Below are 56,142 nucleotides of genomic sequence, written 5' to 3' on the forward strand. Positions count from 1 at the left end.
GCTGTCGCGCCAGCGCGCCTGGGGTGTGCCGATCACCGTGTTCATCAATGCCGACACCGGCGACATCCTCAAGAACGACGCCGTCAATGCCCGCATTGTCGAAGCGTTCGCAACCGAGGGGGCTGATGCGTGGTTCGCCGAGGGGGCCAAGGCTCGGTTCCTCGGAACCGATGTGGCCGATCCCGATGCCTGGACCCAGGTTACCGACATTCTCGACGTGTGGTTCGATTCCGGCTCAACCCACGCCTTCGTTCTGCGCAACAAGGAAAAGTGGCCCGATCTGAAGTTCCCGGCCTCGATGTATCTCGAAGGCTCGGATCAACATCGCGGCTGGTTCCACTCCTCGCTGCTCGAAAGCTGCGCCACCAACGGCTTTGCGCCCTATGAGTCGGTTCTCACCCATGGGTTCACCATGGACAAGAACGGTTTCAAGATGAGCAAGTCGCTGGGCAACACCATCGCCCCGCAGGACATCATCAAGAAGTTCGGCGCTGATATCCTGCGCCTGTGGGCCGCGACCATCGACTATGCCGAGGATCACCGCATCGGCGATGAAATCCTTGCCAATACTGTCGAGATGTATCGCAAGATGCGCAACTCCTTCCGCTGGCTTCTGGGCAACCTTGCCCATTACCGCGACGAGGATGAAGTCGCCTATGCCGATATGCCCGATCTGGAAAAGTTCATCCTGCACCGCCTCGCCGTGCTCGATGGCGAGGTCCGGGCCGGCTATCGCGCCTATGACTACAAGCGCGTGGTCAATCTGATCGCCAATTTCATGAACCTGGAGCTGTCGGCGTTCTATTTCGACATCCGCAAGGATGCGCTCTATTGCGACCCGATCTCCTCGACACGGCGCAAGGCCGCTCTCACGGTTCTCGACCAGCTCTATTCGTGCCTCACCGCCTGGCTCGCCCCGGTTCTGGTGTTCACCATGGAAGAGGTCTGGCTGGAGCGGCACCCGGGCGCGACGTCGAGCGTCCATGCCCGGACCTTCCCGGAGCTTCCCGCACAGTGGCGCGACGATGCTCTGGCCGACCGTTGGGCGAAGATCCGCGCCGTGCGTCGGGTGGTGACCGGGGCGCTCGAAATCGAGCGCAAGAACAAGGTCATCGGCTCGTCTCTGGAGGCCGCGCCAATCGTTGCGATCACCGATCCGGCACTGGCCGAAGCGGTAGCCAACCACGATCTCGCAGAACTGTGCATTACGTCTTCGATTATCACGCAAGTCCATGCATTTTCTTCCGAACATTTCACCCTGGATGACGTGCCGGGCGTCGCTGTCGCCTTCGCCCGGGCCGAGGGAAAACGCTGCGCTCGCTCATGGATCGTGTCCCAGGATGTGGGCTCGGACCCCGAGTATCCCGACCTCTCCCCCCGCGATGCGCAAGCCATGCGCGAACGGGCAGCTGCCGGGTTAAGTGCATGAAATGGCTCAAAGATCCGTCCGTCCTTTGGAGCCTTATTCTCGGGGCGGACGTCCTGATTCTCGATCGGTTGCACAAATATCTTCAGGTCGATGTGGCCGGATGGATGGGCGGTGAGCACATTCCGGTGACGCCGTTCTTTGATTATGTGCTGGTCTGGAACACCGGCATTTCCTACGGCCTGATGTCCGGGGTGACGCCGGAAATGTTGTTGCTTATCATGGGCTTAGCCATGGTGGCGCTGGGCTGGTGGTGGGTGAAGGAGACCTCGCTTCTCACCCGCATCGGCATCGCGCTGGCCATGGGCGGCGCCATCTCCAACGCCATAGATCGGGTGGTCTATGGCGCTGTCGCCGATTTTTTCCATTTCTATTCAGGCACTTGGTCGTTTTACGTCTTCAACATCGCCGACATCGCCATCAGCGCCGGCGTGCTGCTTCTGGTCGCCGATGTCCTGCGTCCCCGACCCGCGACAAATCCCAAATCCTAAATCGGTCAAATTCTGGCCTTAGGCCCTGCGATAGGATATAACCCGCCACAATAGAATGGAACGATCAGGGTTTTGAGGCGCCGATGCGTAAGGTTCTAACGAGTTACGACAGTGCTAAGCATCTGTTGCGCCTGACCTTTATGGCCGCAGCAGCGTCTGTGGTGCTGGCGGCGTGCACGACTGTGGAAGGCACCAACGCCCTTGTCGATCCGTTGACTTTTGAGCGTGAAGTGATGCGCAGCACGCTTCAGGGCGTCGGTCTTGTGCCGCGCGAGGAAAAGGCGATGGTCGCCGGTGAACGCAGCCCACTGGTCGTCCCCGCCTCCGGCACCACCCCACCGCCGCCGGGCCAGTCGTCGGCAGTGATCCCCGAAGACTCCGATTCCGTAGTCATCGACACCGCCGGTCTCACAACCGCTGACCTCGAAGCCCTGCGTTCCGGGCGGGTCATCGGGTCCGGATCGGTCACGGGCCGTCCATTGACCGACGCCGAAGCCCGGCAGCTTGCGGCGCGCATGGGCGCCTATCGCAACGCGCAGGGTATTGGCCAGCGCAATATCTATTTGCCGCCGGAAGAGTATTTCCAGACGGTCGGCGGCCAGCAATTGATCTGCCTTGCAGCAAACGGTGAACTGGTCGCGCCGACCGATCCAAAATGCCCGGCCGACGTCCGCGCGGCGCTTGCCGCCCGTTAATTCAGACTGTCCGACAGGTCGGATGATAAAGGCGAGGCCGATTGGCCTCGTCTTGGTTTCATACGTATTTTCAAGTCTCTAGAAAAGAAAGTCCGCTCCAGATGAGCGATAAGCCCCAATCCCCGAGCGGCGAACGCCTCGCCAAGGTCATCGCCCGCGCGGGCGTCTGTTCGCGCCGAGAAGCCGAAGCATGGATCACCGCAGGCCGCATTTCCGTCAATGGCAGCCCTGTCATGACACCGGCCTTCAACGTCATCGAAAGCGATGCGATCGCTGTCGACGGCAAGTCCATCGCGCGTCGCCAGCCGACGCAGCTCTGGCTCTACCATAAGCCCGCCGGGCTGATGGTCACCGAGCGCGATCCCGAAGGCCGGCCCACGGTGTTCTCCGAGTTCGAAAAGCTTGGCCTGCCGCGTATGCTGTCCATTGGACGGCTCGATTTCAACACCGAAGGGTTGCTGCTGCTCACCAATGATGGCGGGCTGAAGCGCACTCTGGAACTGCCCGCCACCGGCTGGGTGCGGCGTTATCGTGTCCGTGCATTCGGTTCGGTGACTCAGGAACAACTCGATGAGTTGAGCAACGGCATCACCGTGGCCGGCATCGAATATGGTCCGATCGAAGCGGTGCTCGACAGTGCCACCGGGTCCAATGTCTGGCTCACCGTCGGCCTGCGCGAGGGCAAGAACCGCGAGGTGAGAAACGTTCTGGGTGCTCTTGGCCTGGACGTTAACCGCCTGATCCGATTGTCCTATGGTCCCTTCCAGCTTGGCGATCTGCCGACCGGATCGGTGGAAAAGGTCAAGACCCGAATCCTCCAGGACCAGCTTGGCAAGCGGCTTGCTGAAGCGGCTGGCGCCGATTTTGATCCCGCAACCGATGATGTCGGCCAGCCCGGCCAACCGCGTCGCCGCAGCCCAGAGCAGCCCGAAAGTCGGCCCACGGAGCGCGACCGCTTTGGCGGCCTGCGCAAGCGCCCGGAATTCAAGCGCCCCGAACGGCGCGAAGCCGAGCCGCGCACTGTGCATTTTGACGATGGACGCCCTGCGCAGACATTTGTGCCGTCCGGAAAACCGGGTAGGCGCGATGAACCACGATTTGGCGACAGACCCGGTCGCGATGGGTTCAAGGGCAAACGGCCCGAGGGTGATCGCCCGTTCAGGGAACGCTCTGACCGTGCTGAACCGCGCCGGTTCGATGATCGGCCCCAGCGTGGTGGCGAGGGCAGGGGGCGTTTCGACAAGGACGACCGGCCGTTCTCGGACCGTCCGCGCAAGCCCTCTGACAGGCCATTTGGCAGTGGTCCCCGCCGGGATGACCGCGGCGATCGTCCCGCTCGTTTCACTCGTCCTGAGGATGGTGATCGGCCGTTCCGCGCCCCGCGTCCGCGCGACGGCGACGGTGGGCGTCCCCAAAGGTTCAACCGTCCCGATGGGGATGGAGGACGGCCCCAGCGGTTCAACCGGCCCGAAGGCGAGGGCGGACGCCCGCGCTTTAATCGCTCAGAGGGTGAGGGCCGTGGCCCACGCCGCGATGATGACCGCCCGATGGCACGACGCAGTGGCCCGCCCCGTGGCGACCGGCCGTTCGGCGACCGTCCGCAACGTCGGGACGACGATCGGCCTGCGTTCAAGGGTCCGCGCCGCGATGGTGATAAGCCCGCCTTCAAGGGCCCCCGCCGGGATGGGGACAGGCCGTTCGGTGATCGTCAGCCGCGCCGCGATGGTGATAAGCCCGCCTTCAAGGGTCCCCGCCGGGACGGCGACCGGCCGTTTGGCGATCGTCCGCCTCGTCGCGATGGCGACAGGCCCGCGTTTAAAGGCCCGCGTCGCGATGGTGATAAACCTGCGTTCAAGGGTCCCCGCCGGGATGGCGACAAGCCTTTTGCCAACCGGCCGCGCCGCGATGATGGTCCTCGCAATGGTCCGCGTCCTGATCGGCCCCGTCCTCCGCGCCGGCCCAGGGACGAATAGGCATGCGCATTGTGGCGGGAAAATTCCGCGGCAAGCAATTGGAAGCGCCCAGGTCCGACCATATCCGACCAACCGCCGATAGGATCAGGGAAGCGGTGTTTTCCAGCATCGGCAGCCGCATTGGCACCGATTTTTCCGGCCTCTACGTGCTCGATCTTTTCGCGGGCACGGGAGCGCTAGGCCTTGAGGCGCTTTCACGGGGTGCGGCGCATTGCATCTTTGTTGAAACGGATGTGGAGGCGCGCGGACTGATCCGCGGCCATATCGAGAGTTTTGGCGTCGGCGGCCAGACCAAACTGATGAAGCGGGATGCGACCGATCTCGGCCCCATCGAGCGGGTGCGGCCAGCCGATCTGGTGTTCGTTGATCCGCCCTATGATCAGGGACTGGGGGAGCGGGCGATTGCCAGTGGCTTGCAGGGCGGGTGGATTGCACCCGGTGCCCTCATCGTGCTCGAAGAACGCAAGAGCGCGGAAATTACGCCACCCGAAGGGGTGGAAGTGGTTGACCGGCGCGAATATGCCGACAGCGCCATCACCTTTATGGTTGCTCCCGAATAGACCTCAGCGCCGCCCGAACAGCCGTTCGAGATCACCTTTCTTGAGCTCGATATAGGTCGGGCGGCCATGAATGCATTGCCCGGAATGGGGCGTCGCTTCCATGTCGCGCAAAAGGGCATTCATCTCATCTCCCCTTAGCCTTCGCCCCGACCGGACCGAGCCGTGGCACGCCATCCGCGCGATGATGGCATCGAGCCGTTCTTCGAGCACGGCAACGCTGTCCCATTCGGCCAGCCCGTCCGCCAGATCACGGATCAGGGTGTCGACCTCGACCTGTCCCAACAGCGCCGGGGTCTCGTTGACCGACACGGCACCCGGCCCGAACCGTTCAAGATAGAGGCCAAGTTTTTCAAGCACCGGGGCGGAGTCTTCCAGCCGACTGCAATCCTCCTCCGGCAGGTCGATCACCACTGGGATGAGGTGCCTCTGCCCCGGCACGGGGCCGGATTTGAGCTGGGTGCGAAACTTCTCATACACAAGGCGTTCATGGGCGGCGTGCTGGTCGATCAGCACCAGAGAATCGCCATTCTGCGCAACGATATAGTTTTCAAACACCTGCGCCCGCGCCACGCCGAGCGGGAAATCCTCCGTCTGGCCAAAGGGTTGGCTCGTCTCCTCGAAACGCGCGCTGGGCGCATCGAACCGGCGGATCTCTGCCGCCAAACCGGCGGGAAAGCCGGGTTGCTGGCCAAAGGACGGCGCAGCAGCGGGGGTGTAAGTGGCAGGTGCTGCATCGGCCATCCCATAATGGGGTGTTTCGGGCGCCATGTGTGGGGCGCGGAAGCTCGATAGCGCCGCGTCGGCAACGCTGGACGAGGCCTTGAACCCGGCCGCCGCCAGCGCTTCGCCGATGGCGCGGATGACTGTGCCGCGTACCGCGCCGGGATCGCGAAACCGCAACTCGGCCTTTGTGGGGTGCACGTTCACATCCACTTCGCCCGGATCGATGGCGATGAACAGCGCGAGGACGGGGAAACGGTCACGATGCAGGAAGTCTGCATAGGCGGCCCGGACCGCGCCCATCAGCACCTTGTCGCGCACGGAGCGTCCGTTGACGAAATAGAACTGGTTGAGCGAATTGGCCCGCGAATAGGTGGGAAGCCCGGCCAGACCGCTAACGACGATCCCGCCACGTGAAAAGGCCATTTGCTGCGCATTTTCGGGAAAATCGGGGCCGATAATTTGCGCGAGGCGCGCGTTGACGGCATTCTCCCCACTCTGCGCCGGCCAGTTGATCGGCTGGCGATCGCTTCCCGATAGCACGAAGTGAACCCCGCGATGGGCCATGGCCAGCCGTCGGATCACGTCGGTGATAGCCCCGGTTTCCGCGCGATCGGATTTGAGAAACTTCAGCCGCGCCGGGATGTCGGCAAACAGGTTGCGGACTTCGACGATCGTCCCCTTATTGGTGGGGTAGAACTCCGGTCCGGTCCTCACGCCGCGCTTGAGGGATATTTTCAGACCGGTTTCCGCTCCGGCGGGCCGGGAAACGATGGAGAGGTCGGAGACCGATCCGATGGACGCCAATGCCTCGCCGCGAAATCCAAGGGTACGGATATCGTCGAGCCCATCGTCGGCAAGCTTGGACGTGGCATGCCGCTCGACCGAAAGCGCCAGATCTTCGGCATTCATGCCGTGCCCATCATCTTCAATGCGGATCAGGCTTTTGCCGCCCGCCGCTGTGGTCACCGCGATGCGGGTGGCACCAGCGTCGAGGGCATTTTCGACAAGTTCCTTGACCACGCTCGCCGGGCGTTCGACCACTTCACCGGCGGCGATCTTGTTGACGAGGTCATCGGGAAGTTGGCGGATGGCCATAAAGTGATTCTCCTTTGTCCCCATTCTAACGAGGCGGACACGGACCGCCAAAGCTGATATGAGCCGCACACGATGACGACGCTCGATACCCCCATGGAAATCGCCTTCCGACTGGCCGAGGAGGCCGCCCTTAGCGGAGAAGTTCCGGTGGGGGCGGTGATCGTGCGCAATGGCACTGTGCTGGCCTCCGGGCGCAACCGAATGCGCGAAACCGGCGATCCCACGTCCCACGCCGAGATGAACGCTATCCGGGCGGCGCTGGAGGCCGATGGCAGCGGGCGGCTCTCGGACTGCGATCTTTATGTGACGCTGGAGCCTTGTACCATGTGCGCGGGGGCGATTGCCCATGCCCGCCTGCGCCGCGTTTATTACGCGGCGGAAGACCCCAAGGGCGGCGCAGTCGACAATGGCGTGCGGTTTTTCGACCAGCCGACGTGCCACCACGCACCCGAGGTGATCGGCGGCGTTTCAGCCGGGCGGGCTACGAAGATGCTCAGGAACTTTTTCGCTGGCCGGCGATGAAGCCTTCTATCCGGGCGGTTAGTTCGCGCTTGAACCTGTCCTTTTCCGCTTCTCCAGCCTCGATGATTTCCCGCACCCGCCAATACTCATGCGAGCCGACATTGAGATTGTGGGGACGGAAGTAGAGGTCGGGCGGATAGGCGGTGATCATATAAGCGATCAACTGATGCATCATGATCTGGGCTGAACCGAACCCGATATCGAGCATGGTCGGGATATAGCCGTCCGGCCAGGCATGCGGATCGCCATTGACGTCGATGCCAACGAGCAAATCGCAATCGACTGAAGCGTGATCGAGGGGCAGAGGGTTGACCACACCGCCATCCACAAGAACGGTCCGATGGTGGCGCACCGGGCGATAAAGGCTCGGCACCGCGAGTGACCCGGCGACGGCGATCTTGAGGGGGCCTTGATGGAACGCCACCTGATGCCAGGACCGGAAATCGGTGGCGACGCAGGTAAAGGGAATGCGCAGCCCTTCAAACATGTCCGGCATGCCGCTCGGCGTGAAGGTATCGACCACTTGCACCGGGTCGAGCTGGATGGAAATGCCTTCGCGAAAAATCTTGGACATCGAGCGCATCTGGGTGGAGAACAGTCGCCCGAACAGCCCGTTCATGGTGCCCAGCATCTCGTAGGCCAATTCACGGATTTCCGCGCCCTTGAGCCCGGCGGCCCAACCCGAGCCGATCAAGGCGCCGATCGAGGTGCCGGCAATGCGATGCGGCGTGAGCCCAAGCTCATCCATCGCCTCGATGAACGGAATATGGGCCAGCCCGCGCGCCGCGCCGCCACCCAAAGCTACGCCAATGCGTGGATCACTGACCGTCCCCACGATATCTCGTCCTCCGGTTCGACCTGCAAAGGTAGTCTAGCCGGTGGTGGTTGAGAAGGCATTGAGCGCTGGCTGGGTTAAAGTGCCCGCCAGCCGATGTCGCGACGGCAAAAGCCTTCCGGCCAATCGATGGCATCCACCGCCGCGTAGGCGCGCTGTCGCGCTTCCTCGACGGTGTCGCCGATGGCGGTCACATTGAGCACACGCCCGCCATTGGCAAGCAGTTGCCCGTCGCGGCGAACCGTTCCGGCATGAAAGACCCGCACCGTATCGCTATCGAGGTTCTCCGCATTGGCGATGACCGTGTTTTTCTCATACGCCCCTGGATATCCGTTGGCGGCCACAACAACAGTCAGCGCCATCGCGACTTTCCATTTCGGTGTCACGTTTCGGAGCGTGCCTCGGGCTGTGGCGTCGAGAATATCAAGAAGATCGCTGTCCAGAAGCATCATCAGGACCTGACACTCGGGATCGCCGAAGCGCGTGTTGAATTCGATGAGTTTCGGGCCATCCGCCGTCACCATCAAACCGGTGAACAGCACGCCGGAAAACGGCGTGCCGCGCCTCGCCATGCCTTCGATCGCCGGAACGATGATTTCACGATGGGCGCGGGCGATCAGGTCGGGGGTCATGACCGGAGCAGGGGCATAGGCTCCCATGCCGCCAGTATTGGGGCCTTTGTCGCCATCAAAGACACGCTTGTGATCCTGTGCAGCGGGCAAAAGGATGGTGTGGGTGCCATCACAGATCGCAAACAGGCTTGCCTCTTCGCCCACGAGGCATTCCTCGATCACCACTTCCGCGCCCGCGTCCCCGAACGCCCCGTCAAAACAGTCGCGCAGGGCGGTTTCGGCCTCGTCGAGGGTTTCGGCCACAGTGACCCCTTTTCCCGCCGCTAGACCATCAGCCTTGATGACGATCGGGGCACCGGTCGTACGGACGTATTCGAGCGCCGGTTCAAGGGCATCGAATTTTCCATAGGCCGCCGTCGGGATATTCATTTCGTCACACAGCGCCTTGGTGAAGGCTTTTGAGCCTTCAAGTTGCGCCGCTTCGCGCGAGGGGCCGAATACGGCGATCCCTGCGGCACGCAGATCATCGGCGATGCCGGCGACCAGCGGAATTTCCGGGCCGACGACGACAAGATCGATGCGCTCGGCGCGGCAGAATTCGATGACTGCCTGGTGATCGGCAACGTCGAGGGTGACATTTTCGGCCAGTGCTTGCGTACCCGCGTTTCCGGGCGCGACGAACAGTTTTTCAAGCCGTGGTGATTGCGTGATCTTCCATGCCAGCGCATGTTCGCGTCCGCCTGATCCGATCAGCAATACTCGCATGCAAGTCCTCGTCGCCCTGATGATTTCATGATGTGCGCCCGTCTATCATGCGCAAACGCGTCGGGCCACCCTTGACGGCGACGCGTGTGTCCGTCACCAACGACACCCATGACCCAGCAGCAAACCAACGCCTTTGAATTCACGGTTTCCGAAATCTCCCAGGCCGTCAAACGGACCGTCGAGGACCAGTTCGGCTATGTGAAAGTTCGTGGCGAAATCTCAGGCTTTCGTGGCCAGCATTCGTCGGGCCACTGCTATTTTACCCTTAAGGATGACGCTGCCTCCATTGATGCGGTGGTCTGGAAGGGCTCATATTCGCGTCTCGCTTTCAAGCCCCAGGAAGGGCTTGAAATCGTGGCCACCGGGCGGCTGACCACCTATCCCCGCTCGTCAAAGTACCAGCTGGTCATCGAGCAGATCGAACCGGCGGGTGTGGGCGCGCTGATGGCGCTGCTTGAAGAGCGCCGCAAGAAACTGTTGGCGGAGGGGCTGTTTGCCGCCGAACGCAAGCGCCCATTGCCGTATCTGCCGCGAGTGATCGGGGTTGTCACCTCGCCGACGGGAGCCGTGATCCGCGATATCATCCATAGGCTTGAGGACCGCTTCCCTACTCACGTTATCGTCTGGCCGGTGCGCGTGCAGGGCGAAACGTCGGGCGCTGAAGTGACCGCTGCCATCGACGGGTTCAATGGCTTTGCCCGCGGTGGCCCGATCCCTCGGCCCGATCTTTTGATTGTTGCACGGGGTGGGGGCTCGATTGAAGACCTTTGGGGATTCAACGAGGAAAGCGTCGTGCGGGCGGTGGCCCGCTCGGAAATTCCGGTGATTTCCGCCGTGGGGCACGAGACCGATACGACGCTGATCGACTATGTCGCCGACCGGCGCGCCCCGACACCCACCGGAGCGGCGGAAATGGCGGTGCCGGTGCGCGGTGAACTGATCGCCTATGTGGATGATCTGGGCTCTCGCCAGCGCCAGGGCGCCCGGCGTCTGGCGGCAAACCTCAAGGATCGTTTGCGCGCTGCTGCGGCCGGGCTTCCGCGCGGCACCGATCTGGTATCCATACAGCGCCAGCGCCTCGATATGGCCACGGCGCATCTCGGATCCGGCCTGCGGGAGGCTAATCACATCAAGGCCCGCGACTTCGAGCGGATTGCGGGCCCCCTCACCGTATCCCTGCTGCGCCAGCGGCTCGATGGTGCAGCCAATCGGCTTGAAGCTGCCGCTACCCGCGCCCGCCATGCGCTGCAAACCCGCGCCGGTCGAGCCCGCGTCGCGTATTCTCCGCTTGCGGGACGTCTTCGCCCGGGCCTGCTGACCATGCCGATCGGGCAGGGCAGGCGGCACCTCGACGCGACGGTCAACCGCATGGAGCCAGCGTTTATCCGAGTGGTCGAAACTAGGCGGACGCGGTTTGATGGACTATCCAAGCTTTTGAACTCGGTGAGCTATCATGAGATTCTGGCGCGAGGCTTCGCGCTAGTCACCGATGCTCAAGGCAATCTGGTGCGATCAGCAACCGATGTGAAACCGGGTGACGCTCTTACCGTTGACCTTGCCAACGGATCGATCGCTGCGACCGTTGCCGGCGCGCCGCCGGCTTCAAAGCGTCGATCCCGCACCGATGAGGACCCGGGCAGTCAGGAAAGTCTTTTTTGACCGGCCCTGCGTTCGCCAGTAATGATCGGGCAAAGGAGCGATGCCAATGAACATTCTCGATTCCGGCTTTGCGCCGTCGGAAGCAAAAATCCGGTATCTCGATGCCGATTACGTGGTGATCCAGCCCGGAACCTTCGTGCGATGCGCCATTACCGGCGCACCGATCGCAATTGAGGACCTGAGCTATTGGAGCGTCGACCGGCAGGAGCCTTACGCCAATGCCGAAGCAGCCTTTACGGCGTATCGTCGGGCCATTGGCGAGATTGATTGAGGCTAGGCCGTCAGCGACGGATCAAGAAGCTTGTGCAGATGCACGATGAAATAGCGCATTTCCGCGTTATCGACGGTCATTTGCGCCTTCTGCTTCCACACTTCATAGGCTGACGCATAGTTGGGATAGACCCCGACAATATCGACGTCATCGAGATTGCGGAATTCCACCCCTTCCAACTCGGACAGTTCCCCGCCGATAACGAGGTGGAGGAGCTGGTTTTCCGGGATTTTATTCATGTGATTGACCCTGCCGGTTCGTGACTGTCGGAATTGGTTTCGGGGCAGCCATAGACGACGCGGAGCGCTTTGCACAAGGGGAGCAGCAGGTCTGCATCGGCGGTAGCTGCAAGCGCTGCGTGGCGTGTATCGGGCCGGTTGTAGCGCGGGGTGCCGATACAGGCATCTTCGAGCCGGGCACCCGCCTCTGCAAGGATGATATCGGCTCCGGCGATATCCCAGTCTTGCGCCCCGCGCCTTGCCACAGCAGCGTCGAGTTCTCCCGCTGCCACCTGAACCAGCCGGTAGGCCAGCGATGGATAAGCGGGGCCTTTGGTGTGGGTGACACCATGCGCCGACAATTCATTATGGACGGCAGCGGGCGCGGGAATAAGCGGGCTGGGTCCGGTGCTGGACATGGCCCTGATGGCGACGCCATTGCAGCTGGCACCTGTGCCCAGACCGGCAACATACATTTCATCGCGAGCGGGGGCATAGACCACCCCGGCGATCGGTCGTCCAGCCTCGACCACTGCCAGAGAGATCGTCCAACTGTCCTCACCCCTGATGAACCCGCGCGTTCCATCGATGGGGTCGACCACGAAAATACGCTGGCGGCTGAGGCGCTCGGGCGTGTCGGCCATCTCCTCGCTGAGCCAGCCATACTCTGGGCGTGCGCCCCGCAGGGCGTTGGCCAGAAAGTTGTCAACGGCGATATCGGCTTCGGAAACGGGGGAGGACGCGTTCTTGGTCCAGGTGCGCAAATCGGTGCGGAAAAACCCGAGCGCAATGATCCCGGCGTGAACGGCTGCCGACCTGAGCAGCCTGATATCGTCCTCTATGCCTTGGGGAACAGCGGCGGGCATGCCCACTCCCGATCCGGAGTTCGGAACCAGCCGCCCGTGGGCGGCGATTTAGGCGCCCTTGTTATGCGTTTCATTTCAAAGGCGCAAGCCACGCGGTTAATCGGTCCTTACAGCGGGTGAGATTCCGCTAACCCATTTTGACACAAGGGAAACTTAACCCCGTTTTTTAAGCCGATGAAGAGGCGGGCGCGCTAGATTGGGATCAACAACAGAGGGCACTCAAAAAACAAAGCTCTCGAAAGTTGACAGGAAGGCAGATTATGGTTTTCGGCGTGATCGTCGATGGTTTTCCATCGACCCTTTTGAATGGTCCGGTCTATCCGCGTCACTTGGCTTTCAGCCCGGTCAATGACAACAGGCGCCGCAGCGATGACATGACCGTTACCGTGCGCCGCAAGCTCGACAAAAGCGGTGTCACCGTGAAAATCAAGGTGTTGGTCGCTGAATATACCGGCGTTGCAGTCGCCACGCGCATCGCCGAGGATGGCGGGCTGACCAGTGCCATCGAACTCATCCACCCCGATCCTGAACTCACCTATCAGGTGTATGAGGAGCAAGGGAACGGCAACGTTGTCGCCGAATGGCAGAATTGGGGGCGCAAGCTGCGCCTGCCGCTTTACATTCGGGCCGGGGATGGTTCGCTGGTCGCCTATACCCAGCACATCGATGGCGTGATGGTCGGCAATGCCAATGAGCGGCGGATGCTGGCAACCGATGCCCAGCGGCGCACGCGTTTTGCCCGCCGCCGCAAGCCGGGTGAAAAACTGGCTTGACTCTGCCCGATCAGACCAGCCCTCCGATCACCAGCGCTGCCGTGAGCGCCATCCCCAGCCAATGGTTGGACTTGAACAGCATCAGGCAGCGCTCGCCGTTTTTGCGATCCAGCGTCGCGACCTGCCAGGCGAGCATGGCGAGCGGTATCAGGAACAGGCCGAAAAACACCCAATCTGCCGACACAAGCCATGCCGCAACGCCCCAGAATAGCGCGGCGATGCCGTAAAACAGGGCGACGAATGGGCGGACGTTTTCACCAGCCAGCAGCGCCGTGGATTTGACCCCGATCAGCACGTCGTCTTCGACGTCCTGAAGGGCGTAGATCGTGTCGTAGCCGATGGTCCAGGCAATGCAGCCCACATAGAGAAGCACGGCAGGCAAGGCGAGAGCGGCTGCCTCGCTCGCCCAGCCCATCAGTGCGCCCCAGGAAAAAGCGAACCCCAAAAACAGCTGTGGCCAGAAGGTTACGCGCTTCATGAAGGGGTAGATGGCGACAAGCAGGAGCGACGCGATGCCCAACCAGATGGAATAGCCGTTGAACTGCAGGAGCACCGCCAGCCCGACCAGCGATTGCACCACCAGCCAGACGAGAGCCTGCTTCACAGTGACTTGCCCGGAGGGGATGGGGCGCGAGCGCGTTCTGGCAACCTTGTCGTCGATATCGCGATCAACGATGTCATTGAAGGTGCAGCCTGCGCCCCGCATGGCGATGGCCCCGACCAGAAACAGCGCCAGATGCAGCCAGTTGAAAGGCGTTCCGTGAGTGATGCTCACCAGCCCCAGCGAAAATCCACAGGGCCAGAACAGCAACCAATAGCCGATGGGCCTGTCGAGGCGCGACATGCGCAGGTAAGGCCGCGCCCGGGCGGGAGCATAACGATCTACCCAGTTGCCGCGGGGCGCATCGGCGACGGTCCCCGATATCGTGTCTTTCATGAATGGCCTTTTTTGCCGGAACAATGTCTGCCACAAAGGCTCTAACTTCTGATCCGAGCGAGTCAACCGTCCACCATGCCGCGTACCCACAAGACCTTGCCCCGCCTTTATGTCGAGACAGCGCTACGCACTGGTGTTGAATTGGCGCTCGACAAGGATCAGACCAACCATCTGGTCAATGTGCTGCGCAGGGGGCCGGGCGATCAATGCGTGGTCTTCAATGGCCGGGACGGCGCGTTCCTCGCCGATATCGTGGCGGTTGGTAAAAAGCTCGTTTCGCTCAGTCTGATCGAGCAATCTTCCGCGCAGACAAAGGCCAATGATCTGTGGTTTGGCTTCGCCCCCATCAAACGCCTCGATTATGAAATCCAGAAGGCTACGGAAATGGGAGCGGGGGTGATCCAGCCGGTGATCACCCGCTATGTCCAGAACCCGCGTCTCAATCCGGTCAAGCTCAAGGCCCATGCCATCGAAGCCGCGCAGCAATGCGAAGTGTTGAGCGTTCCCCAGATCGCTCCTGAGATCGCTTTCGAGAAATTGCTCACCACATGGCGCGAGCAGCATGGCGATCGGGTGCTGATCTTTTGCGACGAAGCGGCGGCATCGGCATCCCCTGTCGATACCCTCTCCAAGCTGAGAGGCCAGCGGCTTGGGTTGCTGATTGGCCCAGAGGGCGGGTTTGCCGACGAGGAACGCGAACGGCTGCTGTCGAGCGATTTCGTCGTTCCGATCAGTCTGGGACCGCGTGTCCTGCGGGCCGATACGGCAGCGGTGGCGGCGCTGGCCCTTATTCAGGCGGTGGCGGGGGACTGGTAAGCGCAAGCTAATTTATCGTAAGGTTACGATAAAGAGTATTGATCTCGCCTTCGCGACGAGTATGTTCGCCCACTGGCAGCGATGTGCTGTCCCAAATGTACAGCCGAGGTACCCTATGGCCGAGAAGTCGTCGCCACTGATCGAATCGCGTAGCCAGCTTGTTGAGGCGCTCTCGCGCGGTTCCAAGCCACGGGATCAATGGCGCATTGGGACCGAGCACGAAAAGTTCACTTTCTATCGCGACGGCTTCCGACCCGTTCCCTATGAGGGGGAAAACGGCATCGGAGCGTTGCTGGATAAACTCCGCATCGAAACCGGCTGGGTGCCCAATTACGATGGGCCAAACGTGATCGGCCTCAGCGATCCCAAGGGCGGCGGCGCGATTTCACTGGAGCCAGGCGGGCAGTTCGAACTGTCCGGCGCGCCGCTGAAAACCATTCATCAGACCTGCTCGGAAGCCAATGAGCATCTGGCCCTGCTACGCAAGTTCACCGACCCGATGGAGATCGATTTCCTCGGGATTGGCGCTGCTCCCACCTGGCATCTTGATGAAATTCCCGCGATGCCCAAATCGCGCTACGGCATCATGAAACCCTATATGGAAAAGGTCGGCACCCTCGGCACATCGATGATGTTCCGATCGGCCACCGTGCAGGTGAACCTCGATTTCGCCTCCGAAGCCGACATGGTGAAAAAACTGCGGGTCAGCCTCGCATTGCAGCCGATCGCTACAGCACTTTTCGCCAATTCCCCCTTCCTTGATGGCAAGCCCAACGGCTTTTTGTCGTTCCGCTCGCATATCTGGCTCAACACCGATCCCGACCGAACCGGCATGCTGCCCTTTGCCTTCGAGGATGGCATGGGCTTTGAGCGGTACGTGGACTATGCGCTCGATGTGCCGATGTATTTTGTCATCCGGAACGGCCAATACATCAATTGCGCGGGCGAGAGCTTCCGCGCCTTTCTCGATGGCAAGCTGCCACAGTTGCCCGGCGAAAAGCCCACGGTTCAGGATTGGGAAGATCACATTTCCACCCTCTTCCCTGAAGTGCGCATGAAGCAGTTCCTCGAAATGCGCGGGGCCGACGGGGCACCATGGCAGGGAATTTGCGCCTTGCCCGCGTTCTGGGTGGGGCTGCTCTATGACGATGCCGCGCTCGATGCAGCCTGGGATCTGGTCAAGGATTGGACGGATGAGGAGCGCGAGACGCTACGGCGCTCGGTTCCTACAACCGCACTCAAGACCCCGTTTCGGAATGGGACTGTCTATGACATCGCTAAGCAGGCGGTGGCCATTTCCCGCGCCGGTCTCAAGGCGCGCGGCAACCTCAATTGGGAAGGTGCCGACGAAGCGGTGTTCCTGCGGCCCCTTGATCATACACTCGACGTCGGCAAGACGCCGGCTGAGCGCCTGCTCGACCTCTACTATGGCGAGTGGAACGAGGACATCAACCGCATCTTCACCGATTGTGCAATGGACCGGGCTGCATAGCCCGGTCCATGCCTATTTGGTTTGATTAGAAAATACGCGGGTACCAAACCAGGTGCCCAGGAGTACGAATCCCAGGGCGATGATATAGCCGGTTAGGGTTTCGAGCGTGAAGATGTCGCCGCGATAGACGGCGCGCAAGCCTTCAACCACGTGCTTGATCGGATTGAAGTCCGAAACAATTTGCAGCCACTCGGGCGCAAGGCTCATGGGCAACAGGATGCCGGAAAGCAAAAGGACCGGCAGGGTGAACATGTTGACCAACGGAGCAAAGGCGTTCTCGCTCTTGAGCGATAGGGCCACGCCGTAGGAAATTGCGGAAAACGCTGCGCCAAGCAGGCCGACGAGCACCATTCCGATCACGATAATTTCTGCGGGTACGCGCAAGCCCATCAGTGAGGCGGCGATGACCAGCACTGCGCCCTGGAACATGACCATCAGCGTATCGTGAACCACCCGTCCTCCGATGAGGGCCCAACGGCTGGCAGGTGTGACCAGCATGCGATCGATCACACCCGAGCGCCACTCGGCAATAATCGAAAAGCCGACAAAGGACGCGCCGAAGATGCCAAGCTGTACAAGCAGGCCAGGAACAAAGACGGTCCAGGAATCCCCGGAGGGAAAGCCGGGGGCCAGGGCGACCTTCTGCAGCAAGGGTCCGAATAACGTCAGATAGAGAACCGGTTGGAGTATGGACACGGCAACCCATGTCGGATTGGCCAGCGACAGGCGCAGCTGGCGCGAAAAGACGACGAAGGTTTCATTAAGAATACGCATGGAGATCGATCCTGAGGCGCTCCGTGCATCCGCTGGCGTTCTGGAGCGCAATAAAGCTAAAGACGGGTTCGATTAGGCAGCTTCACGTAGAGAGCGTCCGGTGAGCGTGAGGAACACGTCATCGAGCGTAGGTTTTTTCAATTCAACGCCGACGATTTCGATATCCTGCCTGTCGAGGTCGCGCAAAAGGCGGGGGAGGGCTGGCCCCCCATCGGGCAGATGCACGATCACCCGGCTGCCATCGATGATCGGAGCATCGGCGCCTTCCAGTTGCGCGGCGAGGGTCGCGGCATCGGAAGCCAGCGCTTCATCGGCCACGGTCACGCTCACCATGTCGCCCGACACGCGCTTCTTGAGTTCGGCCTGCGTGCCCTCGGCGACGATCTCGCCATGATCGAGGACCAGTATCCGATCGCACAGCTGGTCGGCTTCATCCATGTAGTGGGTGGTGATGAAAACCGTGGTGCCCATTTCGTCGCGCAGGCGCCGGATGTGATTCCAGAGATTTGCGCGGCTTTGCGGATCGAGGCCTGTCGAAGGCTCGTCGAGAAAGACCAGCAGGGGCTCGTTGATCAGCCCCATGACGATATCGAGTCGCCGCCGTTGTCCGCCCGAAAGCTCATTGCATTTGCGCTCCCAGACACCGTCGAGATCGAGGGCTTTAAGCAGCGACTTCCCGCGTTCGATGGCAGTCTTTTTATCGATCCCGTACAGCCTGGCGTGATCGACGATCTCGTCGCCCGCCAGAGCCGGGCCGAAGGTGCTGCCCGATTGGGAAACGTACCCGATCCGGCGGCGAACACCTTCAGCATCGGTCAGGAGGTCGCAACCAGCCACCTCGCCCGAGCCATCGGTTGGCGCCAGCAGCGTGCACAGCATCTTGAGCGTGGTGGTCTTGCCCGCGCCATTGGGGCCAAGAAAGCCGACGATTTCCCCGCGCTTGACGGTAAAATCGACGCCGCGCACCGCGTTCACCTCGCTTTTGCGGGTCTTGTAGATTCGGCGCAGGCCTTTGACCGCAATCATGGTTTCAGGAAACTCTTTTGCCATTCCGGCCGATCCTGTCTAATATTTTGATTTGTGTGTATCTTGGAAATCAAGATAAATGAGAGCCGACGATATGTCGATAGCAGACGAACTGAAGCACGCGGTCCGTCAGGATCAAGTGGCCAATTCGCGGTTCGAGGACGTGCTCGCCCGGTTTCTGGGCATAAACCGTACCGATTCGCGTTGCATTGATCTGATCGCCCAACATGGACGGCTCACCGCAGGCCAGCTTGCGGACCGTTCTGGGCTGACCAGTGGCGCGGTGACGGTGATGATCGACCGATTGGAGCAGGCGGGCTATGTCGCCCGTCATCGCGATACCGGCGATCGGCGCAAGGTTTGGGTGGAACTGACCGGGCATGCACTTGCGATCGGAAAGAGTATTTATGGCCAGTTCGAGGATATCGGCGACGTGTTGTCATCCGAATTCTCGCCCGATGAGCTGGAAGCGGTCGCGCGCTATCTGTTGATGAGTGCGAAGCTTAATACGGCGCGGGCAAAACTGCTCGAAAAACATGTGCCAGAAGCTGGGATGGGGCGGGAGGGACGCATGTCCGGAGCCAGCGCCTTTGAACGTGACGTCCGAGGGCTGATCACGGAGCTTCAGGCGACGCAAAGCGCTGGAAAAATTTCCGATCCGGAAGCGCTCGGAGACTGAGGCGCGTTACTTGATTGAAAGCGCGCGGCGGGCTCATTCAGCCGCGGTGGGCTCCTGGCTGGATGCGTATTGAACGCCGGGAAGATTGCCCATGCTTTCCAGAATATGACTGGCGAGCGCGTCGTAAATGCCGCCATAGGCGTGCGAAGCGCGGAGAAGGGCAATCTGCGCATCATTGAGGCGCGGTAGATCTTTGTCATGGGAGATGACGCGCATGCCGGGCTGCAACGCGCTTTCCGGCAGGAAGCCAACTGCAAGATCGGACAACACCGCCGAGGCGATGGCCGTCGCGTTGGAGGAAGTGTAAGCAACGCGGAAATCGCGATTGACCCGGTGCAGTGCCTCGCTCGCATTGGCGCGCCACGTGCACAATGCCGGCCCGCACGCCAGCGGCAGGGGGTCGGAATTGAGCGCGCGGCCACCATGGCTGGCGACCCAATACATCTTTTCGGTGCGAAATAATTCCCCGAATTCGTGCATGGTGCCCTGGGTGAAAACGATGATGTCGTAGCGCCCGGCGCGCATGCCCGACAACAGTTCTTCGGACGGCTGGCAGCGGACGTCGACGGTGATGCGCGGATGGGTGCGTTGGAAACTCGACAGGATCACCGGCAGCAGCTTTACCGCATAGTCGTCCGGCACACCGAATCGGATGTTCCCCACGAGGTCTTCGCGGGAGAACATGTCGACGATCTCGGCATTGATCTTGAGCATGCGCCGGGCCCGTGAGTAGAGCGCCTCGCCTTCGGCTGTCAGGGAAACGCGCCGCCCCTCGCGCAGAAGCAGCGACTGACCGAGCCGGTCTTCCAGCCGTTTGATCTGCATGGAGACGGCCGATTGGGTCTTGTTTACCTGCCGCGCGGCCTCGGTGAAACTGCTGCAATCGGCAACGGCACAGAAGGTCTGTAACTGGTCGAGATCGAGGGGGTTTGCCAAGTGTTCAACCCATCACGGATATTGATCCACATGATCAAATCTATTTGCTTGAATTATGCAAGGCAAGCACCTATGTAGCCAATGTAACAGCTAGCCGCCCATAAACTCTACCAAAACGATAGAGCAAGTGGGATGATGGAGTTCACCGATGTCCCTGTTCTCTTTCAAGTCCCGCTTCGGCGCCGGTATGCGCCGCTCGACCCTTCGCTCCATGATGAAGATGGATGCCGCCTTGTTGAGCGATATGGGTCTCACGCGCTACGATATCGCGGAAGCCATGCGCCAGGACGGTGTTGCCGCCGGCCAGCTTCTTGAAGCGCGGCGCAATGCCCGCGCATCGGAATGGCTTCGATAACCCCCTTATCAAAGCCCTGATCGGACGCTCGTCCTGACGTATTTTGCCGATATGTCTGGAGTTTGAGAGAGGCGTCCGACGTGAAGCGGGGTCAGATTGCCTTGGCCTTGTTTCCCAGCCCAGCCGGACCGCTCGCGGTCCGGCTTTTTGTTGCGCAGTGCATGATGCGAGCAGAGCCCATCAAGGGAGGGCGGCAAAACCCTCGGCAAAGCCGTTGAGCGACACCGGGATGCCGATGCCTTCTTCGGGCGTCTTGAAGACGATAAAGATCGCAGTCTCGCCATTTGACAGCTGGCCGAGCAGATCGTCATCCATCACCACTTCTGCCACGCAGCCATTGGGCAGGCAGCGCACGAATGCCACGCGCCCCAGGTCGTCGCCATCGATATTGAGGCCAAGGCCGTTGGGCAGCAGCACGCCGAGCGGCGCGAGGATGCGCAGCAGGCGCGCTTCCTGATCCGCTGTCTTGAGCGCGATCACCGACAGGGCGACATTGGGCTGATCTTCAGCGGTCACATTCTGTATCAGCGCGCATTGTTCTTCGAGAGCGCCGGGCACAAGATCGCAGCTCATCTGCCAATCGCCATGCTGGGATCGGACGGTGCCTTGTGCGGCCAATGGTCCCGTAAGGCAGAGTGAGGCGAGCAGGGCGACGGCGAAAGGGGCGATCTGGCGCATGAAAGTTATGGACTCCTGGCAATCGCTGGGCGAGCGGTAAAGGTTTGATGTGTCGGGCAGGAAAACGCTCCTTGTCAACATAAGCTGGCAAAACTGCGCAAAAATCCGACAAGTGGGGCCTTGATATGGCGGGAATGTCGCAATTTGACGCACAAAATGTGACCCACAGATCAATTGCTTTGGTTGGGCGGATGTGGTTTAGCTGCCGAGGATAAAATCTGCACCCAACCATGAGTCGACGCCAGTGGCATTTGCCATGCGCGCCGGACATGCTAGGGGAGCGCAATAACAAATTACGTTCAGGAGAAGTCCAGGTGACAGGATTTTCTTTCCGTCTGGCCAGAGCCTCACTCCCCGCGCTGATCTTGGCGCTGCTTCCTGCGCTCGCTTCGGCTCAAGAGCTTGGGTATGCGCATCCGGGCCAGATAGGTCTTCAGCGGTCGGTGACCCCGGTCATGGATGCGATGGTTGCCTTTCACGACCACGTGCTGATGTGGGCCATTTCAGCGATTGTGCTGCTGGTTCTGGTTTTGCTCGTGGTGATTGTCCTGCGCTTTAATCAGCGCGCCAATCCGGTGCCCTCGCGGGTGACTCACAATACCATGGTCGAAGTAGTCTGGACCGTGGTGCCGGTGCTCATCCTGTTCGTGATCGCCATTCCGTCCTTCGGCGTTCTGGCCGATCAGGAAACCATCCCCGATGGGGAGCGCACCTATCTCGGGTCGCAGATCTTTGGCGGTGCGGTCGAGGTTCCCGAGCCGGGTCTCACCGTCAAGGCCGTCGGTTACCAGTGGTACTGGGGCTATGAGTATATGGATGACGACTTCGATTTCGTCTCCATCATGCTCAATGATGACCAGCGTGCCGAGCGCAAGCCGACCGAGCCGCGCCTCTTGGCCGTGGACAATGAGATGGTCGTTCCCGTCAACACGACAGTGCGTGTGCTCGTGAGCGCCGCCGACGTGCTGCACGCTTTTGCTGTGCCGTCTTTCGGCATCAAGGTGGACGCGGTTCCCGACCGTAATAACGAGACCTGGTTCTACGCACGTGAAACCGGCATCTATTATGGGCAATGTTCCGAGCTTTGCGGCAAGGACCACGCCTTCATGCCGATTGCCGTCCGTGTCGTCGAGCAGGATCAATACGATGCCTGGCTTGCTGCCGCGAGCGGAGGTGATCTCTCCGGCGCCAATGCCACACTGCTCGCCTCGCTCGAGTAGCGGTAAAGACTTAGAGGGTTTAGAAAATGGCACAAGCTCAAGCAGCTCACACAGACGCCGATAACGGCGCGCCGAGAGGTTGGAAGCGGTGGGTCTATTCGACCAACCATAAAGACATCGGTATGCTGTACCTCTACTCCGCCATCTTTGCGGGTGTCGTGGGTGGTATTCTTTCCGGCTTCATGCGCTGGGAGCTTGCCGAGCCGGGCATTCAGATTTTCCCCGGTCTGGCGCAAATGGTTTACGGTGTGAGTGCTGACGCCTCGATCGACGCCGGTAAGCACATGTTCAACGTGTTCACTACGATGCACGGCCTGATCATGATCTTCTTCATGGTTATGCCCGCGGTGATCGGCGGCTTCGGAAACTATTTCGTTCCGCTCATGATCGGTGCGCCCGACATGGCGTTCCCGCGGATGAACAACATCTCGTTCTGGTTGCTGACGCCGGCTTTCCTGCTGGTGGTGATCTCGCTGTTCGTCGAAGGCCCTCCGGGCGCGATGGGCTCGGGTGGCGGCTGGACGATGTATCCGCCTTTCGCGACCTCCGGTCAGCCTGGCCCGGCCATGGATTTCCTGATCCTGGCAGTTCACCTTGCCGGTGCGTCCTCGATTCTCGGTGCCATCAACTTCATCACCACCATCCTCAACATGCGTGCCCCTGGCATGACCATGTTCAAGATGCCGCTGTTTGCGTGGGCGGTTCTGGTAACGGCGTTCCTGCTGCTGATCTCGCTGCCCGTTCTGGCTGGCGCCATCACCATGCTGCTGACCGACCGTAACTTCGGCACTGCGTTCTTTGATCCGGCCGGCGGTGGTGACCCTGTCCTTTACCAGCATCTGTTCTGGTTCTTCGGGCACCCTGAAGTGTACATCATGATCCTGCCGGGCTTCGGTATCGTCAGCCACATCGTCTCGACCATCTCGCGCAAGCCGATCTTCGGCTATCTGGGCATGGTCCTTGCGATGGTCGCAATCGGTGCTGTCGGGTTCATCGTGTGGGCTCACCACATGTACACCACCGGTATCTCGCTCAACACGCAGCGCTACTTCGTTGCAGCAACCATGGTGATCGCCGTGCCCACGGGCATCAAGGTGTTCTCCTGGATCGCCACGATGTGGGGCGGGTCGATCAGGTTCACGACGCCCATGCTCTGGGCCATCGGCTTTATCTTCCTGTTTACCGTTGGCGGTGTGACGGGTGTGGTTCTGGCCAACGCCGGTGCTGACCGTGCCATGCACGATACCTATTACGTGGTGGCTCACTTCCACTATGTGCTGTCGCTGGGCGCCGTGTATTCGATCTTTGCGGGCTGGTACTACTGGTTCCCCAAGATGTTCGGCATCATGTACAGCGAGTTCCTTGGCAAGCTGCATTTCTGGATCATGTTCGTTGGTGTGAACCTGATCTTCTTCCCGCAGCACTTCCTGGGCCTGGCCGGCATGCCGCGTCGTTACATCGACTATCCGGACAGCTATACCCTGTGGAACCAGGTTTCCTCCTGGGGCTACGTGGTGACGCTGGTGGGGATGCTGGTGTTCTTCTACTCGATCTTTGAAGCGGCTTCTCGCAAGCGTAAGGCAGCCGACAATCCGTGGGGCGAAGGTGCGACCACTCTTGAGTGGACCCTCCCGTCGCCCCCGCCGTACCACCAGTTCAGCACTCTGCCGCGCTTCAAGTAAAAGCGGCCAGAGAGCAGAAGCAAAACCATGTGCAACCCGGGAGACCGGGTTGCACCGTAAATTGAATAGGAGCCTCGATCCTCGCCTTGGCTTATGCAGACGACAGAACCGGTAACTCCCAGCTTGCCCTTGGTGGCAGCGTGGAAGACTATGTGGAGCTCCTCAAGCCCCGTGTGATGCAGCTTGTGGTGTTCACCGCCATCGTAGGCATGCTCGTCGCTCCGGGTAGCATCCATCCGATTCTGGGCATTGTGGCGATCCTGTGTATCGCAGTGGGTGGGGGAGCCTCGGGCGCTCTCAACATGTGGTATGATGCCGATATCGATGCGGTGATGAGCCGTACGATCAATCGTCCCATACCCGCCGGACGCGTTCCCGGAAGCCATGCGCTGGCCATGGGGATCACCCTGTCCGGTTTCTCCGTCGCCATTCTTGGTCTGGCCACAAACTGGGTGGCGGCAGGTCTGCTGGCATTCACGATTTTCTTTTACAGCGTCATCTATACGATGTGGCTGAAGCGCTCGACGCCTCAGAATATCGTTATCGGTGGTGCATCCGGCTCGTTCCCCCCAATGATTGGTTGGGCAGCCGTTACCGGTACGATCTCCATCGATTCGGTTCTCCTGTTTCTCATAATCTTTTTGTGGACGCCGCCGCATTTCTGGGCGCTCGCGTTGTACAAAAAGGGAGATTACGAGGCGGCTGGGGTCCCCATGCTCCCCAATGTGGCGGGTGAGCGGGCGACACTCAATCAGATCGTCATCTATACTCTTCTTCTGGTCGCCTCTTCCATCGGTCCGGTTCTGACGGGTCTTGTCGGTTGGGTTTACGGTGTTCCGGCAGCGTTGCTCGGTCTTGGGTTTACCGTCCTGGCCCTTCGCGTCTGGAGATCCGAGGGAGTCGAGATGAAACGCCGGGCCCGCGGCCTTTTCACCTATTCCCTAGGGTACCTGTTTGTGCTGTTCGTAGTGCTCCTGGCCGATGTCGGCCTTAACAGATGGTTCGGAGTTCTCTAAATGGCCGACGAACGTGAAATGACCGAGGAGCAGAAGGCAGTTTATCTCAAGCGCCGCCGTGCGCGCTCGATAGCTATCGGCGCCGTGCTCGCTCTTCTGGTCGTGATCTTTTACGCCATAACGGTCGCAAAGCTGGGTCCGGACGTCTTGGTTAGGGATATTTGAACCATGACGACGATTGAGCACAATTCTCGTAGCGCAAGCACCAACAAGAAGACCATGCTTTGGCTGGTTGGAGGTGGGCTGGCAATGCTGGGCATGTCCTTTGCTGCCGTGCCGCTTTACGATATGTTTTGCCGGGTGACGGGCTATGGTGGGACCACTCAGGTTGCCGAAGCCAATGGCAAGGGCATCATCGCTCGTGAAATGGGCGTGCGATTCGACGCCAGTGTCGAGCCGGGCATGCCGCTCAAGGTGGTCCCGGCCCGGCTGGAAACCAATCCGATCGGCACGATCAGCACGGTGACCTATCTGGCCACTAACCTGACCGATGAGCCGCTGCGCACCACGGCCAGCTTTAATGTGACACCGGCGCAGACCGGGGTTTACTTCAACAAGATTGAGTGCTTCTGCTTCACCGAGCAGGTCATTCCAGCGAATTCGACGGTCGAAATGCCCGTCACCTACTTTGTCGACCCTGACCTCGACGAAAACTCCGAACTGCGTACAATCCGTCAGATTACGCTGTCTTATACATTTCACGATTCCTAACGGGGGATAGACCGAACATGGCAGCCCATGAAAAGAACCATGACTACCACCTGGTAGATTTGAGCCCTTGGCCGGTTGTCGGCGCTATTGCGGCTTTCATCCTCGCTGTCGGAGGCGTCGTGCTTATGCACGGTGGCGGCCAATGGCTATTCTGGGCCGGCGTGGTCGCTGTGCTGTACACCATGTATGTGTGGTGGTCGGACGTGATCCGTGAGGCCGAGACGGGCTACCACACCCCCGTCGTCCAGATTCACCATCGCTACGGCATGATCCTATTTATCGCGTCCGAAGTGATGTTCTTCGTGGCGTGGTTCTGGGCCTATTTCGATGCGGCTTTCTTCCCCGACGAGATTGCCCAGGTTGGTCGTGTTGCCTTTACCGGTGGTGTCTGGCCCCCGCAGGGCGTCGAAGTGTTCGATCCGTGGCATCTGCCGCTGTTCAATACCCTGATCCTGCTGCTCTCGGGCACCACGGTGACCTGGGCTCACCACGCGCTGTTGCAAAACGATCGTCAGGGCCTCAAGTGGGGTCTGCTCCTGACCGTGCTGCTAGGCATCCTGTTCACCTGTGTGCAGGTGCTCGAATACAGCCAGGCGCACTTCTCGTTCTCGGGCAACATCTATGGCGCCACCTTCTTCATGGCGACCGGGTTCCACGGGTTCCACATCTTCATCGGAACGGTCTTTTTGATCGTATGCCTGCTTCGTGCATATCGCGGTCAATTTACGCCAAAGCAGCACCTGGGCTTCGAATTCGCCGCCTGGTACTGGCACTTCGTGGACGTGGTGTGGCTGTTCCTGTTCGCCGCAATCTATGTATGGGGTTCCTGGGGCGCCACGATCGCGCAACACTGATCCCACAAATAAAGGTCGGGGCCGCCAACGAGGTGGCCCCGACGTGTTACGACTGGAAATACCGAGGGGCTTTCTCCACGCGCTAACGGCGAGATTCGCCGCTCCGCGATGTGGCGGAAGCCATATTTTCTGGGGCATCGGCCTGAGCGGGAACGTTATGTTTTCCGTTTCCTTGACGCCAAGGCCAACGCCGACAAATGAGACGCATTCCAATGGCTGAGTTGGTCAAAACGCGGCGCTGGAGCTTCGCGCAAATCAGTTTTGTGATCCTGATGATCGCGCTGACGGGTTTGTTCGTGGTGCTGGGCAACTGGCAGGCTGGTCGGCTGGCGGAAAAGGAAGCCCTGATCGCGACAGTGGAAGCGCGCATCCACGATGCGCCCGACGCATTTCCCGCTGCAGACCTCTGGGCCGACATCGATCCTCTTGACCTTGACTATCGGCCCTACGAGCTGACCGGCACCTACGATCACGCCGAAACCGTACTGGTGTTTGATAATCTGCCGGACGCCATCGGCCGTTATGGCGGCGTCGGCTATTGGGTGATGGCCCCGTTCCATATCCATCAGGGCGGGGTGGTGTGGGTTAACCGCGGTTTTGTGCCCGAAGCTCTGGCCGATGATTATGTGAATGGTGGCGACGGGCCATTGGGCGAGGTCACCCTTGAGGCGGTTGCCCGGCGTCCCGAACGGTCCAATGCGTTCACACCCGCTTCCGATATCGCAGACCGTCGCGAATGGGTTCGCGATCCGGTGCGCCTGACAGCGTTTCTTCCAGATCTCGATACCGTCGTTGCGCCCGTGACGCTCGATCGCGTTGCCGGCCCCGCGGGGGAACTGCCGCAAGGCGGCGAGACGCAGGTAACGTTTTCCAATCGGCACCTCGAATATGCCGGGACATGGTATTCATTCGCCGCCATCACGCCGATAATGCTCGGCTTCTGGTTGTGGCGCCAACGCCGTCCATCCCACCTTGCTCCTGAGGAAAAGGGCAATTAGGGTGCGCCCGGTGTCCAGAAGGGTTCTTCGCTAATGCATTATGTCAGTACGCGCGGCCAGGCGCCGACGCTGGGATTCTGTGATGTCATCCTGGCCGGTTTGGCGCGCGATGGCGGGCTGTACGTGCCGGCAAGCTGGCCGCAGCTGACCGATGCGGAAATCGCCGGTTTCGCCAACCAGCGTTATCAGGATGTCGCTTACACAATCATTTCCCGCTTCACTGGCGATGAAATCGCCTCTGAAGACCTAAGGGAAATGATTGAGACGGCCTATGCCACCTTCCAGCATCCGAGCGTCGCTCCGCTCGTGGAACTGGAGCCGGGCCATTTCGTGCTCGAACTCTGGCACGGGCCGACGCTCGCCTTCAAGGACGTGGCCCTGCAGCTGCTGGCGCGGTTGATGGACCATATTCTCGGCCAGCGCGGTCAACGGGCCACCATTGTTGGCGCCACTTCGGGTGATACCGGATCGGCGGCCATCGAAGCGTTTCGCGGGCGCGAAAATACCGACATCTTCATCCTGCATCCCAAAGGCCGGACGTCGGAAATCCAGCGCCGGCAGATGACCACGGTGCTGGACGACAATGTGTTCAACATCGCCCTTGATGGAACGTTTGACGATTGTCAGGCCATCGTCAAAGCAATGTTCAACGATTTTTCGTTCCGTGATGGCGCAAGGTTGAGCGGGGTGAACTCGATCAACTGGGGCCGCATCGCCGCACAGGTGGTGTATTACTTCACCGCCGCCGTGGCCTTGGGAGCGCCGCATCGCAAGGTGACGTTCGTCGTGCCGACAGGCAATTTCGGCGATATTTTTGCAGGCTTTGTCGCCAAGAAGATGGGACTGCCGGTTGAGAAACTGGTGATTGCCACCAATTCCAACGACATCTTGCACCGTGCGCTGAACGATGGTCGCTACGACAAGCGCGGCGTGGCCCAGACGTCCAGTCCGTCGATGGACATCGAAGTGTCGTCCAATTTTGAGCGCCTGGTTTTTGAGGCGCTGGACAGGGACGGGGACCGTGCTGCTGCGCTGTTTGGCTCTCTGGCCCAATCGGATGGCTTTGCCATTCCGGCCACTGCCCTGGCAGCTATTCAGGCCGAGTTTGCGTCTGGCATGGCCGACGAGGATACAACCCGTGCAACCATTTCCGATGCACTGGACACTTCGCATTATCTGATCGATCCTCACACAGCCGTAGGAGTTGCTGTCGCGCGGGAATTCACCGGGGGCGCCGCGCCTGTCGTCACGCTGTCGACCGCACATCCGGCGAAGTTCCCCGAGACGGTGGAGGCGGCCACGGGCCATCATCCGCATTTGCCCGAGCATCTGGCCGATCTGGGGAGCCGCGAGGAGCGGCTGACAGTGCTGGCCAATGACGAGGCCGCAGTGAAGGATTTCATACGCGCCAAAACGCGCGCCTGGGAGGATTAATTTTGACCGTCCGCACGACGACGCTCGACAACGGGATGACCGTCATCACCGATACCATGCCGCATCTCGAAAGCGCGGCGTTGGGGGTGTGGGTCAAATCGGGGTCGCGCAGCGAAACCGCCGAGCAGCACGGCATTTCGCATCTGCTCGAACATATGGCCTTCAAGGGAACCACCACGCGCTCATCCCGCGAGATCGCTGAAGCCATCGAATCGGTGGGTGGCGATATCAATGCCGCCACATCGATCGAGCACACTGGATATTTTGCCCGTGTTCTCAAGGATGACGTGGCGCTGGCTGCCGACTTGCTGGCGGATATCCTGCAAAACTCAGTATTCGATGAAACTGAACTGGTGCGCGAGCAAAGGGTCATCTTTCAGGAAATCGGGGCGACCCTCGACAATCCTGATGATCACGTGTTCGATAAGTTTCAGGAAGCCGCTTACCCTAATCAGCCGATCGGGCGCACGATTCTGGGAACAGAAGATTCAGTGCGAACCTTCGATGCGGACGCCGTCCGGTCCTATATGGATCAGCACTATGTCGGCGATCAGATGGTGCTCTCCGCGGCGGGGAACGTGAACCACGACGAACTGGTTGATATCGCTACCAACCGCTTTCACGATCTTAAGCCGACCGGCGCGCCTCAGCCCGAGCAGGCCCATTATGTCGGCGGAGAGTTCAAGGAAATCTCCGACCACGAGCAGGCCCATATTGTCGTTGGCCTCGAAGGCCGCGCCTACAATAGCGACGGATTTTACGCCGCCCAGATTCTGTCCTCGATTCTTGGCGGCGGCATGAGTTCGCGCCTGTTTCAGGAAGTGCGGGAAAAGCGGGGGCTGTGCTATTCGGTTTATGCCTTTCACTGGGCGTTCGCCGATAGCGGCATATTCGGGATTGCCGCTGCCACCGGTGCTGAAGATGTCGAGGAACTGCTGCCGGTGATGCTCGAAGAGCTGAGAAAGTCAGCCGACGATATCACCGATGCGGAAGTCAGCCGCGTGCGGGCGCAGATCCGGGCCGGGTTGCTCATGTCGCTGGAAAGCCCGTCGTCGCGGGCCGGGCAACTGGCGCGCCAACACATTCTCTGGGGCCGCCCCATTCCTTTGCAGGAAACGGTCGAGCGCATCAATCGCATCGATGCCGAACGGGTTCGCCATATCGCTCACAAGATTTTCTCCGATACGAGGCCGGCTGTTGCCGGGATCGGGCCCGTGCAGCGCATGCCTGATTATTCCCGCATCGTGGACAGCTTGAAATAGGAGCCGGCGCGCCCCGATGTTCACCTTAGCGGGCATACGCCAGACAACACCCGAAATCAGCGGCGATGGTCTGCTGATCCGGTCGCCACAGCAAAGCGACTATCAGGCCTGGAGCGATCTGCGCGAGGCCAGTCGCGCCTTTCTCACGCCATTTGAGCCCCGCTGGTCGGACGCCGAGCTTTCGCAGCGCAACTTCGCTGCCCGCGTACGCCGCAACCGCAAGGATGCGCTGTATGGCTGTGAATATTCCCTTCTGATCTTCCAGCAGAGTGGCGGTCGTTCCACCCTCACCGGCGGCGTGACTCTTTCCCACATCCGGCGACGCTCGTTTCAGAACGTAACGTTGGGATATTGGATGGGCGCGCAATATGCGGGGAATGGCATCATGAAGCGCGCCGTTGCCCTGATCCTGCCTTTTGTGTTCGACACGCTGTCCCTTCATCGCATCGAGGCGGCCTGTCTCCCGGACAACATGGCTTCGCGTCGCGTGCTTCTGTCCAATGGTTTCCGCGAAATCGGTATTGCGGAGAAGTATTTGCAGATCAATGGCGAGTGGAGAGACCACACGCTGTTTGCTCTCACGCGTGAGCGCTATGACGGGCAGGCTAGATAGCATCCGGTAGAAAGCAATGGAGGCGCGCCGCGCGAGGGGCAAAATGCTCTTGAAACATTGCTTCGCTTGATTGCCAAGCCGCGCACAATCCCGCTACCACTGGAACATTCATTTTTTGGACCGCTGTTTTATGACATTTCACCCCGCCCGATATTGCCTCGTTCTGATCATGCTGGTTACGGCGCTGGTCGGGATGGCGGGACGGGCGACAGCCTTTGAGATCGTGACGATTCCCGAAGGGATCAACGCGCTCAATCTCGGCGCCGCGGTTGACGTGCTGCCGGGCGAGGACGGCAAGGTGCAGATCAGCACCGCACCGGGTGAGGACGGCATTATCCGCCGTATTGAAGTGATTTCCATCACCCAGGGGGCCAATCCCAATTGGGCTGTGGTGGCGCTCCGGAACGAAAGCGATGTGCAGATCGACCGGCTGCTGGTCGCGCCCTATTTCCGCCTGCCGGGTTCAGGAGTTTTCCATCCTGATCTCGGGGCCGGTCGGATCACCGCCCTGACCCCCAGTCATGGTCTGCGGCCGGAGCGGGTGCCGGACGCAGAAGCTGATGTGTTCGAAATCGTCATCGACCCTGGCGCGACGGTCACTCTGGTCGCTGAACTGACATCGGGCCAGCTGCCGGAACTCTATCTTTGGGAACCGGACGCTTATCGCGATTATATCAACTCGTTCACCCTGTTCCGGGGCACGGTGCTGGGTATTTCCAGCCTTGCTGCGGTCTTTCTCACCATCATGTTCGTGGTGAAGGGCAGGGGGGTGTTTCCGGCAACCGCGTTGCTGGCGTGGGCGGTGCTGGCGTATCTGCTCATCGACTTCGGCATATTTGGCCCCTTGATTGGCATTTCCAACGCTAAGATTCAGCCCTATCGCGCCGCTGCGGAGGCGGCGCTCGCCACCACCTTGTTCGGGTTCGTGTTCATCTATCTCAACCTGCACCGATGGCATTTCCGCTTCACCCATCTGGCGCTGGGCCTGTCTGCGGTATTTTTGGCGCTGTTTGTGTATGCGTTCTTCAACCCGGCTCTCGCTGCGGGCATCGCACGAACATCTCTGGCGTTGATCGGGCTGATGGGCCTGTTCCTTATCCTGCTGTTGTCGATACGGGGATATGACCGGGCGGTCTTGCTGGTGCCGACCTGGGTGATCTATCTGGCCTGGCTGGCCTATGCGTGGATGGTGGTTTCGGGGCAGGTCTCCAACGATATCGCGCAGTCGGCGGTCGCGGGCGGGCTGGTGCTCATTGTCATGTTGCTGGGCTTCACCGCCGTGCAACACGCGTTTTCAGACGGCCAGGTGTCGATCGGAACCCTCTCAGAGGTTGAGCGGCGTGCGTTGGCGATGACCGGATCGGGCGATTTCGTCTTCGACTGGAACATCGACCGCGACCGGGTCAATGTTTCGGATGAACTCGCGGTTCGACTCGGTGAGCGCCGGGGAGCGTTGCGCGGAGCCATCAAGCGCTGGCTGGACCGCGTCCACCCGGAAGATCGTGACCGTTTCCGTACCGCTCTCGATACTCTGATCGAACTCAAGCGCGGAAAGGTCAATTCGGATATTCGTATCGCCGGTTTCGACGGGGGTTATCGTGCGTTCCGCATGCGCGTGAAACCGGTTCTGGGCGGAGACAATCAGGTCAACCGCATTGTGGGAACGTTGCAGGACGTGACCGACGAGCGCGCTGCCCGTGATCGCCTGTTGCACGATGCAGTGCATGACAGCCTGACAGGGCTGCCCAATCGGCAGCTGTTTCTGGACCGTCTCGAACGTGCCCTGATGCGCTCGCGCGAGGGCGGCGAGGTCAAGCCTGCCGTATTCCTGATCGATCTCGATAAATTCACCGACATCGATGAGCGGATCGGCCATATGGCAGCAGATTCGCTGTTGCTGGCTGTTTCGCGCCGCCTGTCGCGGCTGTTGCGCCCCCTCGATACGCTGGCGCGAATCAGCGGCGATCAGTTTGCCGTTGTGCTCTTGTCCGAAGATTCCGCCAGCCGCATTGCGGAAATTGCCGAGCAGATGCGCAAGGCTTTGCGCAATCCGTTCAATTTCGGCGAACGGGACATGACGCTGACGGCCTCGATCGGCATCACCATTTACGACAACAAGCCCGTGAGCGCAGAAGATGTCCTGAGGGACGCAGAATTGGCCATGCACTACGCCAAGCGCCACGGCGGGGATCGCATCGAAGCGTTCCGCGCCGCAACCCGATCGATTGCCGTTTACGCGCAGGCGATGGAAGAGGACCTGAGAGAGGCGCTGGAGCGCCGCGATCTTGAACTGCTCTATCAGCCCATCGTCGATATCCAGAACGACAACCGGATCATTGGCGCCGAGGCCTTGATGCGCTGGCACCATCCCGAACGCGGGCAGGTCAGCCCAGACGCCTTCGTGCCATTGGCGGAGCGCACAGGACAGATCGAAAAGCTGGGCCGTCTTGCCTTTGAGGAAGCAGCTGAGCAGACTCGGCAATGGATTGCGGCCCTGAAACTGCCGGACGATTTCTACGTCTCGGTGAACCTGTCGGCGGCGCAATTAACCAGCGAAACCCTGCTCAACGACATGCGCGCCCTGGTTGGGCAGAACAAGCCGGTCGCCCGGCACATGAAGCTCGAAATCACCGAAAGTCAGGTGATGAGCAACCCGGAACATGCGGTCTATATGCTCGAAGCGTTCCGGGCGCTGGGACTGGGGCTGGCGCTCGACGATTTCGGAACAGGCTATTCCTCGCTCTCATACCTGCATCGTTTCCCGTTCGACACGATCAAGCTGCCAGCGCCTTTCGTGCAGATTCGCGACGACAGCGGTATTTCCCATACCCAAATTCCGATTATCGGTTCGGTAGTCGCGCTGGCCCGGGAGCTCGATCTCGCCCTGATTGCCGAGGGCGTGGAAACTGAAGATGAAGTTGAGCGCCTCAAAAGCCTCAATTGCCGCTATGCGCAAGGATTTGCCTTTGGCGCACCGATGCCCGGCCCGGAATTCCAACGCCGCCTGCAAGCGCAACTCAACGGCCGCGCTGCCAACTGACGTCTTGAGAGTGTCGATGGCGCTATGCGTTGCCGGAAACCGGGCTCAGAGTGGCGCGATTGACCCCGACTGCGGCGAGGGCGGCATCGTATTTCCGACCGGCAGGCAGCGAGAATAACAATTCGTCCGAGCGCTCCGCAGTCAGCCAGCCATTATGGCGCAATTCGTTTTCGAGTTGACCAGCTTCCCAGCCGCAATAGCCCAGGGCCAGCAGACTGCGCTCTGGCCCCTTGCCCTCGATCATCGCGCGCAACACATCGAGTGTCGCGGTAAGGGTAATGTCGTCATCGACGGCAAACGAATTGCCATCGCGAAAATAATCCGAACTGTGCAGCACAAAGCCACGGCTCGATTCCACCGGCCCGCCCTTGAACACGTGCTGGTGTAGCAGGCGATCGGGGACCCGGATCGGTTCGGCATCTTCGGCAAGCTCGATTTCGGCGAAAATATCCGCCAAATTCATGTCTGGCAGCGGCTGATTGACGACCAGCCCCATCGCGCCATCGTCGCCATGGGCGACGAGATAGATGACCGCTTCGGCGAACCGTTCATCGCTCATGTCCGGAGTTGCGACAAGAAACTGTCCTTTAAGCGTATCCATACGCGACGCTCACTTTCTGCCCCCATTCTACCAAGGGTAGTGACTTCTGGGAGATATTCAAATGCTAGCCGTTCACGAAACCATGAACGCTCTTTCACGGGCTGCTTGCCTGCTCTAAGGCTGACATCATGACTCGTCTCTTCGCCATCCTGATTGCGTTGTGCACTTTCTCGCCGCTCATTGCTGGCGAGACAGATTGGGTTGAAATTGCGCCCGACACATCTGTGAGGCTGGTGTCGTCCGACAGTCTGGATGCAGACGGAATCCTGTGGATGGGGCTCGAATTCGACATGCCTCCAACCACCAAGACCTATTGGCGGGTGCCAGGAGAAACCGGAATTCCCCTGTCGGTTGATATTGCCGACGCACAAGGAATTACAAAACTCGACATCGTCTGGCCCTATCCGGTCCGCGAGACGACCGCTGGCTATGTGGATCACGCCTTTTATGGTCGGGTGCTGTTGCCATTGCAGGTGGCTGTCGAAGGCGACGCACCGCGTATCGTCACCGATCTGACGCTTGGGGTCTGCTCGGATATCTGCGTGCCGGCAGCGGCCCGGCTCGAACTCGCCCCCGATCTCACAACTCCCGACAGGGCTAACGGTCTCCGTATAAGGCAGGCTCTGGCCGAGGTGCCTTTGCCCCATGCGGGCGATGATATTCTGGGGGATGCGGCGTTCGATTCCGAAAGCGGGGCGCTGGTGGTCGCGCTTCACGACAAGGCCTTCAATGCCGCGTCGATGATTGCAGAAATCGCAGGCTCGCTGCATGTATTCGGGCCGCCGGAAAAGTCCGCGGATGCCGACACGCTGGTGTTCCCGCTGCTGGGACGCAGCAATCCCGGCGCCTTTGACACGGCCAGTGCCCGGTTCACCTATGATTCAACCGATGGCCCTTATGAAATCTCCCGCGTGATCTCGCCGTGAGATAACACCGGACTGCAGCACTCCCGGCCTCGACGCAGCCCGTAAATTCTCTTATGACAATACCGATCGCAGTTCGATGTGACCCAAGTCTCGCCGTATTCGTGCTGTGTCTGGCAATTTGACCATAACGCGAGGGTATCCATGACCATCCAGCCCGGCCAGCCGATTCCTTCGGTTCCCGTCAAGCACGTGACCGAAAGCGGCATCTCCGACGCGTCGAGCAAGGATATCATGGGAACCGGAACCGTCGTCTTCTTCGCCGTTCCGGGGGCGTTTACGCCCACCTGTCACCTCAACCACCTGCCTGGCTATCTCGCTGCTACCGACGCGCTAAAGGCCGCCGGTGTCGACAAGATCATCTGCGCGACGGTCAATGATCACCACGTGGTCAAGGCCTGGGCCAAATCCACCGGCGCATTGGGCCGGATGGAGTTTATTGCCGATGGGCTGGGAAGGCTCGCTGCGGCGCTGGGGCTGGAGCGGGATCTGACCGGCGGCGGTCTTGGCGTGCGGTTCAATCGCTCGTCGCTGCTTATTCGTGATGGGATAGTGCAGATTGTGAACGCTGAGGATGTGCCGGGGGAAGTCACGAGTTCGGGTGCATCGGCCATGCTTGAAGCGCTGGCAGCCTAGCATGGGAGGGAAGGGGACAATGGCTCGGACCGCGAGAAGTCTAACCGCCGTCACGGCATTGGCCGTGCTGCTGGCCGGGTGCTCCATGGGCTCGATGTTCGGCGGCAATGATGATGCCAGTTTCGCCAACATTTCAGCCAGCCAGAGCGAAGTGGCCCAAGCTGCCAGCGGAGCGATGCCGGCAATCGCCACCGAGTGTCCGCCGATCCGTATCCGCGAAGGCGCGGAATTCTATCGCTCCTATGCCGGCAACCGGGCTTCGGACCCGAGGGCATTGCGCTATCAAGGTGTACTCGATCGGGTCTCGCGCAATTGCGTCGTGTCCAATGGCCTGATCACGGTGCGCATGGGCGCGGCGGGACGCGTGATCATGGGGCCCTCGGGCTCCGAGGGCAATGTTTCCATCCCCGTCCGTTTCGCTGTGCAGCGTGATGGCCTTGCTGTTTTCTCCCAGCGCTATGACTTGTCGGTGTCTGCCACCAGCGGCAGCGCCAATGAATTTGCCCATACTGTTGAGAACGTCGCTATTCCCTATGTGGGCGGCGAGTCGATCACCATTTGGGTTGGCTTCGACAATTAACGCATTGACGGGGCCGGGGCTTTCTTCCATGGTCCCAGCCCTCAGCGGGAGAGATTTCGGCCCATGAGCCGAAACGCCGAAGGAGCAACCGCCCCGGAAACTCTCAGGCATAAGGGACCGCTGGGAAGCTAGAACTCTGGAAAGCGGGAATGTGTGCATTCCCCACCGACGGGCGTAGCCAAGGCAAGCGATAAGCGCCTTGGGAAATCTCTCAGGTCAAGGACAGAGGGGGCACTGAACAAGGATGCTGTTTCAGCATCGTTTGGTGCCGCTTGTGTTTTTGTGCCGGAGAGGGATGCCATGGCCCAGGGGTCTGATGCCAATATCAGAAAAACCGCGTTGTTCGATCGTCATGTGGCGGCAGGTGCCCGCATGGTGGAATTCGCGGGCTATTCGCTACCCATTCAGTATGCCGGTATCGTCGCCGAACATCAGCACACGCGCGAAGCTGCGAGCCTCTTTGACGTCTCCCATATGGGGCAGATCGTGGCGAAAGGGCCGGATCACGAGGCAACTGTAGCTGCGCTCGAATATTTGACCCCAGCTGATCTCTCGGCGCTGGCAGCGGGCGAAATGCGCTATACTGTGCTGCTCAATGAGCGGGGCGGCATCGAAGATGATCTGATGATCACCCGTCCCGCTGCGGGCGAGGCACCCGAGGGCGAGCTGTGGCTGGTGGTCAATGCGGGCCGCAAGCACCACGATCTGGCGCTGCTGCGCGCCAATGCACCGGAGGGGATCACCTTCGATTTGCGCGACGAGCTTTCGCTTCTGGCTTTGCAAGGCCCGAAAGCTGCAGAAGTGCTCGCCAAACATACGGACCTGGCTGGTCGGCTCACCTTCATGCAGACCGGGCGCTCAGCCATTAATGGAATTCCCGTGCAGGTGTCCCGCGCCGGGTATACCGGAGAGGACGGGTTCGAACTCTCGGCCGCGAATGGGGATGCTCCTGCGCTCTTCGATCTTCTGATGGCTGACCCTCTGGTCGCTCCGGCAGGCCTCGGCGCCCGCGATAGCCTCCGGCTGGAAGCGGGGTTGTGCCTTTACGGTCATGACATGGATGACACCATCGACCCGGTGTCAGCAGGGTTGATCTTTGCCATCGGCAAGTGCCGCCGCGCCGAAGGTGGATTCATCGGGGCAGAGACCGTGCTGCAACGGATTGCTGAAGGCATCGATGAAACGCGGGTCGGCATTCGCTTCGAGGGCCGCCAGCCGGTACGCGAGGGGGCCCAGCTTGTCGATGCATCAGGCACAGCGATTGGGCGGATCACGTCCGGCTCGTTCACCCCAACGGCACAGGCCTCGATTGCCATCGGCTATCTGCCCAAGAATCTCGCGCAGCAAGGTGCGGACGTGACGGCTCTGGTGCGCGGGAAACCCGTGGCCGGAACGATTGTCCGCATGCCCTTTGTCGCCCATCGTTACATCAGAAAAACCGCCTGAACCGGAAAGGCCTCACCATGACCACCCGTTACACACCAGACCATGAATATATCCGCACCGAAGGCCGTATCGGCACGGTTGGCATATCCAATTACGCACAAGAGCAACTCGGCGATATCGTCTTTGTCGAACTGCCTTCGGTTGGAACGGCCTTCAAAAAGGGCGACGAGGTCGCCGTTGTGGAATCGGTCAAAGCCGCGTCCGAGATTTATGCGCCTGTGTCCGGAACCGTGACTGAAATCAATGAGGCGCTGAACGATGACCCGGGCCTGGTCAATTCCGACCCTGCTGGTTCCGGCTGGCTGTTCAAGCTTGAGCTCTCCGACGACGGTGAGCTGGATGGCCTCCTGAACGAAGCGGCCTACGCTGAATCGATCGCCTGATTTTTCTGATTTTTTGTCGGGAGCCGCAATGCGCTACCTTCCTCATTCCGCCGCTGATCGCGCCCATATGCTGGATGCAATCGGCACCGCCTCTGTTGATGACCTGTTTGCCGCGGTCCCCAAATCGGTGCTCGGCACCTTTGTGCCCGACCTGCCTGACTATCAGCCGGAATTCGCCGTCGAAGCGCATATGCGCGCGCTTGCCCGTCGCAATCACGCCGCTGGCGACGGGCCGTTCTTTATTGGAGCGGGCGCTTATCGCCACCATGTGCCTGCCACGGTTGACCACCTGATCCAGCGCTCGGAATGGCTGACGGCCTATACGCCCTATCAGCCGGAAATTTCCCAGGGCACGCTACAGATGCTGTTCGAGTTCCAGACCCAAGTCGCCAATCTGACCGGGATGGATGTGGCCAACGCCTCGATGTATGACGGCTCGACCGCAACCGCCGAAGCGGTGCTGATGGCCCGCCGCATCACAAGGCGCAACAAGGTGTTCGTGTCCGGCGGTCTCCATCCCCAATATCGCGATACGGTCGTCACCTATCTGTCCGGCGAAGAAGGGCTTGAATGTCTCTCGCCATCGCCTGAAGGGCAGGGCGATATCATGGACCGCATCGATACCGATACGGCGGCCATCGTTATCCAGACCCCCGATTTCTACGGCCATATCCGCGATGTTTCGGCTCTTGCCGAGGCCGCACACGCTAAGGGCGCGCTGCTGATCGTCGTGGTCACGGAAATCATCTCGCTCGGTCTCCTTGAAGCGCCCGGAGCATTGGGAGCCGATATCGTCGTGGCCGAAGGCCAATCGCTGGGCAATCCGCTGACCTTTGGCGGTCCCTATGTCGGGCTGTTGGCGTGTCGCGAAAAATTCGTCCGCCAAATGCCGGGTCGGCTCTGTGGCGAAACCGTCGACACGGAAGGGGAACGGGGGTTCGTTCTGACACTGTCGACCCGCGAACAGCATATCCGCCGCGAAAAGGCGACCTCCAACATCTGCACCAATTCAGGCCTGTGTGCGCTGGCGTTTTCGATTCACCTGTCGCTCCTGGGCGAAAAGGGCCTGTCTCGGCTCGCCCGCCTCAACCACGCGCGCGCCATCGCCCTTGCCGATGCCCTTGCTGGGACCGGTAAGGTTGAGGTGCTCAACAGGAGCTTTTTCAACGAGCTCACCGTCCGTTTGCCGGTACCCGCAGCTCCAGTGGTGGAAGCGCTTGCCGCGCGAGGAATTCTTGCAGGCGTGCCGGTGTCACGATTGGAGCCGGGCAGGGGGGATGTGGAAAACCTTTTGGTTCTCGCTGCCACTGAACTGACCACCGACGCCGATATCGCCGCGCTGGTCGAAGGTCTTAACGGAGAGCTGGCATGACCATGAACCGACAGGGGCGTCCGACAAGCCCTTCCGATGCCCAGATGGCCGTTTCCGGGAAAGCTGCGCTGCTGCCAGCCGAACCATTGCTGTTTGAGATTGGCGACCGCGATCATTCCGGGGTCGATCTCCCCGATATCGATGTGCCCGACGATCGGCTCGGCGGATTGCGGCGCAAGAGCCCGCTCGACCTGCCCGGCCTTACCGAACCGGAAGCCATGCGCCACTATGTGCGCCTCTCACGGCGCAATTACTCGATCGACGCGGGCATGTACCCGCTCGGCTCGTGTACCATGAAGCACAATCCGCGCCTCAACGAAAAAATGGCGCGTCTGCCAGGCTTTGCCGATGTGCACCCGCTGCAACCCGTCTCTACCGTGCAGGGCGCGCTCGAAGCGATGGAACAGCTTGGCCATTGGCTGATGGAGCTGACCAACACCGCAGCGGTTTCGTTGTCGCCGAAAGCTGGCGCCCACGGTGAATTGTGCGGCATGATGGCCATCAAGGCGGCCCATGAAGCGCGAGGCGAGGGACATCGCAAGATCGTTCTGGTCCCCGAGAGCGCCCACGGCACCAATCCGGCGACTGCTGCCTTTCTGGGCTATTCGGTCCGTTCGATCGATGCCAATGAGCATGGCACGGTGGATGTGGAAGCGGTCAAGGCTGCGCTCTCGGACGATGTGGCGGCCATCATGCTGACCAATCCCAATACCTGCGGGCTGTTTGAACCGCAGATCATCGAGATTGCCGAGGCGGTCCACGAGGCCGGTGCCTATTTTTACTGCGACGGCGCCAATTTCAACGCCATCATGGGGGTGGTGCGTCCCGGCGATCTGGGGATCGATGCCATGCACATCAACCTGCACAAGACCTTTTCGACGCCCCATGGTGGTGGTGGTCCGGGGGCAGGCCCGGTTGTGCTTTCCGAAGCGCTGGCGCCTTTTGCTCCGGTGCCTTTCCTGCGACGTGATGGCCAGACCATCGAACTGGTGGAGCATGCGGAGGGTGGCAGTTTTGGGCGTCTGACAGCGTTCCACGGCCAGATGGGCATGTATGTGCGCGCACTCACTTATATGCTGAGCCACGGCGTGGATGGACTGGCCCAGGCAGCGCGGGACGCTGTGCTCAATGCCAACTATCTCAAGGCGCGGCTGGAGGACTTGTTCTCTGCGCCCTACAACGGCCAGCCGGTCATGCACGAGGTGCTGTTCGATGACACTTTCCTCAAGGGCACCGGGGTCACTACCCTCGATTTCGCCAAGGCGATGATCGATGAAGGGCTCCACCCCATGACCATGTATTTCCCGCTGGTCGTCTCCGGGGCCATGTTGATCGAACCGACCGAAAGCGAATCGCTGCAAACCCTCGATGCGTTCGTCGCGACGATGCGAGAGCTTGCCGAAGATGCGACAAACGGTAACGTCGAACGGTTCACCGCAGCTCCGGTCAACGCGCCGCTCCGCCGGCTCGATGAAACCCGTGCAGCCCGCCAGCCACGGCTGAAATGGACCGCCCCGGAAGCCGGTCGCGCCGCAGCGCAATAGCCAATAGCCGCCCCGGTTTTGGCCGGGGCGGCAAAAACACCTTTGAACGCCCCGTCAAAGCCCTTAAACTCCGGTGGTACAAGTCGGAGGGCACTGATGTCGAATATGAACCCCCACGTGCTTGGGACCTTCAGGTCGCAGGCCGAGGCCTGCCGAAGTCTGGGGTCTCCTTTTACCGCAACCCTGTGCGATCTTTTTGCAGAACGCCTGACCGATTCCTCGCGATTCGGAGCGCGCATTCTCAACTGGCCCGATTCGGCCAAGGACGATGCTATTGCCTTGCGCGCCGCTGGTGCGCTGCATGCGCTGGTGCGCTCGGGCCGGGCGCGCGAACTCGCTGCGCTTTATCCGCCGCTGGAAGCAAAGCCCGATCAGCTGTGGGCAGCCATCGAGGCGGCCATTGAAAAGCATGACGATTTTCTGCACGATTTTCTCGATAGCCCGCCGCAGACCAATGAAGTGTCCCGCTCGTCTGCCCTGCTCGGACTGACGCTGCGCCTGACCGAGCGGTTCGGCAAGCCACTTGCTTTGCATGAAATTGGTGCGAGCGCCGGGCTCAACCTCGCCTTCGACAGCTATCACTATCGTCTCGGCGACGATCTTGAATGGGGCGACCCCAAGGCGCTTGTGGATATCGAAAGCCTGTGGCGCGGCAACCTGCCGCCGCTCGATGCCGAACTGGTCATCGCCAGCCGGGCCGGTTGTGATCGGAACCCCCTCGATCCCCACAATCCCGACAGCGTGGAGCGCCAGCTGGCCTACATCTGGGCCGATCAGCACCAACGGATCGGACGGGTCTCCGCGGCGCTCTCAGCGGCCACAACGCGGCCCTACGTGGTGGAAAAGGCTGACGCCGCCGAATGGGTGGAGACGCGCCTCGCCGAAGAGCCGGAGCCCGGCATCACCCGCGTCTTCTTTCACACCATCGTCTGGCAATATCTGTCGCGAGAAAAGCAGGAGCGGATCACCGCGGCATTCGCAGAAGCGGGTGCCAAAGCCACCGACGAAACGCCACTGGTGTGGATGTATATGGAGGCGGAAGGGCATCCCGGCGGCGCCGTGCTCAAGCAGACTGTTTGGCCAGGCGGCGAAAAGGAAACCGCAGGTCTTTCCGACTATCACGGCCGTTGGGTCGACTGGGCATGAAAAAGGCGGCCAGTGGCCGCCTGTAATGTCATCGACAAAGAAACGGGCCCGAAAGGGCCCGTGTTCATTTCGATCAGTTGAGCTGGCTCGCCACGTCCTTGATCGATTGATCGACCAGCGCGGCGCCATTTTCCTTGACCTGATCGGCCAGCAGCAGCCGGGCGGCTTCGATGGCGACATCGGCGGACCGGGCCTGGACCTCGGCGACCGCCTGGGCTTCGGCCTGGGCGATCTTGTCTTCTACAGCCTTGGTGCGGCGGGCGACCATGTCTTCCAAGGCGGCTTCGGCCTCGGCGGTCATCCGCTCTGCCTCTTCGCGTGCGGCGGCGACGATCTCTTCGGCTTCGCCTTCAGCGGCCTTGCGTTTGCGCTCATACTCGGCGAGCAGCGCCTGCGCGTCTTCACGCAGCCGGCGCGCCTCTTCAAGGTCGGCTTCGATCTTGGCGATCCGGTCATCAAGGATCTTGGCGATCATGCCCGGAACCTTGAAGTAGACCACGATGCCGAAAAAGATCAGCAGCGCAATGAAAGCCCAGAAAGTGGCATCAAATTCCATGTCTGCCTACTCCTTGCTGACTTTTGCGACCGCGTCGCGGGCTGCCTTGTCCGATACATTGCCAATCAATTGGGCAACGACGGCCTGGGCGGTTTCCGTGGCGATTTCGCCGACATGGCCAAGGGCCTCGGCTTTGGTCGCGGCGATCCGCTCTTCAGAGGAAGTCACCTTGCGAGCAAGGTTGGCTTCAACCTTGGCACGGGCCGCATCGAGCTTTGCCTTGCTCTCCGAACGGGAAGCTTCGGCAATGGCATGCGCGTTGGAGCGCGCTTCGGCGAGAGCGGCCTCATAGGACGCAATGGCCTGATCGGTTTTCTGGCGCAGCCTTTCGGCTTCGGCCAGGTCACCCTCGATCCGGTCGCGACGTTCTTCGAGAATATCGCTGATCCGGGGCAGGGCGATCCGCTTCATTACAAAGTAAAGAGCGGCAAAGGTGATGAGCAGCCACAGGATCTGTGAGGGAAAGGTCGACGCATCGAAAGGTGGAAAGATCTCGGTATGCGATTCGTTCGCCACTTGAATCTCCTGCTGCAACGCTCCTTCGGGAAGGGCGTGGTCGCCGCCAACGGATTCAAATTCGATCGGTTCCTCGACGGAGCCTGGTGCCGTCTCGATCCCTTCGGCCTGGGCGACAATAATGGGTGCCATTTGCCTCACTCGCCGGTGTGGTTGGAGCCGGGCGGATGGGCCCGGATAAGGAGTCGGCAGCCAGCTCTGATCAACCGGCTGCCGAAACTGTTTTCAAGCTGTTAGGGTCGGAAAAATCAGACCGCGAACAGGAGCAGAAGGGCAACCAGGAACGAGAAGATGCCCAGGGCTTCGGTCACGGCGAAACCGAAAATCAGGTTACCTGCCTGGCTGGGAGCAGCCGAGGGGTTGCGCAGCGCGCCCGACAGGAAACTGCCGAAGATGTTGGCCACGCCGATGGCAGCACCGGCCATACCGAAGCATGCGATACCGGCACCAATGTACTTAGCGGCTTCAGCTTCCATTTTGTGATCCTTTCAAAGCCTGAAACTTGGATGGGGTCTGGTTGGTTTTAATGCGAGGGATGGATCGCATCATTGAGGTACAGGGACGTCAGGACGGCAAAGACATATGCCTGAACTGTCGACACCATGAATTCGAGCGCGGTGATTGCCACGCCCATGACGAGCGGCAGGGCGGCTCCGAGAATGCCCAGCGCCCCGAAAGACGCGAGCGATACGACAAAGCCGGTGAACACCTTGAGAGTGATGTGGCCAGCCAGCATGTTGCCGAACAGACGGACCGACAGCGAAATCGGACGCGAAAGGAAGGAAATCACCTCGATCGGCGTCACGATGGGGACGATGTATCCCGGCACGCCGGCAGGCACGAAAAGCTTGAGGAATTTGGGGCCATTCTTGATGAACCCGTAGCCCACCACCACGATCATCACCAGCATGGCCAGCACGAAGGTGACGATGATCTGGCTGGTGAAGGTATAGAAGTAGGGCACCATACCGTACATGTTGCCGATGAAGATGAACATGAACAGCGAGAAGACGAAGGGGAAGAATTTCATGCCTTCGGTGCCGGCATTGCTGCGCACCATGTTGGCCACGAATTCATATGTCATTTCGGACGTGAGCTGCCAGCGGTTCGGAACGAGACCGCGCCGGCGCGTCGTCAGGATCAGATAGGCGCAGATGGTGATGGTGGTGAGCACCATGAATAGCGCTGAATTGGTGAAGGCGAGGGTAATGCCGCTGCCTTCCGTGCCGTCACCGCCTATGGTCCCGAAGGTGAAGATGTCGGTGATGACAAACTGGTGAATCGGATCGTTCGCCAAGGTCTAAAGCCCCTATCTCGCCTTCAGTCGGTATCAGCCGCATCGTCAGGTGCGGTCTTGTTTGCATTCAGTTCCGCCACTACACGAGTGACGTTCAAAATTCCAGCGCCAAAGCCCAACATGAACATGATGAGCAAGGCCCAGGGCGACGTGCCCGCAAGCAGGTCGATCAGGTAACCGATACCCGAGCCAACCAGGATTGCCGCGACAAACTCTGCGCCGATGCGCAATCCGCGCGCCAGCATCGACATGTCGCCTTGCCCAGACGTTTGCCCCCCGGCGGTCGCCGAGGCGCGAGCTTGTTGTGCCTTCCGGATCCGGGCCGCCAGTTCGGACGTTTCCGATTGGCTCGGCGAAGGCTTGTTTTCAGCCGGATCGTCATCAGGATTGGTCATCAAACTACCGCCCCGGTCCAGCCGGACACCCGATAAGAGGGTGCCTTTAAAGTCGCGCGCACCATAGTGGCGGCTCCCCGAGGTGTCAAGCTGAGTAGGCGGAGTGAAACTGGTTTGAAATCAATGGATTACGCATGAGCAGACCCGGTGCGGCATCGCGTCAGTACGCCGATTGTGGTAGGAGCGTGGCGCAGAGGGATTCCCGCCTCCTTACGGAAGCGCCATCACGGCCAGAAGTCCGCCCACAATCCCGACATTGGACATGAACGCGTTGAACAGCGCCGAGCGCTCCGGTTCCGCTTTGTCCCAAAAATTGATCAGCATGATGGTGGCGACGACCGTAAACACGATTAGCCCGATCGCCGAGAGTTGCACGAACACCCCAAGAGCCAGCGTGGTGCCCAGCAGCACCTGAAACACCGAACCGGCAATCAGTACCGCCCGGGGTTGCGGAACGCCGCGCGTCGCCATCGCGCCGGTGATGGGATCAAGCGCCCAGAAATGGCGCAGCCCGCCCACGATGAATAACGATCCCATCAGCAAACGCGCTGCGATCAGGACCGGAAAGAACTCGTCAGTCATCAGCTTGCCTCCAGAAAGGTTTCAGCGGTCCGCAGATCGACCGACACCAACTGGCTCACGCCACGCTCCGGCATCGTCACCCCGAACAGCCGGTCCATGCGGCTCATGGTGATGGGGTTATGGGTGATGACCACGAACCGCGTATCTGTCCGCTGACGCATCGAGTCGAGCAGGTTGCAAAAGCGTTCGACATTGGCATCGTCCAGCGGCGCGTCCACTTCATCGAGAACGCAGATCGGGGCCGGATTGGTCAAAAATACCGCAAAGATTAGGCTCATCGCGGTGAGCGCCTGTTCCCCCCCCGACAACAGCGTCATCGTCTGGGGCTTCTTGCCCGGCGGACGGGCGATGATTTCCAGCCCGGCGTGGAGGGGGTCATCGCTTTCCACAAAGGTCAGTTCCGCCGTGCCGCCGCCGAACAGCGTGGTGAACAGCTCGCGGAAGTGGGTGTTGACCTTCTCGAACGCCTCGTTGAGGCGGGCCCGGCCTTCGCGGTTGAGGTTAGAAATTCCGGTGCGCAACTTGGCGATGGCCGCAATCAGGTCTTCGCGGTCGCTCACCATCTTGTCGAGCTTGTCCTGGACCTCCTGCGCCTCCTGCTCGGCCATCAGGTTCACGCCACCCAGCCGTTCGCGCTCGGCCTTCAGCCGGTCGACCCGCGCCTCGGTCGCCGCCTCTTCAGGCAGTGGCGCTTCGGGCTTGAGCCCGGCCGCTTCCGCGGTGCGGTCCGCCGCAATACCCAAGGCTTCGACGATCTGGCGTTCAATTTGCTGGCGCGCTGCCATAAAGCCTTTCAGCCGCTCATCGACCCGTGCCGTCTCCGCCCGAACATCGGCGAGGCCTTCGGCGGCGAGACGCGCAGCCTTGTCGGCTTCCCGATAGCTGGTCTGGGCTTCCTCCAGCCGGTCGGCGGCGCGTTTGCGGGCGTGCTCGGCATCCTCGATCTGGTCGTCGAGATCCGCCCGGCGCAGGTCAAAGGCGTCGGGGGTGGCGTTGAGTTCGGCGATCTGTGCAACAATCTCGGAACGGCGGCGCTGAAGCGTTTCGATCTGGCCTTGCGCCTCTGCACGGCGGCGCTGCCAGCTTTCCATCTCCATGCCGATCCGCGACAGCCGCGACGCGCGCATCTTGGAGGCGCTTTCGAAACCGGCGAGACGCATGCGCGCCTGCTCAGCGGATTCGCGCAGATTGGCCAGAGCTCGCTGGCGGGTTTCCGCCTCGCGAACAGCGTCGCCCTCTGCCCCCAACTCGGCCAGAACACCGCTGGCGTCCTCGGCCTCTGCAATCGCTTCGGCCAGACCAGAGTCGACCCGCTGGCTGGCTTCCGCAAGAGCGGCGCTGCGCGCTGTGAGTTCTGAAAGATTCTTGTGTGCCGCATCAAGACCTGCCTGGGCGGCTGATATGCCCCGCTGGGCCTCGCGCCAGTCGTTCCGGCAGCGGATTTCCGCATCGCGCGCGGCATCAAGCCGGGCGCGCAAGCCGGACAATTGTTCCTGCGCGGAGGTCCGATCCAGGCGCAGGGCTGCGATCTCGCTGTCGAGCTCAACGAGCCGATTGCGCTGGGCGAGCCGTTGGGCCGCCGCGCTCGGAGCATCAGGCTTGGCGACAAAACCGTCCCAGCGCCACAACCCGCCATCGCGGCTGACCAGCCGTTGGCCGGGTTTGAGACTAGGCAACAGGCGCGCGCCGTCTTCGGCTGTCTCCACGAGGCCGATCTGGTCGAGGCGGCGCCGGAGCAGGGGGGCGCCTGAAACCAGCGTCGACAAGGGCGTCGCGCCGCCAGGTAAGGCTGGATCGCCCGCGCCATTGCCGCTTTCGGTCCAGTAAAGCGGAGCGGCAGTGTCGGATGAGGCTTCAAGGTCGTCGCCCAATGCCGCGCCCAGAGCGGTTTCAATCCCCGGCGCGACGGTCAGCGCATCCACGATGGAAGGCCACAGCGATCCGCCGTCCATATGGAGAATCCGGGCCAGCGTTTCTGCCTCGCTTTCGAGGCGATTGACCCGGCCTTCGAGATCGGCCAGGGCAGGCTGGGCGGCTTCGAGGGCTTCCAGAGCATCGGCGGCGTCGCTCTCGGCCGTCTCGACTTCGGCCTCGGCAATGGCAGCTGCCTCCAGAACCTCTTCCAATACCGCCTGGCGTTCGGCCACTGTCTGGTCGGCGGCAAGGCTTGCTTCGAGCGCTGCGACATCGCGGGCGATGTCGGCCTGTTGGGCCTGCATCCTGCTCACGCGCCCCGTTGCCTCTTCTACGGCACGCATGGCCTGTGCTCGCTGGGCCCGAATGGTGGCGACGGCATCGGCCGCCTTGCGCGCTGCGGTTTCAGCCTCATCAAGCACCGCCCGCGCCTCGTCGGCCTGCGCCCGGGCCATCTCGCTTTCTTCGCGCTCGCTCTCGGCGGCTTCAGCCAACTCGGTGCGTTCCGCATCGAGGGTTTCGATCAGCCCCTCGCTGTCGGTGATCAAGGCGCTTTCGCGGCCAATATCGGTGTCGATCTGCCGGATGCGATCTTCGAGTTCGGCGCGGCGAGAATTGGCACGGCGCAACTCGTCCTCAAGCTGGGTGCGCAGGATCGTCAGCCGTTGCAACACCGCCCCCGCCGCCGCGTCGGCATCGCGCAGTGGCTGCAATTCGGCATCCATGGCTTCGAGCAGCTTCTTGGCCTGATGTTCGAGATGCGAGGCATCGGCCAATTGCTTGACGAGGCGGGCCTGTTGGGCCTCTGCTTCCTTTTCGGCGAACCGGGCCTTGATCCAGCGCAAGTGATACAGCGTTGCCTCGGCCCGGCGGATGTCTCCCGACAGCGCACGGTAGCGCGTTGCCTGGCGCGCCTGTCGCTTGAGGGTTTCGAGCTGCACTTCGACCTGGGCGACGATATCGTCCACCCGCTCAAGATTCTGCTCGGCGGCCCGGAGGCGCAGTTCAGCCTCGCGCCGCCGTGAGTGCAGGCCCGCGATTCCCGCTGCTTCTTCGAGCAAAGCACGGCGCTGGGTCGGTTTGGCGGCGATCAGTTCCCCGATCTGCCCCTGTCGGACCATGGCCGGCGACTGCGCCCCGGTGGACGCATCGGCAAACATGAGCTGAACGTCGCGGGCCCGCACGTCACGGCCATTGATGCGATAGACCGAGCCTTGCTCGCGCTCGATGCGACGCGAAATCTCGATGGTGTCGGACGTATTGAACGGCTGGGGCGCGGTGCGGTCGGAATTGTCGAGGACGACCGTGACTTCCGCCGAATTGCGGGCCGGGCGATTGCCCGAGCCTGAAAAGATGACGTCGTCCATGCCGGAGGCACGCATAGCCTTGTATGAGCTTTCGCCCATCACCCAGCGCAGGGCTTCCACTAGGTTGGATTTACCGCAACCATTCGGGCCCACGACCCCGGTGATACCGGGTTCGAGGACCAACTCGACAGGATCGGAGAAGGATTTAAACCCCAGAAGCTTGAGGCGCGAAAATTTCATTCCGCGCCTCGCGAGAGACGCGGATTAGAGCCGCTTGTCGATTTCGGCAGAAAGCCCTTCATATGTGGGATTGCCTTCGAACTTTGCCCCATTGATGTAGAAAGTCGGCGTGCCCTGAAGTCCGAACCTGTTGATGGCCTGCTCGCGGGTCGCTTCCAATGCAGCCAACAAATCCTCGTCGGTCAAGATTTCCTCGAACCTTTCCTGTGTAAATCCGAACTGCTGGGCGACGTCGAAGATCGCCTGGCGTGGATTTTCACTGGCGGCCCAGATGTTCTGGGTCTCCATATAGGCCGACATGACCTCATTGTACTGCTCGCCAGCGGATTCGGCGACCATGAACACGGCCAGGTCCAGAACGTTGCGACGGAACGGGCGGGTAATGAAGCGGATACGGCCCGTATCGATATATTCTTCCTGGAGTTTGGGCAGTTCCGTCATGTGGAAATAAGCGCAGTGCGGGCAGGTGGGCGAAGCGTATTCGATCACCGTCACCGTGGCATTGACGCCGCCCATGGGGCGATCCGGGAGCGGCGGGTTGTTGATCGCATCGCCATTGATCGGCTCGGCCTGTGACCCGTCATACAAAACGACTTCGCCGACTTCCTGGGCGTTTGCCTGGCTGACGATACCGGCCTGAGGCCCGCTTTTGCCCGAATCGCTGCATCCGTAGATGAGCGTTGCGAGCCCGACGCTGGAACCGGTAACCAGCAGATTTCTGCGATTGAGCAACAACGGCTTATCTCCTCAACGGCTTAACAAATTTCGAGCACACTACACGGCAGGAGTCCGGCGGCAAGAGGGCAGGGCGTTCACATGGCGGTGAGAAGGCGTTTTACCCGCCCATTTCAGGACAGAATGTCAGTTCCGTCGCCTTCCCATCAATCCGCGTCCCAGATTTTCGAGCGCCAAGCGTAATCCCGCATCCTCAATTGTGCCTGTGGCGGCCTTTATGCTCGCGATTGTCTCCTGAGGCAAATGCCGCGCCGGTTTGGCGGATGCTTTTTCAGGCACCAGCGGCAGGGGAGACAGGCGCACCGACCCCACGATCAGATATCCAAAATATCGATTTACCGACGCGGCGATGGCCGGGCCCTCATGGGTCAGGGCCAACCCGTGCCCTTCGATGCAGCGCAGATGCAGAACCGCGCCTTCGGGCGCCGGACGGTCACGGCGCGGCCAGACAAGCTTATCGGGCATGGCCACCTTGTCCCACGGCGTCGGCGCGATCGTCTGCCAGTGGGCAATGAGATCACGGCTGGCAAAGCCCCGGCGACGCAACGCCGGATCGAGCGCGGTGCCGATCATGTCACCCAGTTGCACAGTGCGATTCTTGCGCTTCGGAGGCGCGGTTTTCTTGCTCATGGCTTGCGCCGCAATCCTTGGAAACTATAGGAGTGTATTATGGCCCACTCCGCCCCCGTGCAACACTCCCCAACACCTATGCTTGATGCTGACGCCGTGCTTGCGTGGTACGGCCGGTACGCCCGCGTTCTGCCGTGGCGGGTTTCGCCGGAGGGCCGCGCTCGTGGCGAACGCCCCGATCCCTATCGCATCTGGCTGAGCGAAGTCATGCTCCAGCAGACGACGATTGCTGCGGTGGGACGGTATTTTGCGGCCTTCACAACCCTTTGGCCTACGGTCGCGGACCTCGCTGCGGCGCCGCTCGACGATGTGCTCGTGCAATGGGCGGGGCTGGGGTATTACGCTCGGGCCCGCAATCTGCATGCCTGCGCCATCGCAGTGGTCGAGCGTCACGGTGGGGTTTTTCCCAAAAGCGCCGCGGCGCTGCGGGATCTGCCGGGTATCGGGGATTATACCAGCGCCGCCATAGCCGCCATCTGCCATGACGAGCGGGTCGCGGTGGTCGATGGCAATGTCGATCGGGTGGTGGCCCGTTATCTGGCGCTCGACAAACCGGTGCGCGAGGAAAAACCGCTGATTCGCGCAACGGTGCAGCAGGCGGTGCCGATCCGGGCCGGCGACTTTGCCCAGGCGATGATGGATCTGGGCGCCACTGTCTGCGCCCCGCGCCGGGCCAACTGTCTCGTTTGTCCGCTTCAGTCAGGCTGCGCGGGAACTCGCTCGGGCAATCCGCTCGCTTTCCCGGTCCCGCCGGCCAAACCGGAAAAGCCGGAACGGTTCGGGACTGCCTTCGTGATCCGCCACCCCGAGGGCAGGGTGTTTGTGCGACAGCGCGGTCCAAAAGGCCTGCTGGCCAAAATGACCGAAGTGCCGGGCACCGACTGGGGTGATGCGGAAACGCCCGCTGTGTTTCCCTTTTCCGGGAACTGGCAGCGGGCAGGAGACGTGCGGCACACTTTTACCCATTTCCACCTGACGCTGGCGGTCTGGACGATTTTGAAAGATCATCCGCTCGATGAGGGCTGGTGGGCTGACGAGCAGCGGCTGGGTGATGAGGCGTTGCCCAGTCTGTTCCGCAAGGTGCTCGGCAAGGCCGGGATCGGTTAAGGCAGACAAAAAAGGGCCCCCGGACGGGCCGGGGGCCAGAATGCCTGACTGATTGGAGGTCGGATCAGGCAGAAAGCTTGTCGATGGTGGCCCTAACCTGCTCACGCAGGGCGTCAATCGGAACCATGCGGCCATCCTCTTCATAGTGCCAGAACGTCCAGCCATTACAGGCATCGAACCCCTGCACCAGAGCGCCGACCCGATGGATGGAGCCGCTATGGGTGTCGCTGATCAAGGACCCATCGACGCGAACCGTGGCAGAGTAACGCCCGCCGGCCCCAAAAAGTTTCGTGCCCGGCGCAATCAGACCCTGTTCGATGAGCGAGCCGAACGGAACCCTTGGCGCCGCGCGTTTGGGCAATATGGTTTCAATGGCAGCTGAATCGTGTGGTTTGATGGCCGCAATACGTTTCAAAGCAGCATTAATATAGGTGTTTTCGCGTTCGATGCCGATGAAATGCCGCCCCATCTTGCGGGCGACGGCCCCGGTGGTGCCGGTGCCGAAAAACGGATCGAGCACCACGTCGCCGGGCTTGGTGGTGGCCATCAACACCCGATAGAGCAGGGCTTCGGGCTTCTGGGTCGGATGCACCTTGGCGTCGTTGGCATCTTTGAGCCGCTCATGCCCGGTGCAGATGGGAAACAGCCAATCGGACCGCATCTGGGTATCGTCGTTCGACAGTTTCAGCGCTTCGTAATTAAACGTCGGTCGGCTTTTCTGGGTGCGGGAGGCCCAGATCAAGGTTTCGTGGGCGTTGGTAAACCGCGTGCCGCGGAAGTTCGGCATCGGATTGGCCTTGCGCCACACTACGTCGTTGAGCATCCAGAAGCCCAGATCCTGCAGCGCGGTGCCGACGCGGAAAATGTTGTGATACGAGCCGATCACCCAGATGGCCCCATCGGGCTTGAGCACGCGGCGCGCGGCCTTGAGCCAGGCCCGGGTGAACGCGTCATAATGGGCAAAACTGTCGAACTTGTCCCAATCATCATCGACCGCATCGACGCGCGACTGATCGGGGCGGGTGAGACCGTCTTCGAGCTGAAGATTATAGGGCGGGTCGGCGAAAATCAGGTCCACCGACGCCTCGGGCAACCCGTTCATATGCTCGACGCAGTCGCCAACCAGGATCGTGTCGATGGGAAGGTGGCTCTCGAAAGCCTCCGGGGCGCGCTTCCGCGCCGCTGAACCGGTACGCAACATACTGATAACCCTAACGCAAAACTAACACGCAGTTTGTAGCGCGTTAGGGTTAAGCCCCGGCTAAGCGTCAGGGTTAACCAAGCGTTACTGCAGGGCAGAGCGGCCGTCCGCCACGGGGCGACAGCTTCTCAGTATCCAGAGACGGCATGGGGCGATGAACGCTCCGCACGTTTTGTAGTTAGTATGAAGCGATCATCGCCCCACGCATCCGGGGTTTTTGGCTTATGGCGGCGATCTCGGGCTGGGGGTTGTTGGGAAAAGACCGGCCTTTCTGCCTGCCGCCCAGTTTATTCTGGGTCGGCTGGTCCTGCCAGCCTCTTCCGCCTGCTCCTCCGGGTTTCCCCGGTGCGACGTGGGAGGGCTTTTGCCCACCTAGTATCCACATCCGGCCATCTGTCCGCTTTGGGCCTTCCCCATGGCGACCCATGAGGAACCCGAACCGACCCTGCCCAAACGTTCGTTGCGCTTGCGTCCACCTGTGCGGGGTCGTGAGGAGAGTATGAGGGAGGTTTTGGGTGCGGGGATAAGTGGAGGGTGGTTCGGGGGCAGCGGTGGGGATGGGGCGGCGGCGCTGCCGGTTACTGGATCCCGGATCAGGTCCGGGATGACGTGGGGGGGATGTGGGAGCGCTGCGGATTTTACCCCAGCGTGTCATCCCGGGCGAAGGCCCGGGATCCAGTATGCTCGGAGGTGCGGGAAGATTGCGAGCGCTGCAAAAGGAGCCCCTCTCGCCCCTGTAGGGGAGAGGGCTGGAGGTGAGGTGCGCTGAAGTTCAGCACGCGCGGCAGCGGTGGGGATGGGGCGGCGGGCAAACCCCTTTGGGTTACGCGAAAGCGACGGGAGGATCAGCCCTAGCGGCGGGCAGCCATGACCGGGGCGAAGCTGGTGCGGTGGAAAGCACAGGGACCGTGGGTGGCGAGGGCTTCGAGGTGCAGGGCGGTACCGTAGCCCTTGTGACGGGCGAAGCTGTAGTGGGGATGCTCGCCGTCCATCACCTGACACATCCGGTCGCGCACCACTTTGGCAACGATCGATGCGGCAGCGATCGACACGCTCTGGCCATCGCCGCCGATGACGAACTGCCCGGGACAGGACAAGCCTTCGGGGACGTCGCGTCCATCGATCAAGGCTAGGTCGGGTCGGACCGGCAGGGCGTCCAGCGCCTGGCACATTGCCCAAAGCGTCGCGCCCCTGATGTTGAGCCTGTCGATGACGGCTACGGGCGCGGCGCAGAAGGCGACCTGCGCAGTCGCCATGATCCTGGAAAATAACTGCTCGCGCCGCTCGGCGGTGAGCTTTTTGGAATCATCGAGCCCCTCGGGGATCGCATCGGGGTCGAGCACGACCGCCGCAGCCACCACCGGCCCAGCCAGCGGGCCACGCCCGGCTTCGTCGATACCGGCCACCAGCCTACGACCACCGGCCAGCGCGGCGGCTTCCAGCGCATAGGACGGCCCATCAAGGAGCGGCAGGGGCGAATCAATAAGCGACATTGCGCCAAATTGCCCCAAAGACGGCTCCGGGACAAAGCCTCAATCGTCGTTGAGCGTCACCGAATGTCTCCGCCAAGCCGACGCTTCGAACGGCTGGGGTCAATATTCGGTGATGCGCCGCCCCATCGCATTCTAAGGTCGAAACCGCCTAGGCCTCGGTCTCGCCGTCCGAAATTGCGATTTCGGTGATCGCGTGCCCGCTATCGCCGATGGCGCGCGCCCGCTGACTGGTGCCCATCCGCCACCAGACTTCCTAAGCCAGCATCACCGCTCCGGTTATCGGCCTCTCCTTGCTCAGAACAGGCTCAACTGCGCCGTTTCCTTTGGCGGGTGGACGAACAGATCCGTGCGCAGAGGGGCTGATTTTTCGTTCAGGCCCAACCGCGCCGCCGCCTTTTCGAAGCGCTGCTGCATGAGGACGGCATAGGGTCCTTCGCCGGTAAAGCGCGATCCGAACCGCGGGTCGTTATCCTGGCCATTGCGGTAATCGCGGACCAGGCCCATCACGTGCCGAACCTTGTCGGGATAGGTTTTGAGCAACCATTCGCGGAAAATGTCCCGCACTTCGCCGGGCAGGCGCAGCAGGATCATCGAGGCGGCGGTGGCCCCTTGCGCCTTTCCGGCGTCGAGGATGCGCTCCAATTCGTGATCGTTGACGGCGGGAATCATCGGCGCGGCCATCACGCGGGTTGGGATGCCCGATTCCGACAGCAGCCTGAGCGCTTCGAGACGGCGCACCGGGGTGGAGGCACGCGGCTCCATGAAACGCGACAGCTTATGGTCCATCGAGGTCACCGAGATGCCGACCGAAACCAGCCCCTGCCGGGCCATCTTGGTGAGGATGTCGAGATCGCGCACGATCAGGGCCGATTTGGTGACGATGGTGACCGGATGCTTGGCCTCAAGCAGGACCTTGAGCACCGAGCGCATGATCTTGTATTTGCGCTCCAGCGGCTGATAGGGGTCGGTATTGGTGCCTATGGCGATCGGTTTTGGGCGGTAGCGCGGATTGGCCAGTTCGGCGCGCAAAAGCTCCGCCGCGTTCACCTTGATATAGATGTCGCGCTCGAAATCGATGCCTGCCGAGTGGCCGAGATAGGCGTGGCTGGGCCGCGCGAAACAATAGGAACAGCCGTGCTCGCAGCCGCGATAGGGATTGATCGAGCGATCGAATCCGATGTCGGGGGAAACGTTGCGGGTGATGATCGACTTGGCGCGTTCGATGTGCTCGCGGGTCTCAAAGTCCTCGTCGGGTTCGGGCTCCCAGCCATCGGCGAACATCTCGCGCTTGTGGACCTCGAAGCGGCCGCTTTGGTTGGAGGAGGCGCCGCGTCCGCGCAGCTTTGGGGACTCGATGACCGGGCGGCTGAGCAAGTCCACATCGCGGGTGCCGAACAGCTTACGCCTTGATTCCAAATGAGTTTTTTCGCCCGAAATCCGGTCCATCGCGGCGCTCCGTTCCCGCTTGCGGGGCCGGAGAGAATCCCGGCCCGCCTGTTTCGTTAACCTTAGCGAAACGGGCAGAACAGAACAAGAACAAATTTGTGCAGACGAAAGGGGTTGGCGGTTGC

Annotated in this window: 56 protein-coding genes and 1 riboswitch (1 of these 57 cut by a window edge); of the genes, 33 read left to right on the plus strand and 23 right to left on the minus strand. The window is 61.0% G+C overall.

Annotated elements, in window-relative coordinates; genetic code table 11:
* The 5 genes from ileS to rsmD form a co-directional block, all read left to right on the plus strand.
* Positions 1–1,429 carry the 3' portion of an isoleucine--tRNA ligase gene (gene ileS, locus VNS12_RS13980; RefSeq protein WP_325488454.1) on the plus strand. 1,613 nt of this gene lie to the left of the window's left edge, so only the last 1,429 of its 3,042 coding nucleotides appear in the window; its start codon lies beyond the left edge, outside the window; the stop codon is at positions 1,427–1,429.
* Positions 1,426–1,917: a signal peptidase II gene (lspA, locus tag VNS12_RS13985; protein WP_325488455.1), complete on the plus strand. Its 492-nt coding sequence runs from the start codon at positions 1,426–1,428 to the stop codon at positions 1,915–1,917. Before ileS ends, lspA begins: the two co-directional genes overlap by 4 nt.
* Before the next feature lie 83 nt (positions 1,918–2,000).
* Positions 2,001–2,612: a hypothetical protein gene (locus VNS12_RS13990; RefSeq protein ID WP_325488456.1), complete on the plus strand. Its 612-nt coding sequence runs from the start codon at positions 2,001–2,003 to the stop codon at positions 2,610–2,612.
* A 101-nt stretch (positions 2,613–2,713) separates the two neighbouring features.
* The gene (locus tag VNS12_RS13995) at positions 2,714–4,585 is read left to right on the plus strand and encodes a pseudouridine synthase (protein ID WP_325488457.1); all 1,872 of its coding nucleotides are present in this window, start codon (positions 2,714–2,716) and stop codon (positions 4,583–4,585) included.
* Positions 4,586–4,587: 2 nt separating this feature from the next.
* Entirely contained in the window at positions 4,588–5,145 is a 558-nt protein-coding gene (rsmD, locus tag VNS12_RS14000; RefSeq protein WP_325488458.1) for a 16S rRNA (guanine(966)-N(2))-methyltransferase RsmD, read from the plus strand.
* Positions 5,146–5,148: 3 nt separating this feature from the next.
* Here the strand turns inward: rsmD and mutL are convergent, their stop codons facing one another.
* The gene (gene mutL / locus VNS12_RS14005) at positions 5,149–6,963 is read right to left on the minus strand and encodes a DNA mismatch repair endonuclease MutL (protein ID WP_325488459.1); all 1,815 of its coding nucleotides are present in this window, start codon (positions 6,961–6,963) and stop codon (positions 5,149–5,151) included.
* Between the two features lie 72 nt (positions 6,964–7,035).
* Between mutL and VNS12_RS14010 the strand changes: the two genes are divergently transcribed.
* Entirely contained in the window at positions 7,036–7,485 is a 450-nt protein-coding gene (locus tag VNS12_RS14010; RefSeq protein ID WP_325488460.1) for a nucleoside deaminase, read from the plus strand.
* Here VNS12_RS14010 and VNS12_RS14015 read toward each other — a convergent pair.
* Positions 7,457–8,320, minus strand: a complete 864-nt coding sequence (locus VNS12_RS14015; RefSeq protein WP_325488461.1) for a patatin-like phospholipase family protein — start codon at positions 8,318–8,320, stop codon at positions 7,457–7,459. The two genes, VNS12_RS14010 and VNS12_RS14015, sit on opposite strands and share 29 nt — an antisense overlap.
* A gap of 77 nt (positions 8,321–8,397) precedes the next feature.
* Positions 8,398–9,657, minus strand: a complete 1,260-nt coding sequence (gene purD, locus VNS12_RS14020) for a phosphoribosylamine--glycine ligase (protein WP_325488462.1) — start codon at positions 9,655–9,657, stop codon at positions 8,398–8,400.
* Between the two features lie 108 nt (positions 9,658–9,765).
* Between purD and xseA the strand changes: the two genes are divergently transcribed.
* Together xseA and VNS12_RS14030 are read left to right on the plus strand one after the other, a co-directional pair.
* On the plus strand, positions 9,766–11,316 hold the full coding sequence (gene xseA / locus VNS12_RS14025; protein WP_325488463.1) for an exodeoxyribonuclease VII large subunit: 1,551 nt from the start codon (positions 9,766–9,768) through the stop codon (positions 11,314–11,316).
* Between the two features lie 46 nt (positions 11,317–11,362).
* Positions 11,363–11,587: a DUF2093 domain-containing protein gene (locus tag VNS12_RS14030; protein ID WP_325488464.1), complete on the plus strand. Its 225-nt coding sequence runs from the start codon at positions 11,363–11,365 to the stop codon at positions 11,585–11,587.
* Between the two features lie 2 nt (positions 11,588–11,589).
* Here the strand turns inward: VNS12_RS14030 and VNS12_RS14035 are convergent, their stop codons facing one another.
* Both VNS12_RS14035 and VNS12_RS14040 read right to left on the minus strand, forming a co-directional pair.
* Positions 11,590–11,826, minus strand: coding sequence for a DUF4170 domain-containing protein (locus VNS12_RS14035; protein ID WP_325488465.1), 237 nt, complete (start codon positions 11,824–11,826; stop codon positions 11,590–11,592).
* On the minus strand, positions 11,823–12,671 hold the full coding sequence (locus tag VNS12_RS14040; RefSeq protein WP_325488466.1) for a 3'(2'),5'-bisphosphate nucleotidase CysQ: 849 nt from the start codon (positions 12,669–12,671) through the stop codon (positions 11,823–11,825). The genes VNS12_RS14035 and VNS12_RS14040 overlap by 4 nt, the downstream gene beginning before the upstream one ends.
* A 260-nt stretch (positions 12,672–12,931) precedes the next feature.
* Here VNS12_RS14040 and VNS12_RS14045 point away from each other — a divergent pair, with 260 nt between their 5' ends.
* Positions 12,932–13,444: a DUF6101 family protein gene (locus VNS12_RS14045; protein ID WP_325488467.1), complete on the plus strand. Its 513-nt coding sequence runs from the start codon at positions 12,932–12,934 to the stop codon at positions 13,442–13,444.
* A gap of 10 nt (positions 13,445–13,454) precedes the next feature.
* On the opposite strand, the gene ubiA is transcribed toward VNS12_RS14045, so the two are convergent.
* Positions 13,455–14,381, minus strand: coding sequence for a 4-hydroxybenzoate octaprenyltransferase (gene ubiA / locus VNS12_RS14050; protein ID WP_325488468.1), 927 nt, complete (start codon positions 14,379–14,381; stop codon positions 13,455–13,457).
* A gap of 75 nt (positions 14,382–14,456) precedes the next feature.
* On the opposite strand from ubiA, the gene VNS12_RS14055 reads away from it, so the two are divergent.
* Both VNS12_RS14055 and VNS12_RS14060 read left to right on the plus strand, forming a co-directional pair.
* Entirely contained in the window at positions 14,457–15,197 is a 741-nt protein-coding gene (locus VNS12_RS14055) for a 16S rRNA (uracil(1498)-N(3))-methyltransferase (RefSeq protein ID WP_325488469.1), read from the plus strand.
* A gap of 115 nt (positions 15,198–15,312) precedes the next feature.
* Positions 15,313–16,689: a glutamate--cysteine ligase gene (locus VNS12_RS14060; RefSeq protein WP_325488470.1), complete on the plus strand. Its 1,377-nt coding sequence runs from the start codon at positions 15,313–15,315 to the stop codon at positions 16,687–16,689.
* Positions 16,690–16,701: 12 nt separating this feature from the next.
* On the opposite strand, the gene VNS12_RS14065 is transcribed toward VNS12_RS14060, so the two are convergent.
* Both VNS12_RS14065 and VNS12_RS14070 read right to left on the minus strand, forming a co-directional pair.
* Positions 16,702–17,463, minus strand: a complete 762-nt coding sequence (locus VNS12_RS14065) for an ABC transporter permease (protein ID WP_325488471.1) — start codon at positions 17,461–17,463, stop codon at positions 16,702–16,704.
* A gap of 72 nt (positions 17,464–17,535) precedes the next feature.
* A complete protein-coding gene (locus VNS12_RS14070; protein WP_325488472.1) occupies positions 17,536–18,513 on the minus strand; it encodes an ATP-binding cassette domain-containing protein in 978 nt (325 codons plus the stop codon).
* Between the two features lie 55 nt (positions 18,514–18,568).
* Here VNS12_RS14070 and VNS12_RS14075 point away from each other — a divergent pair, with 55 nt between their 5' ends.
* Positions 18,569–19,168: a MarR family winged helix-turn-helix transcriptional regulator gene (locus VNS12_RS14075; protein WP_325488473.1), complete on the plus strand. Its 600-nt coding sequence runs from the start codon at positions 18,569–18,571 to the stop codon at positions 19,166–19,168.
* A 33-nt stretch (positions 19,169–19,201) separates the two neighbouring features.
* Here the strand turns inward: VNS12_RS14075 and VNS12_RS14080 are convergent, their stop codons facing one another.
* A complete protein-coding gene (locus VNS12_RS14080; RefSeq protein WP_325488474.1) occupies positions 19,202–20,104 on the minus strand; it encodes a LysR family transcriptional regulator in 903 nt (300 codons plus the stop codon).
* A 148-nt stretch (positions 20,105–20,252) separates the two neighbouring features.
* Here VNS12_RS14080 and VNS12_RS14085 point away from each other — a divergent pair, with 148 nt between their 5' ends.
* Positions 20,253–20,459, plus strand: coding sequence for a hypothetical protein (locus tag VNS12_RS14085; RefSeq protein WP_325488475.1), 207 nt, complete (start codon positions 20,253–20,255; stop codon positions 20,457–20,459).
* A 180-nt stretch (positions 20,460–20,639) separates the two neighbouring features.
* Here VNS12_RS14085 and VNS12_RS14090 read toward each other — a convergent pair whose 3' ends face one another.
* Positions 20,640–21,137 carry an invasion associated locus B family protein gene (locus tag VNS12_RS14090; protein ID WP_325488476.1) on the minus strand — a complete coding sequence of 166 codons (498 nt, stop codon included), beginning with the start codon at positions 21,135–21,137 and terminating at the stop codon, positions 20,640–20,642.
* 314 nt (positions 21,138–21,451) lie between these two features.
* Between VNS12_RS14090 and coxB the strand changes: the two genes are divergently transcribed.
* The 11 genes from coxB (at position 21,452) to VNS12_RS14145 (ending at position 33,967) form a co-directional block, all read left to right on the plus strand.
* Positions 21,452–22,357 (plus strand): cytochrome c oxidase subunit II, encoded by a 906-nt coding sequence (gene coxB / locus VNS12_RS14095; protein WP_325488477.1) that lies wholly within the window; start codon positions 21,452–21,454, stop codon positions 22,355–22,357.
* Between the two features lie 26 nt (positions 22,358–22,383).
* Entirely contained in the window at positions 22,384–24,039 is a 1,656-nt protein-coding gene (ctaD, locus tag VNS12_RS14100) for a cytochrome c oxidase subunit I (RefSeq protein ID WP_325488478.1), read from the plus strand.
* Between the two features lie 86 nt (positions 24,040–24,125).
* Entirely contained in the window at positions 24,126–25,055 is a 930-nt protein-coding gene (locus VNS12_RS14105) for a heme o synthase (protein ID WP_325488479.1), read from the plus strand.
* Positions 25,056–25,220 carry a hypothetical protein gene (locus VNS12_RS14110; protein ID WP_325488480.1) on the plus strand — a complete coding sequence of 55 codons (165 nt, stop codon included), beginning with the start codon at positions 25,056–25,058 and terminating at the stop codon, positions 25,218–25,220.
* A gap of 3 nt (positions 25,221–25,223) precedes the next feature.
* Positions 25,224–25,766, plus strand: a complete 543-nt coding sequence (locus tag VNS12_RS14115) for a cytochrome c oxidase assembly protein (protein ID WP_325488481.1) — start codon at positions 25,224–25,226, stop codon at positions 25,764–25,766.
* Positions 25,767–25,783: 17 nt separating this feature from the next.
* Positions 25,784–26,620 carry a cytochrome c oxidase subunit 3 gene (locus VNS12_RS14120; protein ID WP_325488482.1) on the plus strand — a complete coding sequence of 279 codons (837 nt, stop codon included), beginning with the start codon at positions 25,784–25,786 and terminating at the stop codon, positions 26,618–26,620.
* Positions 26,621–26,832: 212 nt separating this feature from the next.
* On the plus strand, positions 26,833–27,618 hold the full coding sequence (locus tag VNS12_RS14125) for an SURF1 family protein (RefSeq protein WP_325488483.1): 786 nt from the start codon (positions 26,833–26,835) through the stop codon (positions 27,616–27,618).
* A 33-nt stretch (positions 27,619–27,651) separates the two neighbouring features.
* Positions 27,652–29,052, plus strand: coding sequence for a threonine synthase (gene thrC, locus VNS12_RS14130; protein WP_325488484.1), 1,401 nt, complete (start codon positions 27,652–27,654; stop codon positions 29,050–29,052).
* A gap of 2 nt (positions 29,053–29,054) precedes the next feature.
* The gene (locus VNS12_RS14135; RefSeq protein ID WP_325488485.1) at positions 29,055–30,314 is read left to right on the plus strand and encodes a M16 family metallopeptidase; all 1,260 of its coding nucleotides are present in this window, start codon (positions 29,055–29,057) and stop codon (positions 30,312–30,314) included.
* A 16-nt stretch (positions 30,315–30,330) separates the two neighbouring features.
* Positions 30,331–30,927, plus strand: a complete 597-nt coding sequence (locus VNS12_RS14140) for a GNAT family N-acetyltransferase (RefSeq protein WP_325488486.1) — start codon at positions 30,331–30,333, stop codon at positions 30,925–30,927.
* A 130-nt stretch (positions 30,928–31,057) separates the two neighbouring features.
* A complete protein-coding gene (locus VNS12_RS14145; RefSeq protein WP_325488487.1) occupies positions 31,058–33,967 on the plus strand; it encodes an EAL domain-containing protein in 2,910 nt (969 codons plus the stop codon).
* 22 nt (positions 33,968–33,989) lie between these two features.
* Here the strand turns inward: VNS12_RS14145 and VNS12_RS14150 are convergent, their stop codons facing one another.
* On the minus strand, positions 33,990–34,568 hold the full coding sequence (locus VNS12_RS14150) for a YqgE/AlgH family protein (RefSeq protein WP_325488488.1): 579 nt from the start codon (positions 34,566–34,568) through the stop codon (positions 33,990–33,992).
* Between the two features lie 128 nt (positions 34,569–34,696).
* Here VNS12_RS14150 and VNS12_RS14155 point away from each other — a divergent pair, with 128 nt between their 5' ends.
* From VNS12_RS14155 to VNS12_RS14190, 8 genes are all read left to right on the plus strand, one after another.
* Complete coding sequence (locus VNS12_RS14155) at positions 34,697–35,494, plus strand: protein-disulfide reductase DsbD domain-containing protein (RefSeq protein WP_325488489.1); 798 nt, start codon at positions 34,697–34,699, stop codon at positions 35,492–35,494.
* Positions 35,495–35,635: 141 nt separating this feature from the next.
* The gene (locus tag VNS12_RS14160; protein WP_325488490.1) at positions 35,636–36,127 is read left to right on the plus strand and encodes a peroxiredoxin; all 492 of its coding nucleotides are present in this window, start codon (positions 35,636–35,638) and stop codon (positions 36,125–36,127) included.
* Positions 36,128–36,146: 19 nt separating this feature from the next.
* Complete coding sequence (locus VNS12_RS14165; protein ID WP_325488491.1) at positions 36,147–36,707, plus strand: hypothetical protein; 561 nt, start codon at positions 36,147–36,149, stop codon at positions 36,705–36,707.
* 35 nt (positions 36,708–36,742) lie between these two features.
* Positions 36,743–36,837, plus strand: a riboswitch (glycine riboswitch).
* Between the two features lie 170 nt (positions 36,838–37,007).
* Positions 37,008–38,153, plus strand: coding sequence for a glycine cleavage system aminomethyltransferase GcvT (gene gcvT, locus VNS12_RS14170; protein WP_325488492.1), 1,146 nt, complete (start codon positions 37,008–37,010; stop codon positions 38,151–38,153).
* A 17-nt stretch (positions 38,154–38,170) separates the two neighbouring features.
* Positions 38,171–38,536, plus strand: coding sequence for a glycine cleavage system protein GcvH (gcvH, locus tag VNS12_RS14175; RefSeq protein WP_325488493.1), 366 nt, complete (start codon positions 38,171–38,173; stop codon positions 38,534–38,536).
* A 28-nt stretch (positions 38,537–38,564) separates the two neighbouring features.
* Positions 38,565–39,908 carry an aminomethyl-transferring glycine dehydrogenase subunit GcvPA gene (gcvPA, locus tag VNS12_RS14180; protein WP_325488494.1) on the plus strand — a complete coding sequence of 448 codons (1,344 nt, stop codon included), beginning with the start codon at positions 38,565–38,567 and terminating at the stop codon, positions 39,906–39,908.
* Entirely contained in the window at positions 39,905–41,452 is a 1,548-nt protein-coding gene (gene gcvPB / locus VNS12_RS14185) for an aminomethyl-transferring glycine dehydrogenase subunit GcvPB (protein ID WP_325488495.1), read from the plus strand. Before gcvPA ends, gcvPB begins: the two co-directional genes overlap by 4 nt.
* Positions 41,453–41,557: 105 nt before the next feature.
* Complete coding sequence (locus VNS12_RS14190) at positions 41,558–42,598, plus strand: DUF2332 domain-containing protein (RefSeq protein WP_325488534.1); 1,041 nt, start codon at positions 41,558–41,560, stop codon at positions 42,596–42,598.
* Positions 42,599–42,671: 73 nt separating this feature from the next.
* Here VNS12_RS14190 and VNS12_RS14195 read toward each other — a convergent pair whose 3' ends face one another.
* The 9 genes from VNS12_RS14195 to VNS12_RS14235 all read right to left on the minus strand — a co-directional run bounded on the left by VNS12_RS14195 (position 42,672) and on the right by VNS12_RS14235 (position 50,770).
* Positions 42,672–43,154: a F0F1 ATP synthase subunit B family protein gene (locus VNS12_RS14195; protein ID WP_325488496.1), complete on the minus strand. Its 483-nt coding sequence runs from the start codon at positions 43,152–43,154 to the stop codon at positions 42,672–42,674.
* 6 nt (positions 43,155–43,160) lie between these two features.
* Positions 43,161–43,802, minus strand: a complete 642-nt coding sequence (locus VNS12_RS14200) for a F0F1 ATP synthase subunit B (protein WP_325488497.1) — start codon at positions 43,800–43,802, stop codon at positions 43,161–43,163.
* A 116-nt stretch (positions 43,803–43,918) separates the two neighbouring features.
* Complete coding sequence (locus VNS12_RS14205; protein WP_325488498.1) at positions 43,919–44,146, minus strand: F0F1 ATP synthase subunit C; 228 nt, start codon at positions 44,144–44,146, stop codon at positions 43,919–43,921.
* A gap of 47 nt (positions 44,147–44,193) precedes the next feature.
* A complete protein-coding gene (locus VNS12_RS14210; protein ID WP_325488499.1) occupies positions 44,194–44,967 on the minus strand; it encodes a F0F1 ATP synthase subunit A in 774 nt (257 codons plus the stop codon).
* A gap of 23 nt (positions 44,968–44,990) precedes the next feature.
* Positions 44,991–45,362 (minus strand): AtpZ/AtpI family protein, encoded by a 372-nt coding sequence (locus VNS12_RS14215; protein WP_325488500.1) that lies wholly within the window; start codon positions 45,360–45,362, stop codon positions 44,991–44,993.
* 210 nt (positions 45,363–45,572) lie between these two features.
* Positions 45,573–45,944 (minus strand): DoxX family protein, encoded by a 372-nt coding sequence (locus VNS12_RS14220; protein ID WP_325488501.1) that lies wholly within the window; start codon positions 45,942–45,944, stop codon positions 45,573–45,575.
* Positions 45,944–49,405: an AAA family ATPase gene (locus VNS12_RS14225; protein WP_325488502.1), complete on the minus strand. Its 3,462-nt coding sequence runs from the start codon at positions 49,403–49,405 to the stop codon at positions 45,944–45,946. The genes VNS12_RS14220 and VNS12_RS14225 overlap by 1 nt, the downstream gene beginning before the upstream one ends.
* 24 nt (positions 49,406–49,429) lie before the next feature.
* The gene (locus VNS12_RS14230) at positions 49,430–50,137 is read right to left on the minus strand and encodes a DsbA family protein (protein WP_325488503.1); all 708 of its coding nucleotides are present in this window, start codon (positions 50,135–50,137) and stop codon (positions 49,430–49,432) included.
* A 129-nt stretch (positions 50,138–50,266) separates the two neighbouring features.
* Positions 50,267–50,770 carry a DUF721 domain-containing protein gene (locus VNS12_RS14235; RefSeq protein ID WP_325488504.1) on the minus strand — a complete coding sequence of 168 codons (504 nt, stop codon included), beginning with the start codon at positions 50,768–50,770 and terminating at the stop codon, positions 50,267–50,269.
* 39 nt (positions 50,771–50,809) lie between these two features.
* Here VNS12_RS14235 and VNS12_RS14240 point away from each other — a divergent pair, with 39 nt between their 5' ends.
* A complete protein-coding gene (locus tag VNS12_RS14240; protein ID WP_325488505.1) occupies positions 50,810–51,877 on the plus strand; it encodes an A/G-specific adenine glycosylase in 1,068 nt (355 codons plus the stop codon).
* Between the two features lie 64 nt (positions 51,878–51,941).
* Here the strand turns inward: VNS12_RS14240 and VNS12_RS14245 are convergent, their stop codons facing one another.
* The 3 genes from VNS12_RS14245 to VNS12_RS14255 all read right to left on the minus strand — a co-directional run bounded on the left by VNS12_RS14245 (position 51,942) and on the right by VNS12_RS14255 (position 56,017).
* Positions 51,942–53,078, minus strand: a complete 1,137-nt coding sequence (locus tag VNS12_RS14245) for a site-specific DNA-methyltransferase (protein ID WP_325488506.1) — start codon at positions 53,076–53,078, stop codon at positions 51,942–51,944.
* An 851-nt stretch (positions 53,079–53,929) separates the two neighbouring features.
* Positions 53,930–54,571, minus strand: coding sequence for a ribonuclease HII (locus VNS12_RS14250; RefSeq protein WP_325488507.1), 642 nt, complete (start codon positions 54,569–54,571; stop codon positions 53,930–53,932).
* Between the two features lie 294 nt (positions 54,572–54,865).
* The gene (locus VNS12_RS14255; protein ID WP_325488508.1) at positions 54,866–56,017 is read right to left on the minus strand and encodes a PA0069 family radical SAM protein; all 1,152 of its coding nucleotides are present in this window, start codon (positions 56,015–56,017) and stop codon (positions 54,866–54,868) included.
* Between the last annotated feature and the right edge of the window lie 125 nt (positions 56,018–56,142).

The organism is Pelagibacterium sp., assembly GCF_035555455.1.
In the GTDB taxonomy this organism is placed as follows: Bacteria; Pseudomonadota; Alphaproteobacteria; order Rhizobiales; family Devosiaceae; genus Pelagibacterium.

Excerpts from the sequence above, each read along its gene's own strand:
- lspA (WP_325488455.1), top strand. The coding sequence starts at position 1,426 with ATGAAATGGCTCAAAGATCCGTCCGTCCTTTGGAGCCTTATTCTCGGG.
- VNS12_RS13990 (WP_325488456.1), top strand. The coding sequence starts at position 2,001 with ATGCGTAAGGTTCTAACGAGTTACGACAGTGCTAAGCATCTGTTGCGC.
- VNS12_RS13995 (WP_325488457.1), top strand. The coding sequence starts at position 2,714 with ATGAGCGATAAGCCCCAATCCCCGAGCGGCGAACGCCTCGCCAAGGTC.
- rsmD (WP_325488458.1), top strand. The coding sequence starts at position 4,588 with ATGCGCATTGTGGCGGGAAAATTCCGCGGCAAGCAATTGGAAGCGCCC.
- mutL (WP_325488459.1), bottom strand. The coding sequence starts at position 6,963 with ATGGCCATCCGCCAACTTCCCGATGACCTCGTCAACAAGATCGCCGCC.
- VNS12_RS14010 (WP_325488460.1), top strand. The coding sequence starts at position 7,036 with ATGACGACGCTCGATACCCCCATGGAAATCGCCTTCCGACTGGCCGAG.
- purD (WP_325488462.1), bottom strand. The coding sequence starts at position 9,657 with ATGCGAGTATTGCTGATCGGATCAGGCGGACGCGAACATGCGCTGGCA.
- xseA (WP_325488463.1), top strand. The coding sequence starts at position 9,766 with ATGACCCAGCAGCAAACCAACGCCTTTGAATTCACGGTTTCCGAAATC.
- VNS12_RS14030 (WP_325488464.1), top strand. The coding sequence starts at position 11,363 with ATGAACATTCTCGATTCCGGCTTTGCGCCGTCGGAAGCAAAAATCCGG.
- VNS12_RS14035 (WP_325488465.1), bottom strand. The coding sequence starts at position 11,826 with ATGAATAAAATCCCGGAAAACCAGCTCCTCCACCTCGTTATCGGCGGG.
- VNS12_RS14040 (WP_325488466.1), bottom strand. The coding sequence starts at position 12,671 with ATGCCCGCCGCTGTTCCCCAAGGCATAGAGGACGATATCAGGCTGCTC.
- VNS12_RS14045 (WP_325488467.1), top strand. The coding sequence starts at position 12,932 with ATGGTTTTCGGCGTGATCGTCGATGGTTTTCCATCGACCCTTTTGAAT.
- ubiA (WP_325488468.1), bottom strand. The coding sequence starts at position 14,381 with ATGAAAGACACGATATCGGGGACCGTCGCCGATGCGCCCCGCGGCAAC.
- VNS12_RS14055 (WP_325488469.1), top strand. The coding sequence starts at position 14,457 with ATGCCGCGTACCCACAAGACCTTGCCCCGCCTTTATGTCGAGACAGCG.
- VNS12_RS14060 (WP_325488470.1), top strand. The coding sequence starts at position 15,313 with ATGGCCGAGAAGTCGTCGCCACTGATCGAATCGCGTAGCCAGCTTGTT.
- VNS12_RS14065 (WP_325488471.1), bottom strand. The coding sequence starts at position 17,463 with ATGCGTATTCTTAATGAAACCTTCGTCGTCTTTTCGCGCCAGCTGCGC.
- VNS12_RS14070 (WP_325488472.1), bottom strand. The coding sequence starts at position 18,513 with ATGGCAAAAGAGTTTCCTGAAACCATGATTGCGGTCAAAGGCCTGCGC.
- VNS12_RS14075 (WP_325488473.1), top strand. The coding sequence starts at position 18,569 with ATGAGAGCCGACGATATGTCGATAGCAGACGAACTGAAGCACGCGGTC.
- VNS12_RS14085 (WP_325488475.1), top strand. The coding sequence starts at position 20,253 with ATGTCCCTGTTCTCTTTCAAGTCCCGCTTCGGCGCCGGTATGCGCCGC.
- VNS12_RS14090 (WP_325488476.1), bottom strand. The coding sequence starts at position 21,137 with ATGCGCCAGATCGCCCCTTTCGCCGTCGCCCTGCTCGCCTCACTCTGC.
- ctaD (WP_325488478.1), top strand. The coding sequence starts at position 22,384 with ATGGCACAAGCTCAAGCAGCTCACACAGACGCCGATAACGGCGCGCCG.
- VNS12_RS14110 (WP_325488480.1), top strand. The coding sequence starts at position 25,056 with ATGGCCGACGAACGTGAAATGACCGAGGAGCAGAAGGCAGTTTATCTC.
- VNS12_RS14115 (WP_325488481.1), top strand. The coding sequence starts at position 25,224 with ATGACGACGATTGAGCACAATTCTCGTAGCGCAAGCACCAACAAGAAG.
- VNS12_RS14120 (WP_325488482.1), top strand. The coding sequence starts at position 25,784 with ATGGCAGCCCATGAAAAGAACCATGACTACCACCTGGTAGATTTGAGC.
- VNS12_RS14125 (WP_325488483.1), top strand. The coding sequence starts at position 26,833 with ATGGCTGAGTTGGTCAAAACGCGGCGCTGGAGCTTCGCGCAAATCAGT.
- thrC (WP_325488484.1), top strand. The coding sequence starts at position 27,652 with ATGCATTATGTCAGTACGCGCGGCCAGGCGCCGACGCTGGGATTCTGT.
- VNS12_RS14140 (WP_325488486.1), top strand. The coding sequence starts at position 30,331 with ATGTTCACCTTAGCGGGCATACGCCAGACAACACCCGAAATCAGCGGC.
- VNS12_RS14145 (WP_325488487.1), top strand. The coding sequence starts at position 31,058 with ATGACATTTCACCCCGCCCGATATTGCCTCGTTCTGATCATGCTGGTT.
- VNS12_RS14150 (WP_325488488.1), bottom strand. The coding sequence starts at position 34,568 with ATGGATACGCTTAAAGGACAGTTTCTTGTCGCAACTCCGGACATGAGC.
- VNS12_RS14155 (WP_325488489.1), top strand. The coding sequence starts at position 34,697 with ATGACTCGTCTCTTCGCCATCCTGATTGCGTTGTGCACTTTCTCGCCG.
- VNS12_RS14160 (WP_325488490.1), top strand. The coding sequence starts at position 35,636 with ATGACCATCCAGCCCGGCCAGCCGATTCCTTCGGTTCCCGTCAAGCAC.
- VNS12_RS14165 (WP_325488491.1), top strand. The coding sequence starts at position 36,147 with ATGGCTCGGACCGCGAGAAGTCTAACCGCCGTCACGGCATTGGCCGTG.
- gcvT (WP_325488492.1), top strand. The coding sequence starts at position 37,008 with ATGGCCCAGGGGTCTGATGCCAATATCAGAAAAACCGCGTTGTTCGAT.
- gcvH (WP_325488493.1), top strand. The coding sequence starts at position 38,171 with ATGACCACCCGTTACACACCAGACCATGAATATATCCGCACCGAAGGC.
- gcvPA (WP_325488494.1), top strand. The coding sequence starts at position 38,565 with ATGCGCTACCTTCCTCATTCCGCCGCTGATCGCGCCCATATGCTGGAT.
- gcvPB (WP_325488495.1), top strand. The coding sequence starts at position 39,905 with ATGACCATGAACCGACAGGGGCGTCCGACAAGCCCTTCCGATGCCCAG.
- VNS12_RS14190 (WP_325488534.1), top strand. The coding sequence starts at position 41,558 with ATGAACCCCCACGTGCTTGGGACCTTCAGGTCGCAGGCCGAGGCCTGC.
- VNS12_RS14195 (WP_325488496.1), bottom strand. The coding sequence starts at position 43,154 with ATGGAATTTGATGCCACTTTCTGGGCTTTCATTGCGCTGCTGATCTTT.
- VNS12_RS14200 (WP_325488497.1), bottom strand. The coding sequence starts at position 43,802 with ATGGCACCCATTATTGTCGCCCAGGCCGAAGGGATCGAGACGGCACCA.
- VNS12_RS14205 (WP_325488498.1), bottom strand. The coding sequence starts at position 44,146 with ATGGAAGCTGAAGCCGCTAAGTACATTGGTGCCGGTATCGCATGCTTC.
- VNS12_RS14215 (WP_325488500.1), bottom strand. The coding sequence starts at position 45,362 with ATGACCAATCCTGATGACGATCCGGCTGAAAACAAGCCTTCGCCGAGC.
- VNS12_RS14220 (WP_325488501.1), bottom strand. The coding sequence starts at position 45,944 with ATGACTGACGAGTTCTTTCCGGTCCTGATCGCAGCGCGTTTGCTGATG.
- VNS12_RS14225 (WP_325488502.1), bottom strand. The coding sequence starts at position 49,405 with ATGAAATTTTCGCGCCTCAAGCTTCTGGGGTTTAAATCCTTCTCCGAT.
- VNS12_RS14235 (WP_325488504.1), bottom strand. The coding sequence starts at position 50,770 with ATGAGCAAGAAAACCGCGCCTCCGAAGCGCAAGAATCGCACTGTGCAA.
- VNS12_RS14240 (WP_325488505.1), top strand. The coding sequence starts at position 50,810 with ATGGCCCACTCCGCCCCCGTGCAACACTCCCCAACACCTATGCTTGAT.
- VNS12_RS14245 (WP_325488506.1), bottom strand. The coding sequence starts at position 53,078 with ATGTTGCGTACCGGTTCAGCGGCGCGGAAGCGCGCCCCGGAGGCTTTC.
- VNS12_RS14250 (WP_325488507.1), bottom strand. The coding sequence starts at position 54,571 with ATGTCGCTTATTGATTCGCCCCTGCCGCTCCTTGATGGGCCGTCCTAT.
- VNS12_RS14255 (WP_325488508.1), bottom strand. The coding sequence starts at position 56,017 with ATGGACCGGATTTCGGGCGAAAAAACTCATTTGGAATCAAGGCGTAAG.